Annotated in this window: 59 protein-coding genes and 1 riboswitch (1 of these 60 only partly in view); of the genes, 47 read left to right on the top strand and 12 right to left on the bottom strand. The window is 53.1% G+C overall.

Features of this window, described 5'->3' with window-relative positions; genetic code table 11:
• The 16 genes from pyk to FD25_RS09805 form a co-directional block, all read left to right on the top strand.
• On the top strand, positions 1 to 642 hold the final stretch of the coding sequence (gene pyk / locus FD25_RS09880; protein ID WP_057803769.1) for a pyruvate kinase. The gene continues 1,116 nt to the left of window position 1, outside the view; 642 of the gene's 1,758 nt are visible here — the last part of the coding sequence; the start codon falls outside the window, past its left edge; it ends in the stop codon at positions 640 to 642.
• 184 nt (positions 643 to 826) lie between these two features.
• A complete protein-coding gene (locus FD25_RS09875; RefSeq protein WP_083484140.1) occupies positions 827 to 1,714 on the top strand; it encodes a CvfB family protein in 888 nt (295 codons plus the stop codon).
• 19 nt (positions 1,715 to 1,733) lie between these two features.
• The gene (gene xerD, locus FD25_RS09870; RefSeq protein ID WP_057803767.1) at positions 1,734 to 2,630 is read left to right on the top strand and encodes a site-specific tyrosine recombinase XerD; all 897 of its coding nucleotides are present in this window, start codon (positions 1,734 to 1,736) and stop codon (positions 2,628 to 2,630) included.
• A 57-nt stretch (positions 2,631 to 2,687) separates the two neighbouring features.
• Entirely contained in the window at positions 2,688 to 3,083 is a 396-nt protein-coding gene (locus tag FD25_RS09865; protein ID WP_057803765.1) for a hypothetical protein, read from the top strand.
• Positions 3,037 to 3,816, top strand: coding sequence for a segregation and condensation protein A (locus FD25_RS09860; protein WP_057803763.1), 780 nt, complete (start codon positions 3,037 to 3,039; stop codon positions 3,814 to 3,816). Before FD25_RS09865 ends, FD25_RS09860 begins: the two co-directional genes overlap by 47 nt.
• Positions 3,794 to 4,408 carry an SMC-Scp complex subunit ScpB gene (scpB, locus tag FD25_RS09855; RefSeq protein ID WP_057803761.1) on the top strand — a complete coding sequence of 205 codons (615 nt, stop codon included), beginning with the start codon at positions 3,794 to 3,796 and terminating at the stop codon, positions 4,406 to 4,408. Before FD25_RS09860 ends, scpB begins: the two co-directional genes overlap by 23 nt.
• Positions 4,384 to 5,109 carry a pseudouridine synthase gene (locus tag FD25_RS09850; RefSeq protein WP_057803759.1) on the top strand — a complete coding sequence of 242 codons (726 nt, stop codon included), beginning with the start codon at positions 4,384 to 4,386 and terminating at the stop codon, positions 5,107 to 5,109. Before scpB ends, FD25_RS09850 begins: the two co-directional genes overlap by 25 nt.
• A gap of 68 nt (positions 5,110 to 5,177) precedes the next feature.
• Positions 5,178 to 5,298, top strand: a riboswitch (FMN riboswitch).
• A 108-nt stretch (positions 5,299 to 5,406) separates the two neighbouring features.
• On the top strand, positions 5,407 to 5,985 hold the full coding sequence (locus FD25_RS09845) for an ECF transporter S component (protein WP_057803757.1): 579 nt from the start codon (positions 5,407 to 5,409) through the stop codon (positions 5,983 to 5,985).
• 100 nt (positions 5,986 to 6,085) lie between these two features.
• Positions 6,086 to 7,150, top strand: coding sequence for a helix-turn-helix domain-containing protein (locus tag FD25_RS09840; protein ID WP_057803755.1), 1,065 nt, complete (start codon positions 6,086 to 6,088; stop codon positions 7,148 to 7,150).
• Positions 7,128 to 8,567, top strand: a complete 1,440-nt coding sequence (locus FD25_RS09835) for a RecQ family ATP-dependent DNA helicase (RefSeq protein ID WP_057803753.1) — start codon at positions 7,128 to 7,130, stop codon at positions 8,565 to 8,567. The genes FD25_RS09840 and FD25_RS09835 overlap by 23 nt, the downstream gene beginning before the upstream one ends.
• A 308-nt stretch (positions 8,568 to 8,875) precedes the next feature.
• Positions 8,876 to 9,496 (top strand): LysM peptidoglycan-binding domain-containing protein, encoded by a 621-nt coding sequence (locus FD25_RS09830; protein ID WP_057803750.1) that lies wholly within the window; start codon positions 8,876 to 8,878, stop codon positions 9,494 to 9,496.
• 42 nt (positions 9,497 to 9,538) lie between these two features.
• On the top strand, positions 9,539 to 10,225 hold the full coding sequence (gene cmk / locus FD25_RS09825; RefSeq protein WP_057803747.1) for a (d)CMP kinase: 687 nt from the start codon (positions 9,539 to 9,541) through the stop codon (positions 10,223 to 10,225).
• 73 nt (positions 10,226 to 10,298) lie between these two features.
• Positions 10,299 to 11,615 carry a 30S ribosomal protein S1 gene (gene rpsA, locus FD25_RS09820; protein WP_057803745.1) on the top strand — a complete coding sequence of 439 codons (1,317 nt, stop codon included), beginning with the start codon at positions 10,299 to 10,301 and terminating at the stop codon, positions 11,613 to 11,615.
• Positions 11,616 to 11,732: 117 nt separating this feature from the next.
• Entirely contained in the window at positions 11,733 to 13,040 is a 1,308-nt protein-coding gene (gene der / locus FD25_RS09815; protein WP_057803743.1) for a ribosome biogenesis GTPase Der, read from the top strand.
• 240 nt (positions 13,041 to 13,280) lie between these two features.
• Positions 13,281 to 13,556 carry an HU family DNA-binding protein gene (locus tag FD25_RS09810; protein WP_011667553.1) on the top strand — a complete coding sequence of 92 codons (276 nt, stop codon included), beginning with the start codon at positions 13,281 to 13,283 and terminating at the stop codon, positions 13,554 to 13,556.
• An 83-nt stretch (positions 13,557 to 13,639) separates the two neighbouring features.
• A complete protein-coding gene (locus FD25_RS09805) occupies positions 13,640 to 14,932 on the top strand; it encodes a tetratricopeptide repeat protein (protein WP_443093767.1) in 1,293 nt (430 codons plus the stop codon).
• Between the two features lie 164 nt (positions 14,933 to 15,096).
• Here the strand turns inward: FD25_RS09805 and FD25_RS09800 are convergent, their stop codons facing one another.
• On the bottom strand, positions 15,097 to 15,990 hold the full coding sequence (locus tag FD25_RS09800) for a YitT family protein (protein WP_057803739.1): 894 nt from the start codon (positions 15,988 to 15,990) through the stop codon (positions 15,097 to 15,099).
• Between the two features lie 237 nt (positions 15,991 to 16,227).
• On the opposite strand from FD25_RS09800, the gene FD25_RS09795 reads away from it, so the two are divergent.
• The 4 genes from FD25_RS09795 to FD25_RS09780 are packed head-to-tail and all read left to right on the top strand — an operon-like array spanning position 16,228 to position 20,821.
• Positions 16,228 to 17,436 carry a CCA tRNA nucleotidyltransferase gene (locus FD25_RS09795; protein WP_057803737.1) on the top strand — a complete coding sequence of 403 codons (1,209 nt, stop codon included), beginning with the start codon at positions 16,228 to 16,230 and terminating at the stop codon, positions 17,434 to 17,436.
• Between the two features lie 20 nt (positions 17,437 to 17,456).
• Positions 17,457 to 19,352 carry an ABC-F family ATP-binding cassette domain-containing protein gene (locus tag FD25_RS09790; protein WP_057803735.1) on the top strand — a complete coding sequence of 632 codons (1,896 nt, stop codon included), beginning with the start codon at positions 17,457 to 17,459 and terminating at the stop codon, positions 19,350 to 19,352.
• 15 nt (positions 19,353 to 19,367) lie between these two features.
• Positions 19,368 to 20,318 (top strand): thymidylate synthase, encoded by a 951-nt coding sequence (locus FD25_RS09785; protein WP_057803733.1) that lies wholly within the window; start codon positions 19,368 to 19,370, stop codon positions 20,316 to 20,318.
• 11 nt (positions 20,319 to 20,329) lie between these two features.
• Positions 20,330 to 20,821: a dihydrofolate reductase gene (locus tag FD25_RS09780; RefSeq protein WP_057803731.1), complete on the top strand. Its 492-nt coding sequence runs from the start codon at positions 20,330 to 20,332 to the stop codon at positions 20,819 to 20,821.
• 46 nt (positions 20,822 to 20,867) lie between these two features.
• Here FD25_RS09780 and trhA read toward each other — a convergent pair whose 3' ends face one another.
• The gene (gene trhA, locus FD25_RS09775) at positions 20,868 to 21,509 is read right to left on the bottom strand and encodes a PAQR family membrane homeostasis protein TrhA (RefSeq protein ID WP_057803729.1); all 642 of its coding nucleotides are present in this window, start codon (positions 21,507 to 21,509) and stop codon (positions 20,868 to 20,870) included.
• Positions 21,510 to 21,648: 139 nt separating this feature from the next.
• Between trhA and FD25_RS09770 the strand changes: the two genes are divergently transcribed.
• From FD25_RS09770 to FD25_RS09715, 12 genes are all read left to right on the top strand, one after another.
• Entirely contained in the window at positions 21,649 to 22,500 is an 852-nt protein-coding gene (locus FD25_RS09770; protein WP_057803727.1) for a DegV family protein, read from the top strand.
• Between the two features lie 81 nt (positions 22,501 to 22,581).
• Positions 22,582 to 23,499: an SGNH/GDSL hydrolase family protein gene (locus FD25_RS09765; RefSeq protein ID WP_057804321.1), complete on the top strand. Its 918-nt coding sequence runs from the start codon at positions 22,582 to 22,584 to the stop codon at positions 23,497 to 23,499.
• Between the two features lie 15 nt (positions 23,500 to 23,514).
• On the top strand, positions 23,515 to 24,132 hold the full coding sequence (locus FD25_RS09760) for a YpmS family protein (RefSeq protein WP_057803724.1): 618 nt from the start codon (positions 23,515 to 23,517) through the stop codon (positions 24,130 to 24,132).
• A 10-nt stretch (positions 24,133 to 24,142) separates the two neighbouring features.
• Entirely contained in the window at positions 24,143 to 24,364 is a 222-nt protein-coding gene (locus FD25_RS09755) for a YozE family protein (RefSeq protein WP_057803722.1), read from the top strand.
• Between the two features lie 208 nt (positions 24,365 to 24,572).
• On the top strand, positions 24,573 to 25,433 hold the full coding sequence (gene ylqF, locus FD25_RS09750; RefSeq protein WP_057803720.1) for a ribosome biogenesis GTPase YlqF: 861 nt from the start codon (positions 24,573 to 24,575) through the stop codon (positions 25,431 to 25,433).
• Positions 25,426 to 26,238 (top strand): ribonuclease HII, encoded by an 813-nt coding sequence (locus FD25_RS09745; RefSeq protein ID WP_057803717.1) that lies wholly within the window; start codon positions 25,426 to 25,428, stop codon positions 26,236 to 26,238. The genes ylqF and FD25_RS09745 overlap by 8 nt, the downstream gene beginning before the upstream one ends.
• A 44-nt stretch (positions 26,239 to 26,282) precedes the next feature.
• Positions 26,283 to 27,176 carry a DNA-processing protein DprA gene (dprA, locus tag FD25_RS09740; protein WP_057803715.1) on the top strand — a complete coding sequence of 298 codons (894 nt, stop codon included), beginning with the start codon at positions 26,283 to 26,285 and terminating at the stop codon, positions 27,174 to 27,176.
• Positions 27,177 to 27,310: 134 nt separating this feature from the next.
• Positions 27,311 to 29,422, top strand: coding sequence for a type I DNA topoisomerase (gene topA, locus FD25_RS09735; RefSeq protein ID WP_057803713.1), 2,112 nt, complete (start codon positions 27,311 to 27,313; stop codon positions 29,420 to 29,422).
• Positions 29,423 to 29,528: 106 nt separating this feature from the next.
• Positions 29,529 to 30,464 carry a tyrosine recombinase XerC gene (gene xerC, locus FD25_RS09730; RefSeq protein WP_146999886.1) on the top strand — a complete coding sequence of 312 codons (936 nt, stop codon included), beginning with the start codon at positions 29,529 to 29,531 and terminating at the stop codon, positions 30,462 to 30,464.
• Between the two features lie 21 nt (positions 30,465 to 30,485).
• The gene (gene hslV / locus FD25_RS09725; protein WP_057803710.1) at positions 30,486 to 31,028 is read left to right on the top strand and encodes an HslVU peptidase proteolytic subunit; all 543 of its coding nucleotides are present in this window, start codon (positions 30,486 to 30,488) and stop codon (positions 31,026 to 31,028) included.
• A 17-nt stretch (positions 31,029 to 31,045) separates the two neighbouring features.
• Positions 31,046 to 32,461: an ATP-dependent protease ATPase subunit HslU gene (hslU, locus tag FD25_RS09720; RefSeq protein WP_057803709.1), complete on the top strand. Its 1,416-nt coding sequence runs from the start codon at positions 31,046 to 31,048 to the stop codon at positions 32,459 to 32,461.
• Positions 32,462 to 32,536: 75 nt separating this feature from the next.
• Positions 32,537 to 33,412 carry an aldose 1-epimerase family protein gene (locus tag FD25_RS09715; protein ID WP_057803707.1) on the top strand — a complete coding sequence of 292 codons (876 nt, stop codon included), beginning with the start codon at positions 32,537 to 32,539 and terminating at the stop codon, positions 33,410 to 33,412.
• Positions 33,413 to 33,462: 50 nt separating this feature from the next.
• Here FD25_RS09715 and plsY read toward each other — a convergent pair whose 3' ends face one another.
• Positions 33,463 to 34,089, bottom strand: a complete 627-nt coding sequence (plsY, locus tag FD25_RS09710; RefSeq protein WP_057803705.1) for a glycerol-3-phosphate 1-O-acyltransferase PlsY — start codon at positions 34,087 to 34,089, stop codon at positions 33,463 to 33,465.
• A 259-nt stretch (positions 34,090 to 34,348) separates the two neighbouring features.
• Here plsY and parE point away from each other — a divergent pair, with 259 nt between their 5' ends.
• The 5 genes from parE (at position 34,349) to FD25_RS09685 (ending at position 41,278) form a co-directional block, all read left to right on the top strand.
• Positions 34,349 to 36,319 carry a DNA topoisomerase IV subunit B gene (parE, locus tag FD25_RS09705; RefSeq protein WP_057803702.1) on the top strand — a complete coding sequence of 657 codons (1,971 nt, stop codon included), beginning with the start codon at positions 34,349 to 34,351 and terminating at the stop codon, positions 36,317 to 36,319.
• Between the two features lie 65 nt (positions 36,320 to 36,384).
• The gene (gene parC, locus FD25_RS09700; RefSeq protein WP_057804316.1) at positions 36,385 to 38,790 is read left to right on the top strand and encodes a DNA topoisomerase IV subunit A; all 2,406 of its coding nucleotides are present in this window, start codon (positions 36,385 to 36,387) and stop codon (positions 38,788 to 38,790) included.
• A gap of 136 nt (positions 38,791 to 38,926) precedes the next feature.
• Positions 38,927 to 39,886, top strand: coding sequence for a LysR family transcriptional regulator (locus tag FD25_RS09695; RefSeq protein WP_057803700.1), 960 nt, complete (start codon positions 38,927 to 38,929; stop codon positions 39,884 to 39,886).
• Between the two features lie 38 nt (positions 39,887 to 39,924).
• Positions 39,925 to 40,860 (top strand): manganese-dependent inorganic pyrophosphatase, encoded by a 936-nt coding sequence (locus FD25_RS09690; protein ID WP_057803697.1) that lies wholly within the window; start codon positions 39,925 to 39,927, stop codon positions 40,858 to 40,860.
• Positions 40,861 to 41,020: 160 nt separating this feature from the next.
• Complete coding sequence (locus FD25_RS09685; protein WP_057803695.1) at positions 41,021 to 41,278, top strand: hypothetical protein; 258 nt, start codon at positions 41,021 to 41,023, stop codon at positions 41,276 to 41,278.
• A 93-nt stretch (positions 41,279 to 41,371) separates the two neighbouring features.
• On the opposite strand, the gene FD25_RS09680 is transcribed toward FD25_RS09685, so the two are convergent.
• Positions 41,372 to 42,220, bottom strand: coding sequence for an alpha/beta fold hydrolase (locus FD25_RS09680; protein ID WP_057803693.1), 849 nt, complete (start codon positions 42,218 to 42,220; stop codon positions 41,372 to 41,374).
• 119 nt (positions 42,221 to 42,339) lie between these two features.
• The gene (locus FD25_RS09675; RefSeq protein ID WP_057803690.1) at positions 42,340 to 42,714 is read right to left on the bottom strand and encodes a hypothetical protein; all 375 of its coding nucleotides are present in this window, start codon (positions 42,712 to 42,714) and stop codon (positions 42,340 to 42,342) included.
• A 270-nt stretch (positions 42,715 to 42,984) separates the two neighbouring features.
• Between FD25_RS09675 and FD25_RS09670 the strand changes: the two genes are divergently transcribed.
• The 4 genes from FD25_RS09670 to FD25_RS09655 all read left to right on the top strand — a co-directional run bounded on the left by FD25_RS09670 (position 42,985) and on the right by FD25_RS09655 (position 46,888).
• A complete protein-coding gene (locus tag FD25_RS09670) occupies positions 42,985 to 44,028 on the top strand; it encodes a zinc-binding dehydrogenase (protein WP_057803687.1) in 1,044 nt (347 codons plus the stop codon).
• A 383-nt stretch (positions 44,029 to 44,411) separates the two neighbouring features.
• Complete coding sequence (locus FD25_RS09665; RefSeq protein WP_083484137.1) at positions 44,412 to 44,990, top strand: WxL domain-containing protein; 579 nt, start codon at positions 44,412 to 44,414, stop codon at positions 44,988 to 44,990.
• A 90-nt stretch (positions 44,991 to 45,080) separates the two neighbouring features.
• Positions 45,081 to 46,130, top strand: coding sequence for a DUF916 domain-containing protein (locus FD25_RS09660; protein WP_146999885.1), 1,050 nt, complete (start codon positions 45,081 to 45,083; stop codon positions 46,128 to 46,130).
• A gap of 35 nt (positions 46,131 to 46,165) precedes the next feature.
• The gene (locus FD25_RS09655; protein ID WP_146999884.1) at positions 46,166 to 46,888 is read left to right on the top strand and encodes a WxL domain-containing protein; all 723 of its coding nucleotides are present in this window, start codon (positions 46,166 to 46,168) and stop codon (positions 46,886 to 46,888) included.
• A gap of 78 nt (positions 46,889 to 46,966) precedes the next feature.
• Here FD25_RS09655 and FD25_RS09650 read toward each other — a convergent pair whose 3' ends face one another.
• Both FD25_RS09650 and FD25_RS09645 read right to left on the bottom strand, forming a co-directional pair.
• A complete protein-coding gene (locus FD25_RS09650; protein ID WP_057803680.1) occupies positions 46,967 to 47,752 on the bottom strand; it encodes an alpha/beta hydrolase family protein in 786 nt (261 codons plus the stop codon).
• A 119-nt stretch (positions 47,753 to 47,871) separates the two neighbouring features.
• Entirely contained in the window at positions 47,872 to 48,768 is an 897-nt protein-coding gene (locus FD25_RS09645) for an AraC family transcriptional regulator (RefSeq protein ID WP_146999883.1), read from the bottom strand.
• 319 nt (positions 48,769 to 49,087) lie between these two features.
• On the opposite strand from FD25_RS09645, the gene FD25_RS09640 reads away from it, so the two are divergent.
• Both FD25_RS09640 and FD25_RS09635 read left to right on the top strand, forming a co-directional pair.
• The gene (locus FD25_RS09640) at positions 49,088 to 50,323 is read left to right on the top strand and encodes an MFS transporter (RefSeq protein ID WP_057803676.1); all 1,236 of its coding nucleotides are present in this window, start codon (positions 49,088 to 49,090) and stop codon (positions 50,321 to 50,323) included.
• 28 nt (positions 50,324 to 50,351) lie between these two features.
• The gene (locus FD25_RS09635; RefSeq protein WP_057803674.1) at positions 50,352 to 51,554 is read left to right on the top strand and encodes an MFS transporter; all 1,203 of its coding nucleotides are present in this window, start codon (positions 50,352 to 50,354) and stop codon (positions 51,552 to 51,554) included.
• Positions 51,555 to 51,607: 53 nt separating this feature from the next.
• On the opposite strand, the gene FD25_RS14425 is transcribed toward FD25_RS09635, so the two are convergent.
• From FD25_RS14425 to FD25_RS09615, 5 genes are read right to left on the bottom strand one after another with little or no spacing between them, the layout of a single operon-like run.
• Complete coding sequence (locus tag FD25_RS14425; protein WP_263862322.1) at positions 51,608 to 51,718, bottom strand: CatA-like O-acetyltransferase; 111 nt, start codon at positions 51,716 to 51,718, stop codon at positions 51,608 to 51,610.
• 59 nt (positions 51,719 to 51,777) lie between these two features.
• Positions 51,778 to 52,275 carry a CatA-like O-acetyltransferase gene (locus FD25_RS09630; RefSeq protein WP_263862321.1) on the bottom strand — a complete coding sequence of 166 codons (498 nt, stop codon included), beginning with the start codon at positions 52,273 to 52,275 and terminating at the stop codon, positions 51,778 to 51,780.
• A 12-nt stretch (positions 52,276 to 52,287) separates the two neighbouring features.
• Positions 52,288 to 52,668: a GIY-YIG nuclease family protein gene (locus FD25_RS09625; protein WP_057803672.1), complete on the bottom strand. Its 381-nt coding sequence runs from the start codon at positions 52,666 to 52,668 to the stop codon at positions 52,288 to 52,290.
• Position 52,669: 1 nt separating this feature from the next.
• A complete protein-coding gene (locus tag FD25_RS09620) occupies positions 52,670 to 52,912 on the bottom strand; it encodes a DUF2087 domain-containing protein (RefSeq protein WP_057803670.1) in 243 nt (80 codons plus the stop codon).
• 2 nt (positions 52,913 to 52,914) lie between these two features.
• A complete protein-coding gene (locus FD25_RS09615; RefSeq protein ID WP_057803669.1) occupies positions 52,915 to 53,643 on the bottom strand; it encodes a DUF2087 domain-containing protein in 729 nt (242 codons plus the stop codon).
• 219 nt (positions 53,644 to 53,862) lie between these two features.
• Between FD25_RS09615 and FD25_RS09610 the strand changes: the two genes are divergently transcribed.
• The 4 genes from FD25_RS09610 (at position 53,863) to FD25_RS09595 (ending at position 56,053) form a co-directional block, all read left to right on the top strand.
• On the top strand, positions 53,863 to 54,435 hold the full coding sequence (locus FD25_RS09610) for a matrixin family metalloprotease (protein WP_057803666.1): 573 nt from the start codon (positions 53,863 to 53,865) through the stop codon (positions 54,433 to 54,435).
• A 138-nt stretch (positions 54,436 to 54,573) separates the two neighbouring features.
• Positions 54,574 to 55,041 carry a peptide-methionine (R)-S-oxide reductase MsrB gene (gene msrB / locus FD25_RS09605; protein WP_057803664.1) on the top strand — a complete coding sequence of 156 codons (468 nt, stop codon included), beginning with the start codon at positions 54,574 to 54,576 and terminating at the stop codon, positions 55,039 to 55,041.
• 7 nt (positions 55,042 to 55,048) lie between these two features.
• The gene (gene msrA, locus FD25_RS09600) at positions 55,049 to 55,561 is read left to right on the top strand and encodes a peptide-methionine (S)-S-oxide reductase MsrA (protein WP_225428515.1); all 513 of its coding nucleotides are present in this window, start codon (positions 55,049 to 55,051) and stop codon (positions 55,559 to 55,561) included.
• A 36-nt stretch (positions 55,562 to 55,597) separates the two neighbouring features.
• Positions 55,598 to 56,053: an NUDIX domain-containing protein gene (locus FD25_RS09595; protein WP_057803662.1), complete on the top strand. Its 456-nt coding sequence runs from the start codon at positions 55,598 to 55,600 to the stop codon at positions 56,051 to 56,053.
• The last annotated feature ends 1,618 nt before the right edge of the window (positions 56,054 to 57,671 follow it).

The following is a 57,671-nucleotide window of genomic DNA, read 5'->3' as shown; positions in this document are numbered from 1 at the left end:
AAGACCATCGTGGCAGCGACTGAAAGTGGCTACACCGCTAAGATGATCTCCAAGTACCGGCCTAACGCTGATATCTTGGCCGTTACCTTTGATGACCGGACTCGTCGGGGCTTGATGGTTAACTGGGGTGTTTACCCAATCGTGACCGAAAAGCCAGCTAACACCGATGAAATGTTCGACCTGGCTGCTGCCAAGGCCGTTGAAACCGGCTTAGCTAAGGAAGGCGACTTGATTCTGATCACCGCTGGGGTTCCAGTTGGCGAACGCGGAACTACGAACTTGATGAAGATCCAATTAATTGGTTCGAAGTTAGTTCAAGGCCAAGGCGTCGGTGACGACACGGTGATTGGCAAGGCCATCATCGCTAACTCCGCTGCCGAAGCTAACGCCAAGGTGGTTGAAGGCGGGATCTTAATCGCTAAGAACACCGACAAGGACTACTTGCCAGCTATCGAAAAGTCCAGTGCCGTTATCGTTGAAAACGGTGGTTTGACTTCTCACGCAGCGGTTGTAGGAATTTCTATGGGAATTCCAGTGATCGTTGGTGCTACGGGTGCCAGTGACAAGATCTCTGATGGCGAATTAATTACCGTTGATTCCCGTCGGGGCATTGTTTACCACGGTGCTTCCAACGCCCTTTAAGCGTAAACTTTAAATTTATCGAAACGGACTCGCCACTTGGTGAGTCCGTTTTTTGGTGGCCTCGCCAAATTCTCAGCAAAAATTCGGCCAGGTCTCTCGCTAGTTGACCGGTTTCCGTGTAAAATACAGGTTAGTGACTTTAAGAACGGACCCCCGGTCATGGTCGGGGAGAAATGAGGAAATTATGGATAAATTATTAGGACGGGTGATCACGGGAAGCGTGACCGATGAAAACGAAACGGACTACTTCGTGCAGGCCAACGGGACCACGTTTCGGTTAGCTAAGAGTGAGATCAAGAAACCGCTGAAGGCCGGGGCCACGTTTAAGGGCTTTGCCTACGAAAATGAAGACCATCACCTAACCATCACGAGAAACGCGCCCCAGGTGCAAGTCGACCATTACGGTTGGGGCACGGTGGTGCGTAGTCAACGGACGTTGGGTGTGTTCGTCAACATCGGGCTGCCCGATAAGGACATGGTGGTGTCATTAGACGACCTGCCAAGCATGATGGAACTCTGGCCCCAACAGGGGGATCGCTTGTTGATCGCGTTACGGGAAGACAACAAGCAACGCCTCTGGGGTGTGTTGGCCGATACCGATATCTTCCAGGCGATTGCCCAAGCGGCCAAGAAGCGCATGGAAAACGCCAACGTCACGGCTACGGTGTACCAGGACAAACTCGTCGGTACCCGGGTCATGACCGAAAACTACGAATTAGGGTTCATTCACCCGAGCGAACGAGAAGTTGAACCGCGCTTGGGGGCTCAGGTCCAGGCCCGCGTCATCGGGGTGCACGACGACGGAACGTTGAATCTGTCCTTAAAGCCGCGGGCCTACGAAGCCATCGACGACGATGCCGCCATGTTGCTCGCCGCTTTGGAACACAGCGAAGCGGGGCACTTGGAATTTAGCGATAAGAGTTCACCGGCAGCCATTAAGGCCTATTTCGGGGTCAGCAAGGGGCAGTTCAAACGGGCCATCGGTCACCTACTTAAGGCCGACAAGATCACGCAACACGACGGCCAACTCTGGCTGAAGGCAACGTCGACCGACGACCAAACTACGGACTAAAGCTTTAGGAGGTGGGTGCATGCCAGCTTTTAACGACGCAATTGCGGACTTTACCCATTATTTAACGGTCGAACAGGGCCTAGCGATAAATTCTGTGACCAGCTACGCACAGGAACTGCGCGAACTAGCCGCGTACCTGCAGACCCAACGGGTGACGAGCTTTTTAACGGTTGAACGTCCCCAATTGATGGCCTACCTCGCGGCGTTGACCCAGCAGGGGAAGTCGCGAAACTCCGTGATTCACGCGGTGTCGGCGTTGCGTAAGTTTTACCGCTATCTGGTCCAGACCCACCAACTGGCCGTTAACCCGATGGCCAACGTGGCGGCTCCCAAACGGGCCGAGCATCTGCCCGCCGTTTTGACGGTTGCGGAGGTCGACCGGCTTTTAGCCGCGCCGGATACCACGACCAAGTATGGGTTACGGGATCGTGCGATGTTTGAGGTCCTGTACGCCACCGGTCTGCGGGTCAGCGAGTTGGTCCATTTGAAACTGGTCGACCTGCACCTGGAGATGGGGCTGATTCAGACCCTGGGGAAGGGTGATAAGGAACGCATCGTGCCGATCGGGGACGTGGCTAGTGATTGGGTCCAGCAGTACTTAAAGACCAGTCGCCCAGTCTTATTAAAGCAACGGACCAGTCCGTACCTGTTCTTAAACGCTCACGGCGGCGGGTTGACCCGCCAAGCCATTTGGCAAAAGATTAAGCATTACGTCGCCTTGGCCGATATTCACAAGGATGTCACGCCCCACACCCTGCGGCATTCGTTTGCCACGCACATCCTAGAAAACGGGGCGGATTTACGGGTGGTCCAGGAACTACTGGGCCACGCCGACATTACCACCACCCAGATTTACACCCACATTTCGAAAAAACGCTTGGCGGCGGTTTACGATCAGTACCACCCGCGAGCGTAGTTTGTGGTTCGTTTCGAAGTGTGGTAAGGTGGGTGGACGTGAAAACGGAGGGAAAGCATGTTACTCAAGTATCGCAGCGATTATCAAAAGATTGCGATGGGGCTAATGAGCCTGCTCCCCAGTTTTAAGGACTGGGATCGTTTGCAACGCGAATTAGCTTGGTATCAGGGTGGCGATGACCGAACCCTGTTTTTATGGAAGGACCAGTACGACGATTTCGCCGGGGTCTTGGGAACCGAGCGCCAAAGTAATTACGTGGTTGTACGACTGGTGGGCTTGATGCCCGATAAACAGTCCACGGCAAACGTGTGGCAAATGCTCGATCAACTCGCGACGATGGTACCCCAACAACGCATTATGGGGACCCTCGCCACATCACAGATTATTGCAAAGTGGGAATTTCACCATGGACAAAACCACCTCGACCGGCCAACCACTGATTCAGGTCAGTGACTTTGAGGGCCCGTTAGACCTGTTATTACATTTAATTAAAACTAACGAAATGGATATTTACGATATCCGCATTACGACCATTACCAGTCAGTATCTGACCTACTTACACCAGATGCAGACGCTTCAACTCGACGTTGCTGGGGAATACTTCGTAATGGCGGCCAACTTGATGGCCATCAAGGCGAAGCTACTCTTGCCCAAACCGCAGACCGTTGAGCTCACAGATGACGACGAGCCGGACGATCCCCGGACCGACTTGGTGACCCAACTGGTTGAATACCAGCGTTACCAACGGGCGGCCGCCGAGTTAAAGGACCGCGCTTTGTTGCGGCAGCAGCATTTCACCCGGCCGGCCATGCCGGTCCCGGCCGAGACGCCGTTGACCGTGGCGCCGGGCGTGACCGTCTTGGATCTCCAGGCCACCCTAGTGCGCTTGGCACACAGAGCGACCGTGGCCCAACCGGTCACCCAACACGTGGCGACGGAACATTTCACCATCAAGGATCAAATGCGAACGGTGTTACGACGCTTAGACCGGTTACGCCACCCCATCGCCTTTGACCGGTTGTTCGGCCGCACACCGGTGTTAGACGAGGTGGTTACGACCTTTCTGGCGGTGCTGGAACTCGCGCGGCAACGCCGAATTGCTTTGCATCAGCCCAGTCGACTCTTGCCCTTAGAAATCAATGCGGTTAAAGGAGGTCACGACCATGACGCCATTAGCGCAGATTGAAAGTCTCCTGTTCGTGAGCGGTGACGAAGGGATGACCGTTGCGGACCTGGCGACCGTGACCGGCCTGCTACGGCCAGCCATTCTAGCAACGTTAGAACGACTGGCCGAAAAATACGCCGCCGATGAGGAATCGGCTCTAGAATTAATGGTCAACGATACGACTTATCGGCTGGTGACCAAAGCGGCGGCCAGCGACGTGATTCAACGCTACTTTGAAAGCCCGTTGAGTACCACGTTGTCGCCGGCTTCACTAGAAGTGCTGGCCATTATCGCGTACCGGCAACCCATTACTCGTATCGAGGTTGATGAGATTCGCGGAGTGCAAAGTGCCTCGACGGTGCAAAAATTAGTGTTACGCCGCCTGATTGAACCGGCTGGTCGGTTAGACGAACCGGGACGGCCCAAGATTTATCGCACCAGCGACTACTTCTTAGACTACTTTGGTCTTAAGCAGTTGAGTGACCTGCCACCGTTACCGGAGGCGGCCACCCCTAACGAGACGAATGACGATGGCGACCTGTTTTTGCAGGCCTTTAACCAACAATTGAATTCAGGAGATGAAACGACATGGAACGACTCCAAAAAGTCTTAGCACACGCCGGGGTAGCCTCGCGGCGTCAAGCCGAAAAATTGATTACCAGTGGGCACGTGCGGGTCAATCAGACCGTTGTGACCGAATTAGGCACCAAGGTAGGGGTGCGTGACGCAATTACGGTCGATAACGTCCCGATTACCGCCGAAGCCCCCGTCTACATGTTACTGTACAAGCCACGCGGGGTGGTGTCGACGGCCAACGATGATAAAAAACGCAAGACCGTCGTGGATTTGATCGACAACGTGCCCCAACGAATCTATCCGGTGGGCCGGTTGGATTACGACACGTCCGGACTTCTATTACTGACGAACGACGGGGAGCTGGCTAACCGGCTGACCCACCCGCGCTACGAGGTGGAAAAGACCTACGTGGCCCGGGTTACGGGAGTGCCAACGAACGATGCGTTGCGACAACTACGCCAAGGCGTGACCGTTGACGGTGAACCGTACGCGCCGGCGAAGACCAAGATGCTCAGCTATGATCAGAAGAAAAAAACGGCCATCGTGCAGTTAACGATTCACGAAGGTCGTAACCACCAGGTCAAGAAGATGTTGGCGGCGGTGGGCTTCCCAGTCGAGAAGCTAAAGCGGGAACAATACGGGTTCCTAACGCTTAAGGGGTTGCAGTCCGGCGACTCCCGGCACCTTAAACCCGAGGAATTAAAGGAACTAAAACGGCTTACGGGTTTAGCCGAATAATGTTGACTAAGTGAAAAGCTTGACAAACTCGGTAAGGGTTTGTATATTAAATGTGTAATAAAATTATGGTTCATCTTCAAGGCAGGGTGGAATTCCCGACCGGCGGTAACAGTCCGCGACCCACGCTCCCGTGGTTGATTCGGTGTAACTCCGAGACCGACAGTACAGTCTGGTATGCAGAAGATGAGACGTTTCTCTTTACGCATCCTGACGTAATCAACAAGGTCTTGCCCTTCTGCGGCGAGGCCTTTTTTCGTGGCCGCGTCGTTTGAGATGACCGCAAGGAGGAACAGGATTATGGAAAATCGTCAACAGGGACTGGGTGTTCGGGCCATGGTGGAAATGGCGCTCTTCGCCGGCGTGGCTTACGTATTAATGTTTATCTCCATTCCCATCATCCCTATTGTGCCGTACATGAAACTAGATCTTAGTGATCTGGTGGTCTTGTTAGGCATGAGTATCTTTGGTGCGGGCGGTGCCATTTTGATTGCCGCCGTCAAGGAGTTGTTATACTTTGTGTCTACGGGATTAGACATCGTCAATTTTATTGGGGTGTTGACCGCGTTTGTCGCCGATTTAGCCTTTATTTTACCAATTAGTGCGGTCCTGAAAGATCGGCCCCGGACACTGTCACGTCAAGTGGTTGCCGTGATCGTGGGAACCATCAGCTTGACCTTAGTCTTATCGTTAGCAAATTGGTGGGTCATCACGCCGCTGTACCTGAAGGTTTGGGGGATGTCGTTAGGGTTGCCCGTCAATAAGTTGATCTTATTGGGCGTTATTCCGTTTAACCTGATCAAGGGGATCGTTTTAGGGATCCTGTTCATCCTGCTGAATCGCCGTCTCGGTGGTTGGCTGGCGCGCCATCAAAATTAACCGATTAATGACCAATTGTTTCTGCGGGGGACCACCGACTGGGGGTCCCCTTTTGAGTATGGTAAACTAGAACGGATAATCTTCAAAGGAGGCGTAGTGGGTGGATCCTCAAGACTTATTAGACCTGTTAGACGACCAGCAAGCGCGGCGACTGCGGGTGATCGAAAACTTATTGCGGGGACGTAAAACGGTCTCAACCTTGTATTGGGGTCAGCGCTACGACCTGTTGTACCTGTTGAGCCTAGATAAGCACCTGGCCAGAGGGGGCCTCGATACCGTGGCGCAGACCCTAGTGAGCCAAAAAATGGCGACGTGGCTGCCGGCCGAACAGCCGCAATTGCGACTGACGGCTTTGGGGCGAAAGCAACGGGATCAAGCGGTGACTTTCCGGCCTAAAACCCAAGCGCTTTGGCCGCAGATTACGTTAGGGTTAGCCCGGCAACGCCTATTGCTGAGCGTTCAAGTGGTTTCTCAGTACGCCCATCAAACGGCGCGCTATTATCCGCTGACGACGGACCTAGCGACCCGGCAGGCCGTGCGACAATGGTTTCATCAGGTTAAGTCCCCGGAATTAGCCACGCAGGTGTTCACGGCCTTAACCGCGAGTCTCACCCGGTTACCCCCCATGACGGCGCAGGTGGTGACGGCGGGCTTTAGCGGGTACCAGCAACCGGGACTGACCGTCCAGCAACTGGCCCAGGATCTACAGCGGACCCCCTGGGAGGTCTATTTACGCCACGTCGATGGGGTGGTCCAGATTGCCCAGGACGCCCGGCAAACCGATCACCCCTTACACGCGTTGTTGGCGCCGGCGTGGCAAACGGCCGTTACGCGCAGCGCCCAGGCCACGTTGCGCGCGGTGGCCACCACGGATCTGACCCTTGATCAGGTGGCGGTTCAGCGGCACATTAAACCCAGTACCGTGCGGGAACACCTCCTGGAGGCGGCCATCATGTTACCTGTCACGGCCGTGCCTTACGACCGACTCTTGCCCCCGGCCACCCGGCAGGCACTCTTAGCAGTGCTGCCGGCGCAACTCGACGACTGGGAGTATACCGCGTTACCGGTGGCGCTACAGCAGCGCTTTGACTTTTTCACGTTTCGATTGTTAGCCATATTATGCGATAAGGAAGGTGACCACCATGCCGGAACCCCTGACGACTAGTCTACAAGCGGTATTTGGGTATTCGCAGTTTCGCGCCGGGCAAGAGGCGGCGCTGACCGCCCTAGAAGCCGGCCAGGATACCCTAGCGGTGTTACCGACCGGGGCGGGGAAAACCCTGATCTATCAACTTTACGGTTATCGCCACGCCGGCTGTGTGCTGATCGTGTCGCCGCTGTTGGCGTTGATGACGGATCAGGTCAACCGGATGCACTTGGCCGGTTTTCGGCGGGTCGCGGCGATTACGTCGCTGACCAGTTTTGGGGAACGGCAAATGATCTTGGCGCATCTGGCGCAGTACCAATTTTTGTTTTTATCTCCGGAGATGTTGGCCCAACCGGCCATGCTCGCTCGCTTGCGGCAATTGCCGCTGAGCCTACTGGTGATCGATGAGGCCCACTGCATCGTGCAGTGGGGGCCGGATTTTCGGCCCGAATACCTGCTCTTAGGGGCGATTCGGGAACGACTGGGGTCGCCGTTGACGTTGATGTTAACGGCGACGGCCGATCAGGCCACCAAGGGAGAAATCGCCAAGCAGTTGCGCACGACCCCCACGGAGGTGACAGCGTCGCTCGACCGGCCCAACATCTTCTTGGACGTGGAACCCGTGGCTAACGATGCAGCCAAACGGGAGCGGCTATTAACGCTGGTGACGCAATTGGTCTTTCCGGGCGTGATCTACTTTTCTAGTAAACAATTGGCGACCGATACGGCCCAGTGGCTGCGGGATCAGACCGGGTTACCCGTGGCGGCCTACCATGCGGGACTCTCCAGCGAAGATCGCTTTAAGATTCAACAGCAGTTCATGCAGGGGGACTTGGCGATTATCTGTGCGACGAGTGCCTTTGGGATGGGGATCGATAAAAACGATGTACGTTACGTGATTCACTACCATTTACCGGCCGACCTGGGAAGCTACGCCCAGGAGATGGGACGCGCGGGCCGGGACGGGCAGCCTAGTCTGGCCGTTTTGCTCTATGCGCCGGGGGACGAACGGCTGCCGCTGACCTTGAATCAGGCCAACCGACCGGATGACGCCACCATTCAGCGCTTTTATGCGCACCCCCAGGCCTTCAGCGTTGACGATCCAGGAATTGCCCTGCTGACCTTCTATCAACAGCACGGGATTTCGGCGACGGCCGTTCAAGCGTTATTCGAACGGCGTGAGCGCGAACGGGGGCGAGCACTGGCACAGATGTTGGCCTACGTGCGTGAACCGCAATGTTTGCGCGCCCGGTGGTTGACGACGTTTGACGAGGTTGCCCCGGCCCATACCGCGACGTGTTGTGCTCCGGGCAAGGTGGCGTTAGACTTGGATGCTCTCGGGCTAAAACGCCAGCCGGTCAGCGCACCGACTCCCGTGGCGCCGAGTTGGCAGGCCCAACTACGCCGGTTATTAATTGCCGATGCGCCGCGTTAACCCCGTGATCGGAAGGCCCCCACTTAATTTTTGCGTTTTAGCGTTGGCCGGGAGACCAGACTGATAAGCTAAGGGGGCTTCTTTAAACTTGAGAAGCGAATCTTTTCATTGTTTGGCGGGAGGCCCGCCAAGCGATTCCTCTTGGCCGTCACGTCTAGTCAGCGTGGCGGCCTTTGACGTTGCCCAAGGAGTGGTTGTGCGGATTTGTTAAGATTGCCGTAATCTCGGCTGCGTCGGCAATTATAGGTTCCTAATTTCACCCGGGAATGTTACAATTACCGGTGAAAGTTTTTCAGGGAGGTTAGATGATGAGTCAAAAACGTGACGAGCAAACGCCCAAGGAACAAACGTCGCGGCCATGGGAGCAATCGTTTGCCGATGATCGGGACGATCAGGGAAACCTATCACGAACGAAGATGCGGCGACAAAATCATAGCAATACCATGGTCACCATTATTCTGGTTGCCATTATCATTGTGATTGCGGCGGCCTCGCTGGTGTACGGTTTAGCTCGGCAAAGTTCGGTTAACCGGCCCCAAAATACGGAAAAGGTGGCCGCTGGGAGCTCGAGTTCTTCGTCTAAGAAGGCCGCTAGTTCCAGTAGCCACCATAAAAAGGCGGCCACCAAGGCTTCTCAGAGCCGCGCCAAAACAGAATCGACGACTGCTAGTTCGACGGAAACCGCGACTAGCAGTTCTTCGGTTACCTCTGCATCGGCTGAGACCAGTGCCACGTCGTCTAGTACGAGCACGACCAGTAGTAGCTCGTCAACCAGCGCTGCGGGGAAAAAGTACACCACGGTCGAATCCGGCCAAGGGGTTTACCGGGTGGCCACGAATGCGGGCATCTCGGAACAAAAATTATTAGAATTAAATGGTCTGTCATCCGGCGCAACGGTGCATCCTGGCCAACGCTTACGGGTACGGTAAGACCCAATTAAATAAATACTTAGATTAGGAGTTAATGTCGTTATGGCTAAGCAAGGTTTACAAGTGGCAATCGACGGACCAGCCTCCGCCGGGAAGAGTACGGTCGCCAAGATCGTCGCGCAACGGTTTCATTACATCTATTGTGATACCGGGGCAATGTACCGGGCAATTACGTGGAAGGCGTTGCAGGCCGGGGCAGATTTAGACGACGAGGCCACAATCAAACAGCTACTCGATCAGATCACGATTCGGTTCGAACCCGGCACCCCAACGCAAAAGGTCTTTGTGGATGAGACGGAGGTCACCTTAGCGATTCGTCAACCGGACGTGACCAATTCGGTCTCCCAGGTTTCCGCGCTACCCGCGATTCGAGCGGAATTGACGGCTCGGCAGCGGCAGATTGCGGACGCTGGGGGCATTGTCATGGACGGCCGGGACATTGGGTCGACCGTCTTACCCCACGCAGAAGTCAAGATTTTCATGGTGGCCAGCGTGGAAGAACGGGCCCAACGACGGTTAAAAGACAATGCAGCCAAGGGCATTACCACGCCACTGGCCACCTTGAAACACGAAATCGAGGAACGGGATCGCAAAGACTCCACCCGGAAGGTCTCCCCACTGACCCAAGCGGCGGATGCCGTGCGACTCGATACCACCTCGTTATCAATTGAACAAGTGGCGGATCGAATCGCCGAAATTATTAAAGAAAAAGAAATGCAACAGAAATAGGCATTTTACTAGCTTTTATCACTATAATCAGATAAAATGGTGTTTAGAGTTGTCGCAAGGAGGAAATATTCGCATGAGTGAAAATGGCACGAGTCAAAACAATGATAACAACGATTTGCTAAACGCGTTGAACAACGTGGATAACGTCAAGATTGGTGATGTCGTTAAGGGTGAAATCTTAGCGATTGACGATGACCAACAAGCAATCGTTGGGATCGGTGAAACTGGTATTGAAGGGGTAGTTCCCAAGAAGGAACTGACCGCCAAGCCAGCTGAAGATATTAATTCAGAAATTAAAGTCGGGGACGTTTTAGACCTCGTCGTAATCTCACGTATCGGTAACGATAAAGAAGGCGGGAGCTACCTACTCTCGCAACGTCGTTTGGAAGCCCGTAAGGTTTGGGACGACATTCAAAAGGAATTCGAAGCTGGTCACACGTTGACGGCCCCAGTTACCCAAGTGGTTAAGGGTGGTTTAGTAGTTGACGCCGGTGTGCGGGGCTTCGTTCCAGCATCGATGGTTTCGGATCACTTCGTTGAAGACCTGTCACAATTTAAGGGTCAAACCCTTGAATTTAAGATCGTGGAAATCGAACCTAGCGAAAACCGCTTGATCTTATCCCACCGGGCCATTGTTGAAAAGCAACGGGCCGCTCAACGGGAAGAAATCATGGCGAAGTTACAAGCTGGCGACACGGTCGAAGGCAAGGTTGCTCGTTTGACGAACTTTGGGGCCTTTGTTGACCTTGGCGGCGTGGACGGTTTAGTTCACGTTTCTGAAATTGCTTACGAACGGGTTGAAAAGCCTAGCGATGTCTTAAAGGTCGGCCAAGACGTTAAGGTGAAGGTCTTATCCGTTGATCCAGAACGTGACCGGATTTCCTTGTCCATCAAGCAAACCTTACCAGAACCTTGGGACGGGATTGAAGACAAGGCACCACAAGGTAGTGTCTTAGACGGTACTGTTAAGCGTTTGACGAGCTTTGGGGCCTTCGTTGAAGTGTTCCCAGGTGTTGAAGGCTTGGTTCACATTTCCCAAATTTCTCACCAACACATTGCGACGCCAGCTGACGTCTTAAAGGTTGGTCAAGAAATCAAGGTTAAGGTCTTAGATGTACGGCCAGACGATCACCGTTTGGCATTGTCCATCAAGGCTTTGGAAGAAAAGCCACAATCCGGTGACGAAGGTCACGACAACGGCGGTAACGCTAGTCGTCCACGGAACAACAACCGGAACAACGGTGGTTCTCGTCCACGGCGGAACAACCGGAACTCTGCTGAAACTTCTACGGCTAACGCCCCAGAAGAAAGCACCGGCTTCTCTTTAGGTGACCTGATTGGGGACAGCCTGAAAAAGGATATCGAAAACCAGGAAAACGACAAGGACTAATTTAGATTAGCTCGTCGTTAAAAAGGGGTCTAGAGCGAAACTTGAATGGGTTGCGTTCTGGGCCCTTTTCCTGTCATTAAATGTAAGCAAGGTAAACAAATAAAGGAGGGATTTACGATGGCATATCCCGTAGTAGCCATTGTTGGCCGCCCCAACGTGGGGAAGTCGACGTTATTCAATCGAATTGCCGGTGAACGGATTTCCATCGTCGAAGATACCCCCGGGGTAACACGTGACCGAATCTACGCGCCAGCCGAATGGTTGGGTACGGAATTTCGGATGATTGATACCGGGGGAATCGACATGGGGGACGAACCGTTTCTCACCCAGATTACCCAACAAGCCGAAATTGCGATTGATGAAGCCGACGTGATCGTCTTGGTCGTGAGCGCTCCCGAGGGCATCACGGACGCCGACGAAAAGGTCGCGAAGATTCTCTACCGGTCGAAAAAACCCGTTATTTTGGCGGTGAACAAAGCGGATAATCCCGAAGTACGGGAAACGATTTACGATTTCTACGCCCTGGGCTTTGGCGATCCGTACCCGGTTTCCGGGGTCCACGGGTTAGGACTTGGGGATCTATTGGATGCCGTGGTCAAGGAATTTCCGGCTGAAGATGGTGCGCCTAAGGACGATTCCATTCGTTTTAGCCTGATTGGGCGGCCGAACGTGGGGAAATCTTCGTTGGTCAACGCCATGCTGGGAGAAGACCGCGTAATCGTGTCAAACATTGCGGGGACCACCCGGGATGCGATCGACACCAAGTTTACGGCGGACGACACGCGTTTCACCATGGTCGATACGGCCGGGATCCGGAAACGTGGTAAGGTCTACGAAAACACGGAACGGTACAGTGTCATGCGGGCGATGCGCGCGATTGACGATTCCGACGTGGTTTTAGTCGTGTTAAACGCCGAAGAAGGCATTCGTGAGCAGGACAAGCGGGTGGCTGGTTACGCGCACGAAGCGGGCCGGGGCATCATTATCCTGGTCAACAAGTGGGATACCCTAAAGAAGGATAATCACACGTTGACAGATTTCGAAAACCTGATTCGTGCGGAATTTCAGTACCTCAGTTACGCGCCGATCCTCTTCGTGTCGGCCAAGACCGGGCAACGCCTGAGCCAACTACCGGCGATGATCAAACGGGTCTCCGCTAACCATAACCAACGGGTTCAATCGGCCACGTTAAATGATGTCATCATGGACGCGATTGCGTTGAATCCGACGCCATCCGACAACGGGAAGCGCCTGCGCGTCTACTACGCCACCCAAGTGGCCGTGGCCCCGCCAACCTTTGTGGTCTTCGTCAACGACCCGAAGATGATGCACTTCTCCTACGAACGTTTTTTGGAAAACCAAATTCGGGAACACTTCGATTTTGAGGGAACGCCGTTGCATTTGATTGAACGCGCCCGAAAGTAACGTTGAACCCCGTGATAGCAACCTTTTTACCCAAAAACGGGTCAAAATGATAAAAATCACAAAAACTTCGGGGATAATTGCTAAAAAATGCCGTTATCCCTTGTCATATAAGGCTTCCTGTGCTATCTTTGATAAAGAAATGATGCGGTTTCCCCGTATTTGTTTCATCATTTTTGGACCACTCAAAAATGATCACTAGATGGCCTACATCTAATCTTCTGTTCAGGAGGTGAATTCAAAATGGCAAACAAAGCACAATTGGTTAGCGATGTTGCAACTGCAACTGGTTTAACTAAAAAGGACGCAACGGCTGCAGTTGATGCAGTCTTCGATTCTGTCCAAGCAACGTTGGCTAAAGGCGAAAAGGTTCAACTGATCGGCTTTGGTAACTTTGAAGTACGTGAACGTGCAGCTCGTAAGGGCCGTAACCCACAAACTGGACAAGAAATCCAAATTCCTGCAAGCAAAGTACCTGCATTTAAGCCAGGTAAAGCTTTAAAGGATGCTGTTAAATAATTACAATTAACTATTTAATGGGTAAAGGGCCAGTCCGGTCGCCGGACTGGTTTTTTATTATCGTTAAAGTTTAAAAACTTCTGATTAAGGACCCCGAGGAGGCTGAAAAACAGATGAGTTACGCACAAACCGCGTTAGACCAACTGGAAAAAGGACAACTGGATGCCTTCAAGAAACAATACGCCTTGGCATTACGCCACGACGATGACGATACCCTGTTTAGTCTGGCCGAAGAGTTATATTCCTTAGGCTTTTTAAACCAGTCACGCCGAATCTACGAAAAGTTGTTACGGAAATATCCGGACGAAGACGAACTCCGGACGAACCTGGCAGATATTGCGATTGACGAGGATAAGAACGATGAAGCCCTAGACTACCTGAATCAGGTCAAACCGGGCTCTAACGCTTATATTCAGGCCCTGATGGTGGCGGCGGACCTCTATCAGACCCAAGAACTTTTTGAGGTCAGCGAACAGAAACTGCTGACGGCCCGCAAATTAGCTCCGGACGAACCGGTAATTACCTTTGCGCTGGCCGAACTGTACTTCACCATGCGTGAATTTCGCAAGGCCATTCCGCTCTACCTCGAGTTGATCACGGCGGGGACGACCGCCATGTCGCGGGTCAACCTGGTGGAACGACTGGGGGTCGCCTACGCGAACGCCGGTCGGTTTGAACAAGCCATTGGTTATTTGAAACAGATTCACCCGGGCGATATGACCGCCGATGTGAAGTTTGAGACGGCCTTCACCTACCTCCAGTTAAAAGACCGGTTAGCGGCCATTCATTTGTTTGAAGAACTCAAGGATAGTGATCCCAACTACACGTCGTTGTACCCGTACTTAGGCCAGGCATTAGAGGCCGAAAATCGGCTGCCGGAAGCGTTAACGACGTTGCAAGAAGGACTGGGCGTCGATCAGTATAACGAAAAGCTCTGGTTGCAAGCGGCCCACGTGGCGACCAAGTTAGACGACGAGCAGCTCGCCGAGAAGTACCTGAAGCAGGGACACGACTTGGACGCTGACGATCTCAGTGCGGTGATTCAACTCAGTAACCTCTACGTGAAGCAGGAACGTTGGGACGAAAACGTGGCCTTAGTCCAACCGTACGTGAAGGATGAGGGGGCCGATCCGCAGTTATACTGGAACCTAGCTGTGACGGCTCAACATCAGGAAAACTACGAGCAAGCGCGGCAAACCTATGATGCCGCGGCACCGTTCTTCATGGATCAGCCGGACTTTTTGAAGCCGGCCATCTACTTCTACCGGGAAGAAGGGGCTCAAGAGCAGGTCAAGTCCTTGTTGCGGGCGTACGTCAACTTGGTGCCCGACGACACGGAAATGGCTGCCTTGTGGGATAGCTATCGGGCAGATTAAGCTTAAAAATTAGTAAAGATTAACCGTTTGCGGGTCAATTGCCGTAAACGGTTTTTTTGAAAAATAATATTTGTAATAATACAATTATTACTTTAACTTAAATCATCACAAAAAAAGCAACCGCACACCCCGCGGTTGCCAAATCAGAAACTAAACCGTCCAACCTATCGCCGAAAACGGGTCAAAAAACGCTTTTTAGGCACGGCGAAGGTAAACCCTTCACCCAGGGCCTCGGTCACGCTGATTACCGAAACAAACGCCTTAGGATCGCATTCATGAATGATGTGTCGCAAGGTGTGTAGTTCATTCGGCGCGACCACCACGTAAATCATCTGTCGTGGTTGGTGGGAATAACCGCCTTCACCGTTTAGAAGCGTCACGCCACGCTCGAGTTGATCCATGATCGCATTGGTAATGTCCTGATAATGATCGGAAACCACGATGATGCCCCGAGCGGCGTAGGCGCCTTCCTGCGTAAAGTTTACGATGCGGGTCAAAATGTAGGAGTAAATCAACGTGTAGGCCATGTGTGGCACGTTGATGTAGACCAACGAAATGAGTAGGATCACCACATCCAACCACAGAAGGGATTGACCCATGGGAACCCCAAAGAACCGTTCCATGATTCGGGCGACGATGTCGGTTCCGCCGGTCGTGCCGCCGTAACGGTAAATCAATCCCGACCCAAAACCTCCAGCAATTCCGGCGCCTAGCGCGGCGAGTAACAGGTCACCTCTGAGATCGATTGCCAGGGGGACGCGTTGCCAGATCCAGAGAAAGAACGAGAGCATGAAGGTCCCGTAGATGGTATAAATCAGCGACTGCTTGCCCAAGTAGCGGTACCCAATGGCTAATAAAGGAATGTTAATCAGAATGGTTGAATAGGCGGGATCAAAATGAAACAGAGCCCGAATAATCAGGGTAATCCCGGAAATCCCGCCATCCGCCAAATGGTTGGCGATGTTGAAAAAGACCAAACTAAATGCCAACGTGGCACACCCCAGCCCAATCATAATCAGGTCGAGTACCCGAACCTGTTCGTCTTTAATCTGTGTCATCCTATCGTCCTCCCACCAAACTATTACGCTACCAATTAAACCGGCTAGAATTCCGGCGTTTCCGTCAAACCAGCGGCCCCGATTGGTAAGCTTATAAATTCATCATAGCATAGTTTTTCGGCCAATAGTAACCGTGCTAACTAGGTCTAACCGGCGCTTTGCATTCAATTCACCGCAGTAATCTGTTAAACTGGCAGAGGAAGACTTTACCAGAATTTGGCAGAAGGGGAAGACGGTATGCAACTAAAACAGTTACCACGGGATTTTGAACTAGCCCGGCCAGTTTTACAGACCATTGAACGGGCGGGTTATGAAGCGTACTTCGTGGGTGGTAGCGTTCGGGATACGATTTTAGGCAAATCGATCCACGACGTTGACATTGCCACGAGTGCCTATCCCGATGAAATCAAGCATCTTTTTAAACGCACGGTCGATACGGGAATTGAACACGGAACCGTGATGATTTTGGATCACGGGACGGGTTACGAGACCACCACGTTTCGCTCCGAATCGACCTACACCGACTTTCGCCGTCCCGACCACGTAACCTTCGTGCGGTCGTTGGCCGAGGATTTAAAACGCCGGGACTTTACGATTAACGCCCTGGCTATGCGCGAAAACGGGGAAGTTATCGACCTATTTGACGGCTTGACCGACCTGAAAAAGCACCACATTCGGGCCGTCGGCGATCCCCAGGAACGGTTTCACGAGGACGCCTTACGGATGATGCGGGCGGTTCGTTTCGCCAGTCAACTCGATTTTGATATCGTCCCCGCCACGGAAGCGGCCATGACCGATCACGCGGCCTTATTGGCTAAGATCGCGGTCGAACGGACCCAGGTCGAGTTGTTGAAGATGCTCATGGGACGGACGCCGCAACGGGGCTTAACCGTCATGTTGTCTACCCAGCTCTGGCGTTACTGCCCGGACTTTGCCCAGCAAGAGACGGCGTTGACCCGGTTAGCACAAGTCCTGACCCACGGTGTCAGCAGTGAGGTGACCGCTTGGGCGTTGCTCAGTCTTAGCTTTGGGTTCGATCACGGCCAAACCGCGACCTTCTTAAAGCACTGGAAGACGTCTAACCAGGTCATCACGGATGTTCAAGCCGTGGTCACCGCCGCACAGATTCTCCAGACCCAAGACTTGGCAGCCTGGCAGCTTTATCAATGTGGTCAGGCTCGTAGCTTACTAGCCAATGAAGTCGCCGTGATCTTAGGGGCACCCGACCGGACAACGGCCCTAACCCAAGCGGCGGCGGCCCTCCCCATTCATGACAAACGTGAAGTGGCCCTGACGGGAAAAGATCTGATGCAAGCGGGTATTCAACCCGGTCCGCAGCTGGGACAAGTGCTCGCCGTCCTCGAACGACAAGTGGTCACGGGACAGGTTGCTAACCAGAAGGCCGCGTTACTCACCCAAGCGTTAACCTTAGTGAATATGAAATAAGAGAGTAGTGACGAAAATTTATGCAAACCTTACGTGCAGAAAACTTACACCGAACTTACGGTGAAAAAACGCTATTTGATAATTTAAACTTCATCATCAACGAACACGACCGCATCGGGTTAATCGGGGTCAACGGCAGTGGGAAAACCTCACTGTTGAATACGCTGGCCGGTGTCAATAACGATCAGACTGGTACCATCAGTACGCCTAAAGACTACACTATCGGTTACCTGACCCAAAAGCCGGAACTGGACGAAAACCTCACCGTGATGGACGCCGTGTTTTCCGGGAACCAGACCGTCTTCGTGACGATTCGCCAATACGAAGCGGCGTTGGCGGCTTACGGGCAACATCCCGAGGACGCTAAGGCCCAGAAACGGTACCTAGACGCCGAAGCCAAGATGAACGAAGAAGATGCCTGGACCGCCGAAAGCGACGTTAAGACGATCTTGACCCAGTTGAAGATCACGGATCTGTCACAATCGATCAAGACGCTTTCCGGGGGGCAGGTTAAGCGGGTCGGTTTGGCCCAAATTCTGATTCAATCACCGGATCTATTACTGCTCGACGAACCGACCAACCACTTGGATTTTGAATCCATTGCCTGGTTACAACAGTACCTGACCACCTACAAGGGTGCGTTACTGGTCGTGACCCATGACCGGTATTTCCTGGATCAGATTGCCAATCAAATCTGGGAACTGGACTTCGGAAAACTATACCAGTATCCCGGAAACTACCAAGCCTACGTTCAAGAAAAAGCGGAGCGGGTGACCCAAGAGGCCGGCGCCGAACAGAAGTCTAAACGGCTTTACCAACAGGAATTAGCTTGGATGAAGGCGGGGGCCAAAGCCCGGTCGACCAAGCAAAACGCGCGGATCAACCGGTTCCACGAGTTAGCGAGTCAACAGGGCACCCGGCAGGTCCAACAAAACGTCTCCATTTCCTTGGGCCAACAACGCCTCGGGAAAAAGGTGATCGAATTAAAGGACGCTAATCTGCGTCTGGGGGACCACCTGATTTTGAAGGACTTTAGTGACCTAATTCAGGGGGGCGAACGCATCGGGATCAGTGGTGAAAACGGGGCCGGTAAGTCCAGCCTACTCAACGTAATCGCCGGGAAACTCCCGCTGGATTCGGGGATCATCGATGTGGGTGAGACCGTTAAAATGGCCTACTACACCCAACAGATTGAACCGATTCCCGAAGATAAACGGATGATCAATTATCTGTCGGAAGTCGGCCAAAACGTGACGGATAAACAAGGTAACTCCGTCAGCGTGACCGAATTACTGGAACAATTCCTGTTTCCCCGTTTCATGCACGGCACGTTAATCCGGAAACTCTCTGGTGGTGAAAAACGCCGGTTGTACCTGTTAAAACTTCTTATGGAACAGCCGAACGTGCTCCTGCTTGACGAACCGACTAACGATTTAGACATTAGTACCCTGACGGTTTTGGAAGATTACATCGCGCAGTTTGCGGGGACCGTCATCACGGTTTCCCATGACCGCTACTTCCTGGATAAGGTGGCCGATCGCCTGTTGATTTTTGACGGCAATGGTCAAATTGAACGGTACTCCGGTCAATTTAGCGACTATCTGGCGGCACAAAAACCGAGCCATAAGCCCGCCGCAGCGAAGCCCAAGGCGACCCCGAAGCCGGAGCAACCGGCGGCCTCGACCGCTAAAAAGAAGGTCAAGTTGACCTACGCCGAGCAGAAGGAATGGGAAGGCATCGAGGGCGTCATCGACGATCTCGAAGCGAAGAAGGCCACCGTGCAGCAGGCCATGAACGAAAATGGTGCCAATTACGATAAACTCGCCGACCTGCAACAACAATTAGACGATTTGGATCAACAGTTGGATCAAAAGGTCGCTCGTTGGGAGTATTTGAGCGAGTACGCCACGGACTAGGGGGAAATCACGGCAATGTTAGAAGATGCTTATTTAAACTTGGAACGAACGGTCCTGGAACGGGGCCACGAGAAAACCGACCGAACGGGTACCGGGACCGTCAGTCTATTCGGCTATCAGATGCGGTTCAACTTGCAAGAAGGGTTCCCGTTACTGACCACTAAGAAGGTGCCGTTTGGTCTGATTAAGTCGGAACTTTTATGGTTCTTACGGGGCGATACCAATATTCGCTTTTTACTCCAGCACCATAACCATATCTGGGACGAATGGGCCTTTCAACGCTATGTGGACAGTCCCGATTACCACGGTCCCGACATGCACGACTTCGGCCGCCGTTCTTTGGTCGACGAGGCCTTTAACCAGCAATACCAGGCCGAAAAAAAGACCTTTTGCGAGCGAATTTTGACCGACCAAGCCTTCGGTGACCACTACGGCGACCTGGGTCTAGTGTACGGGAGTCAGTGGCGGGCCTGGCAGGGACACAACGGTGAAACCATCGACCAACTCGCCAACGTGATTCAGACCTTACGGACCCATCCCGATTCACGGCGGATGATCGTATCGGCTTGGAATCCCGCCGACGTGCCGTCCATGGCGTTACCGCCGTGTCACACGCTCTACCAGTTTTACGTCAATGACGGTAAGCTTAGTTGCCAGCTGTATCAACGTAGCGGGGACATCTTCTTGGGTGTGCCGTTCAACATTGCCAGCTACGCGTTGTTGACGTCACTGATTGCGAAGGAAGTCGGGCTTGAAGTGGGCGATTTCGTGCACACTTTAGGGGATGCCCACATCTACAAGAATCACTTGGACCAGGTTAAAACTCAACTGGCTCGGACACCGAAAGCTGCGCCACAGCTGTGGTTGAACCCGGACAAGTCTAGTATCTTCGATTACGACATGGCCGATATTAAGGTGACCGGTTACGACCCGGCCCCTGCCATTAAGGCCCCCGTTGCCGTGTAGGAGGACTCAACATGCTAATTTATCTTTGGGCCGAAAGTTACGGTGGCGTGATTGGGTATCATGGGCACCTCCCGTGGCACCTTCCGGCCGACATGCACTACTTTAAAACCACGACGACCGGCCAGACCGTCATTGCCGGTGCCAAGACCTTCGCGTCGTTTGGGCGACCACTACCGCACCGGACGAACGTGGTGGTGAGCCACCGGCCGGCCAGTGACTTCCCGGCCAACGTGACGGTTTTGGGGTCGTTAGCGGCCGTGCGCCAATACGCCGCCGCGCATCCGCAAGACTTACTCTACGTGGTCGGGGGCGCACAATTGTTTGCCGGACTATTGCCCGACGTTGACCGGTTGTACCGGACCACCATCGATGCTGACTTTCCCGGGGACACCCGGATGCCGGCCATCGACTACACCCAGTTCGTCAAAATCGGCGAACAGGTCGGGGTGCGTGACGCCGCTAATCCGTACGACTACGTTTTTGAACAGTTTGAACGGCGTTAAAGCAAAGGGTCGCCCACGTAAGCACGTGAGCGACCCTTTTGTCCGTTTAAGCGTATAACAGAATTGAGAAGTACATGAGGCCGGTCCCCAGCATCACGAAGAGGTGCCAGATGACGTGGCCGAAGGGGACCCCCTTAAAGCTGTATAGAACGGCTCCGGCCGTAAAGGCGACCCCACCGGCGAAGAGGAGGCCAAATCCCACGGGACCTAAGCCCGTAAGTAAGGGTTTAATCCCCAGGAGACACATCCAGCCCATCACCACGTAGATGATGGTGGAAAGAATCTGGTGTTGGCCCAGCCAGATGGCCTTGTAGATGATCCCGAGAACGGCCATCCCCCAAATCACGCCGAACATGGTCCAGCCTAGCCAACCGCCGATGACCAATAGGCTGTAAGGCGTATAGGTCCCGGCAATCAACAAGTAGATGGCACAGTGGTCAAAGATTTGAAAGACGTGCGACGCTTTCGTGAAGACCAGACTGTGGAAGAGCGTGGAGGCTAAGTAAAATAAGACCATGATGGCCCCGTAGATGGCAAACGTGGTCATTCGTAAGGCCCCGCCCTTGGCGTGAGCCTGCAGCAATAAGATGACCAAACCAGCAATACTAAGACCGGCACCAATCCCGTGGGTCACGGCATTCAGGACTTCATTGACAATGTTATAGGTACGACTCCGTGATGGTTGCAATGAGTATCCTCCTTTTAATTAAGCGATTTACGGGACGACAGCTGAAAAAAGCAGATAATTCTGCTATACTGTTACCGTATGTTCCATTATGCATATTGTAGCATAAACCAAATTTTTGGTCAGAAAGAGTGGGATCTCCATGGCTAACATTAAAATCGTCACGGATTCATCGGCCGGATTGACCGACCAACAAATCCAAGATTACCACATCACCATCGTCCCGTTGACGGTGATGATCGACGACACGATCTACGTGGAACGTGAGTCGATTACGAATAAAGAATTTATTGATAAAATGAAAACGTCGAAAACCTTACCGAAGACGAGTCAGCCACCGTTAGGGTCGTTTGTCGAAACCTTCGATAAGCTGGGGGCCGACGGGAGCAGTGTCATCTGCTTTACCATGCTAGAGGCCATCAGTGGCACGATCCACGCGGCCGAACAAGCCGCTAACCTGTCCAAGACCGACGTCACCGTGGTCGACAGTCAGTTTACGGATCAGGCCCTGGCCTTTCAGGTGATCGAAGCGGCTAAATTGGCGGCTGAGGGTGCCGATAAAGCGGCCATCTTACAGCGGGCCGATGCCGTACGGAACAACACTCACCTCTTCATGGGAATCGTGACGTTGGAAAACATCTTGAAGGGTGGCCGGTTAGGTCGGGCCGCGGGGATGTTAACGGCGTTACTGAACATCAAGGTGGTGTTGGAAGTCACCGGCGGTCAGTTGAAGATTCGGGCGAAGGGTCGCGGGATGAAGACCATCGACCGGTATTTTAGTAAGGTCTACGACCAGATGAAACAAACACCGGACATCATGTCGATCGGGATTTCTCAAGTCGAAGCCTACGACAGCGTGGACAGTGTCCAACAGCACATTCACGAGTTTTTACCGAATAAAGAGATTTTAGTGCGAGAAACGGTGCCAATCATCGCGACGCACGGTGGGCCCGGGGCCTTTGCCTTAATGTACTACACGGACCCGACTAAATAAATCAACACAAGCATGACACGAGAAAGGGGTGGCCTTAGTCACCGCTTTTTCTTTATCGAGGGGGTTTAACCTTTGAAAAACATGAAACACTTCGGTCGGTGGCTCGGAATTGGCATCTTAGTCGTTTTGGTGGCCATCGTGGCACTGACCTATTGGCATCCCGGGACTCGGACCGTTCAAACCACGCGTCCCGTTACCACGAATCGCCGTTCGACGGTTCGGCTTGTCGCACTGGGGGACTCGTTGACCGAAGGGGTCGGCGACCAGCAGAAAAAGGGCGGTTACACCGGCCGAATTGCGACGAAGATTCGGCAAACGGACCACGTCAAGGTTACAATGCACAATTACGGCTTGGCTGGTGACCGGAGCGATCAGATTGAAAAACGGTTGGTGGCCAGCGAAAAGATGCAACACCAGGTCGCTAAAGCTCAGGCCATCACCTTAACGGTCGGGGGGAACGATCTCTTACAAACGTTGACCCAAAACGTCACGATCAATCAACAGTCTCGTTTGAACCGGCAGTTGACGCAGGCCGAGAAAGTCTACGCCAAGAAGTTAACCCGTCTTTTGGGAACGGTCCGGCGCTACAATCCGCAGGCACCAATTTACCTGTTTACTATTTATAATCCGATTTACGTGTACTTCGCCAACCTGACACAGATTACGAACGCGGTGGACAATTGGAACGCCACGACGCAACGCACCGTGCGGTCACAACGGCACCTGTACGTGGTCGACATCAACCGGGCGTTATCGGTCGGTCAGTTTAAATCCGTGACCCAGCAGGCCCAACTCAAGCGTGAAGCTCAGAAGTCTAACGACGGTGAGCTATCCGTCGCCAGTTTCCAGAAACAGATTCTCGCCAGTGACAGCAGTACGGAACTGAACCATTATCTGTCGCCGGCGGACCATTTCCACCCGAACGCCAAGGGCTACCGGTTGATGACCCAGAAATTATTTGCTAAAATGCAAACCCATCAACAATGTTTACGGAAGTAAGGGAGGTTCAACTTAATGACACAAGATCCTAAGCGGTCCAATCCCCAACCGTCCACCACACATAACTGGTGGAAAACGGGGGTTATCACGTTGGTCACTCTCATCGTGGTTGCGCTGGTTTTTGTCGGGGTCAAGGCCTTAGCGCCGACCAAGGTGGCCGCCACGGCCCAACCGACTAGCGGCCCCACGACCAACATCAATCTCACGTTAAACAAGAAACAGGTCAACGCCTTAGCTGACTACTACGTGAATAAGTCGTTATCCGGTCAATCACTCAAGTACCGGTTCCAGGTGACCGATCACGCCATGTTGACGGGGTCCACCGAGGTTTTGGGAGCCAACGTGAACTTCGCGTTACTCTTTAAGCCCACGGTACTGGCTAACGGTGACGTCAAGTTGACTGCCCAGAAGTTATCCATCGGGTCGTTACCGGTTCCCGTTAGTTTTGTGATGAATTATATCGCCAAAAACTATCCGCTACCTAAATGGGTGGCCATGGACAGTGGCAAAAAGACCATGACGCTGCACCTGACGCGAATCGGCAACGGGAAGAAGTTGTCGTATGCGGCTAAAAAGATTGATTTGTCGGGCCCGGGGAAGTTCGTCTTCCAAGCCCGGATTCCCGCTAAGTAGGAGGTATCCCATGCCCAAAACGTTTTATCAGTTTTTGATGACGCAACGTAATCCGGAAAGTTATGACCCGGTCGCGACGTTTGCCAACAACGCTTTTTTAGACAGCGCGTTTCCCAAACAGGAAACCGAGTTTGACGAGTTGTCTAAATATTTAGAAGAAAACGCCAGCTATCTGCCGTCAATGACCGTTTTTGACGACGCTTGGCGGCTGTACCAGGATTTTCTGGCATAACGAAGGGATCTGTGACGAGCAGGTCCTTTTTTGCTGATTTCCGGTTAGCACCGGGAAAACTGGTGACCTACCGGCAAAAAATGGTAGAATAGGGCTTGCTGGTTTAGGACCTAATCGTTCGACCTGAAGGGTGCCCGCCAACTTGTTCGGTAGCCACCCCTAAAGCCTCACGCTTAAAATAAAAACAATCCACAAAGGAGTCCAACTTATGAGTACCATTCAATGGTTTCCCGGCCACATGGCCAAGGCGATTCGGCAGATGGAAGAAAACGTCCACCTGGTCGACATCGTCTTCGAACTGGTCGACGCCCGGATCCCCGCGGCGTCCCGGAATCCGGAAGTCACCCGGATCAGTCAACACAAACCCCATTTAATCATTTTAACCAAGAAGGACCTCGCCGACCCGCAACAGACGGCGGCCTGGTTAGCCTACTATCGGTCACAGAATCAACCGGCCATCGCCATCGATTCTCGGGCCAACGTGACCCCCAAGCAGATCACCAAGATTGCGTTAAGCATCCTGGCCGACAAGCTGGCCAACGAAAAGGCTAAGGGACTCAAAGAACGCCCCGTGCGCGCCATGACCGTCGGCGTGCCCAACGTGGGGAAGTCCACGTTACTGAACCACTTAGTTCAGCGCAAGGCCGCTCAAGTCGGCGATACGCCGGGGGTCACCAAGGGGCAACAGTGGTTGCGTTCCAGCAACCACCTAGAATTGCTTGACACCCCCGGTATCTTGTGGCCGAAGTTTAAGGATCAAAGTATGGCGCTAAAATTAGCCCTCACCGGGGCCATTAAAGAAAAGCTCTACGCTAAGGACGACGTGGCCCTATTTGCCTTGGGCTTCTTCCGGCAATATCACGCTGACGCGCTACAGGAACGTTACCGGCTGACTGCTGCCGACCTCGAATTAAGTGACGTCGACCTATTGATGAAGATCACCGCTAACCTGGGGATGCGTGACGATTACGAACGGGCCAGTGAACGCCTGATTTTGGATGCCCGGCATAAGAAACTCGGTGGCTTTACGCTGGACCGAGCCCCTAAAGCCGGTGGTGATAATGCCTAAAACTACCGAAACTGACCAGACCAATCGCCCAACCCCTAAACGTCCCAGTTTGGCGCAGCTGCGTCAGGACCTGCACGACGTGACTACGGCCACCGACGTGCGTTTGACTCAGCTGCGGGCTGACCCGCGCAAGGGCGCCCAACAGCTTTATCAGCAGATTCAACGGCGGTTGGCCAAACAAGCCGACGCCGAGGCAGCCTTTCAACACCGGTTGCACTACGAACGGCGTTTCTGGCAAGCTGGGCAGTTGGTCGCCGGCATCGACGAGGTCGGGCGCGGACCACTCGCCGGGCCCGTCATCACCAGCGCGGTGATTCTGCCACCAGACTTTGACGTCCCACTGGTCAACGACTCCAAGCAACTGACGGCTAAGGAACGCGAACGGCTCTACCCGATTATTTTAGACCGGGCCCAGGCCGTCAGTATCGGTGTCGCCAGTCGGGAACTGATCGATCAACTGAATATCTACCAGGCGACCCGAGTGGCCATGCAGCGGGCCGTGTTGGGGTTGGGCGTGGCGCCTAATCACCTGATCGTCGACGCTATGCAGATTCCGGTGGCCTTACCCCAAACACGGCTGATCAAGGGGGATGCCAAGAGCGCCAGTGTGGCGGCGGCTAGTATCGTGGCCAAGGTCTACCGGGACCACCTGATGGTCAGCTACGACCAGCTCTACCCGGGGTACGGGTTCGCCCAAAACGCCGGGTACGGCACCGCCGAACACTTGGCGGGCCTGCAAAAACTGGGCGTCACCCCGATTCACCGCCGCAGTTTTGCGCCGGTACGGCAAATAATGAGCGATTAATCGCGGAATTACTCCTAAAGCTAATTTCTTAGGAGGTGGGCGAAATGCCCTTAACGTTCCGTGATTTTTTATTGCGTTTTCCCTTAATGACCGGTGTCGGTCGTCACAGTGCTTTGGTGTGTTGGCGTTGGCTGGTTGACCATCCCCAGTTATTACCCCTAACCCCCGAGACACTCGATTATTTGCTGGCGGCCGTGAACCTCCCCGCCAAACGAGCCACGGCGTTACGTCGTCAGGTCTTTTCCACCGATTTAGCGCAACGGGTAACCGCCAGTCTAACGCAATGCCGGGCGGTCACCTTGGTCGACGCGACGTATCCGCCGTTACTTCAGGAGATTTACGAGCCACCCGTGGTGTTGTATTTTCAGGGGCGCTTGGACCTGGTCCGACGGCCACCGTTAGCCGTCGTGGGGTCCCGCCATCCCACGGCCTACGCGTTTCGGGCCATGCGCCAGCTGCTACCGGCAGTTAGTCGGCAGGGCGTGTGTCTCATCTCGGGGTTAGCCCAGGGGGTCGATACGTTGACCCATCAGGTGGCTTTGGCCCACGGCGGTGCCACCATTGCGGTCATCGGCACCGGTCTGGGGCGCTGTTATCCGGCCCAGAACCGAGCGTTAATGGATCAACTGTGTCAAAATCACTTGGTCGTATCGGAGTATCCCTGGGCTGCTAAAGGCGCCAAGCACCATTTTGTGGAACGCAACCGAATTATCGCCGGTCTGTGTCAAAGCGTTCTGGTGGTGGAGGCTGCCCACCACTCGGGGTCGTTGATCACGGCCAATTTTGCGTTACAGGAAAACCGCAACGTCTTGGCCGTGCCGGGCAATATCGACGGGGAGAATTCGGTGGGAACCAACGAATTAATCCTGGCGGGAGCCAAGCCAATCCTTAATTCGGAACATATAATGGAAGAACTTTTAGTTGACAAGCGCCCCTGACTTGAAATATCATGTGTGGGATTATAGTGAAAAGATTCGCGAGCCTGTCACTCGCAAGATAAATAAATCTGTTAGGACGGGGAACCCCGGTATCAGTAGGCTCTCGTCCCAACTAGTTAAGGGAGTAATGCGCAGTGCCAACCAAGGCAACAACCAAGACCAGCACCCATAAACGAAAAAAAACGCAAAAAAAATTAGTGATTGTGGAATCGCCCGCCAAGGCCAAGACCATCGAAAAGTATTTAGGCCGGACCTATAAGGTGGTCCCTAGTCTAGGTCACGTGCGCGATTTGCCCAAGAGTTCCATGGGCATCGATTTTGACCACGACTACGACCCGCACTACATCTCCATTCGGGGCAAAGGGGACGTCATCAAGGGCTTGCGTTCGGAAGCCAAGAAGGCCAAAGCCGTCTACCTGGCGTCTGACCCCGACCGGGAAGGGGAATCGATCGCCTGGCATTTGGCCCACATCCTAAACTTAGATGTGACCGATAAGAACCGGGTCACCTTTAACGAAATCACCAAGGACGCCGTTAAGGAAGCCTTTAAGACGCCGCGGACCATCGACATGGATTTAGTCAACGCCCAACAGGCGCGCCGGATTCTCGACCGGTTGGTGGGGTATTCCATCTCACCGCTGTTGTGGAAGAAGGTTAAAAAGGGTCTGAGTGCCGGGCGGGTCCAATCGATTGCCTTAGCCCTGATCATTGAACGAGAAAACGAGATCAAGGCCTTTAAGCCCGAAGAATACTGGACCATTGACGGGGACTTTAAGAAGTCCCGGCACCAATTTGACGCCAGCTTCTACGGGTTAAAGGGCAAGAAGCACGGCCTAAAGGATAACGACGCCGTGCAGGCCATCTTAAGTCAGCTCGACAAGAGCCAGGCCTTCGACGTCACCAACGTGGTGCGTAAGGAACGGAAACGTTCCCCGCAACCACCGTTCACCACCAGTTCCATGCAACAAGACGCTAACCGGAAGCTCAACTTCCGGACGCGCAAGACCATGATGGCCGCCCAACAGCTCTACGAAGGGATCAACTTGGGCAAGGAAGGTACCCAGGGGCTGATCACCTATATGCGGACCGACTCCACCCGGATCTCGAGTTTAGCAAAGCACGAAGCCTCCACCTTCCTGCACGAAAAGTACGGGGCCGAATACGCGGCAACGAAACCCATCAAGGGCAAGTTACCTGAAGGCGCTCAAGACGCCCACGAAGCCATCCGGCCGACCTCGGTCTACCGGACGCCAGCCAGTCTCAAGGATCGGTTAAATAAGGACCAATTCCGGTTATACCAGCTGATCTGGAACCGGTTCGTGGCCAGTCAAATGACCAACGCGGTGATGGATACCATGGCCGTGACCATCGAACAAAACGGCGTGACCTTCCGGGCCAACGGCTCAAAGATGAAGTTTGAAGGGTTCTTGAAGATCTATAAGGACGGTAAGGAAAAGGATAACCTGTTACCCGACCTCGAAGTCGGCGACCAGGTCACCTTAGCCAAGACCGACCCGGCCCAACACTTTACCCAGCCGCCCGCACGGTATTCCGAAGCCAACCTGATCAAGGCTCTGGAAGAAAACGGCGTGGGTCGGCCGTCGACCTACGCGCCAACGCTGGACACCATCCAACGCCGGTACTACGTTAAACTCGTCGGCCGGCGGTTTGAACCCACCGAATTAGGTGAGATCGTCGATAAGATCATCAAGGACTACTTCCCCGACATCGTTAACGTCGGTTTTACGGCCGGCCTAGAAGACGAACTGGACGGTATCGAGGCCGGCAAGCAAGACTGGGTCAAGGTCATCGACAACTTCTACAAGCCCTTCTCCACGGAAGTCGCTCACGCCGAGGACGCCATCGAGAAGATTCAGATTCGCGATGAACCCGCTGGTTTCGACTGTGACATTTGTGGGGCCCCCATGGTGATCAAGATGGGGCGGTACGGGAAGTTCTACGCTTGTTCCCGGTTCCCCGATTGCCGCAATACCAAGCCCATCGTTAAGGAAATCGGCGTGACCTGCCCGGTTTGTCATCAGGGGCAAGTCATCGAACGTAAATCTAAGAAAAACCGGATTTTCTACGGGTGTTCCCGTTATCCGGACTGTGACTTTGTTTCTTGGGATAAGCCCGTGGGTCGGGATTGTCCCAAGGACGGTCACTACCTGGTCTTAAAGAAGATCCGCGGTGGCAGTCAAATCGTTTGTCCAAACGGCGATTACGAAGAAGCGCCGCAAAAATAATCCGCAAAAAACGTAGACCCTTGGGCCTACGTTTTTTGGGGCTTAACGAGTTAGTTGTGTTTTCTGAAATCGTTTGCTAGCATTACAGGTGCGGGAGGGATGTTACGTGCAGGATGCCATTACCAGATTCATGACCTACCTGCGCGGTGAACGGCAGTATTCGCCCGAAACCGTGAAGGCCTACCACGAAGATTTACAGGAGTTTTGTACCTTTTTGGCGGCTAACGGGGGCACCAAGCCCTGGGGACAGATCGACCAGTTGGACGTCGAAGTTTACCTGAGTCATCTGTACGACCAGCACTACGCGCGGACCACGATCGCTCGTAAACTGTCCACGCTACGGTCGTTATACCACTTTCTGCTCAGCAACGGGGAGGTTCGCGACGACCCGTTCGCCTACGTACGGTTAAAGAAGCATCAAGATCACCTGCCACGTTTTTTCTACGAACGGGAGATGACGGCGCTGTTCACGGCGGCGGGGGAAAATTCCAACGCCCAACTGGCCACGCGCGATTCCGCGCTCCTCGAAGTGTTGTACGGCACGGGAATGCGGGTCAGTGAATGCGTCAACCTGACGCTTAACGCCGTAGACTTCGACAACCGGATGATGTTGGTTGAGGGGAAGGGCAACAAGGAACGCTACGTGCCGTTTGGCCACTACGCCAGTGACGCGTTACAGCAGTATTTCCAAGTTGCCCGCACGCCGTTAATGACTAAGTATCAACAGACTCACGATTACGTGTTTGTGAACCACCGTGGCCAACAGTTGACCGCGGCTGGCATCACCTACCTGCTCAACCAGATCATCAAACGCAGTACGTTGACCACCGACATTCATCCCCACATGTTGCGGCACACGTTTGCCACGCACTTGTTAAATCGGGGGGCGGATCTCCGGTCGGTCCAGGAACTACTGGGCCACAGCAGTCTATCGACCACCCAGATTTATACGCACGTCACGCGCGAACATTTACAGCGCGACTACCGTCAGTTCTTTCCGCGGGCGACCGAAACTAAGGAAACTAAACCGAAACACCGTTAATCAGATAAGGAGACGGAGCATATGCCAGTAAAATTTGAAGCCACCACGATTTGTGCCGTTCGTCATAACGGGCACAACGCCATGGCCGGTGACGGCCAAGTCACCATGGGAGAAAAAGTCATCATGAAGGGCACCGCCCACAAGATTCGGCGGATCTATAACGATAAGGTAGTTGTCGGGTTTGCCGGCAGTGTCGCCGACGCCTTCAACCTGGAGGAAAAATTTGAAGCCCAACTGAATGAATACAGCGGCAACCTTCAACGCGCCGCGGTCGAGCTCGCCAAGCAATGGCGCTCCGACCAAGCCTTACAGAAGCTAGAAGCCTTATTGATTGTCATGGATAAGGACGAAATGCTACTGGTTTCCGGGTCCGGGGAAGTCATCGCGCCCGACGACGACATTTTAGCCATCGGATCCGGCGGAAACTTTGCGTTAGCCGCCGCGACTGCGCTGCACCACCACGCAACCGACATGACGGCTAAAGAAATTGCCGAAAGTGCCATTCACATTGCCGGTGGGATCGATATCTTTACCAACGAAAACGTCATTTCAGAAGAACTCTAAGAAACGAGGGATTGATTGTGGACGCCATTAATAAAACACCGAAAGAAATTGTCAGCTTACTCGACCAATACGTGATTGGTCAAGACGCCGCCAAAAAGGCCATCGCCATCGCCTTACGCAACCGCTACCGGCGGATGCAGCTTGACGCGGCCATGCAGGAAGAAATTTCACCCAAGAACATGTTGATGATCGGACCGACCGGGGTCGGGAAAACCGAAATTGCCCGGCGGTTAGCTAAGATCGTGCACGCCCCGTTCACCAAGGTCGAGGCCAGCAAGTTCACCGAAGTGGGGTACGTCGGCCGCGACGTTGAATCGATGGTCCGCGACTTAGTCGAAGTGGCCGTGTCCATGGAAAAGAAGGACCAATTCAAAAACGTCCGCGCCGACGCCGTCCAAGCCGCTAACAAGCGGTTAGTTAAGCTATTAGCTCCGGCGAAGAAGAAGGAAAACAAGAACAACAACGACTTCGCCAACATGATGAACATGTTCTCGCAGATGCAAAACGGCCAGACACCCACCATGCCCAACCAACCCGATGAAGAAGTTACCGACGACATTCGTAACGAACGGTTATCCCTGTCCGACCAACTGAACAAGGGCTTACTAGAAAACCACATGGTGGAAATCGAAATGGACGACCCGCAACAGGCCAATGCCACCGATAACAACATGTTGGGTCAAATGGGTATCGACTTAAACGATACCTTAGGCTCTATCATGCCCAAGAAGCGCATTAAGCGCACGGTCACGGTCGCCGAAGCCCGCGAAATTCTGGTGGCCGAAGAATCCGAAAAGTTGATTAACAATGCCGATATCAACCACGATGCCATCCAACGGGCCGAGAATACCGGGATCATCTTCTTAGACGAAATCGATAAGATCGCCAAGGGTAGTGGTCAAAACAGTGGCGACGTTTCCCGTGAGGGGGTCCAACGCGACATCTTACCGATCGTCGAAGGGACCCAGGTTAAGACCAAGTACGGCACGATCGACACGGACCACATCCTGTTCATCGCCGCCGGGGCCTTCGCCGAATCCAAACCTAGCGACCTGATTGCCGAACTACAGGGCCGGTTCCCGATTCGCGTGGAACTCAACGACCTCAGCAAGGAAGACTTCGTTAAAATCTTGACGGAACCCAACAACGCTTTGGTCAAGCAGTACATTGCCCTGATTGGGACCGACAACGTTAAGGTGACCTTCACCATGGAGGCCATCGAACGGATCGCCGAACTGGCCTTTGAACTGAATCACGAAAATCAAAACATCGGGGCCCGGCGCTTACAGACCGTCCTCGAAAAGTTGTTGGAGGACTTATTGTACGAAGGACCGGATATGGGGACGGGCGACGTCACCATTACCGAAAACTACGTCAACGACAAGATTGGTGACATCGTGCAAAACAAGGACCTGTCGCGCTACATTCTCTAAACTGGTCTTTTTACCAAGCCCCCGATCGTTTGCGGTCGGGGCTTTGGTCTACATAATTGTTGGGAGGAACTCACCATGTTAACCCTAAGCAATACCTATTTAACCGTTTTGATCAACCCCCAGGGAGCCGAAATTACCAGCGTCAAGGATAACGCCAGCCACCTCGAGTACATGTGGCAGGCCAACCCCGTTTACTGGGGCCGGCACGCGCCAATCCTTTTTCCCATCGTGGGGCGGTTACAGGATAATCAGTACCGCGTCAACGGCCAAACCTATCACCTGACGCAACACGGGTTCGCCCGCGATAACGAATTTCGGTTGTGGTCGCGCACGCCGACGTCCGTGACGCTACGTTACGCCAGTGACGACCAGTCGCGGGAAAAGTACCCGTTTGACTTCGCGTTGACCGTTAAGTACGAGCTGGTCGACCACCAATTACGGGTCAACTTCACGGTCGATAATCCGAGCGATGCCGAACTGCCATTTTCGTTGGGCGCCCATCCTGGATTTAACGTGCCACTAGGGGACATCTTTAACCAATTTACGGACTATCAGGTCACGGTAGCGCCCAAAAAGATTTACCAACGGGTGCCTTTAGTCGGGCCGTACAGCGATACCGGCCATCCCGTGCCGTTAGACCTGACCCAGCCGTTACCCTTAGACCACGAGTTGTTCGCCCACGACGCGCAGGTCCTCAGCCTCGACAACCACGAGACGACCGTCATGCTGGGAACCGCGCGTGATGAACACGGGGTGGCCTTGACCGTTAAGGCGCCGTATCTGGGCATCTGGTCGCCGTATCCGAAACAGGCACCGTTTGTCTGCCTAGAACCCTGGTGGGGCCTAGCCGACGACGTTAACGCCACCGGTGACTTGACTACTAAGGTGGCCATTAACCACCTGCCCGCTCATCAGCAGTTTGCGGCCGGCTACCAAGTCACTTACTTTTAAAACGAAAAAACGCCACCCGCGGGGGTGACGTTTTTTGGTCGTATCGGACCTTAGGGCTTCTTTTGCCGGCGCTGGTAGCCGCGACCGAACGGAACCATCGACTCGGTGCCTTGCCGGATGCGCTGAATGTTACTGCGGTGCCGGTAGAAGACAAAGAGGGTCAAAATCACCGCGATGCCCGTTAGATAAATATCGTGGAAAAATAGCGAAATCAAGGTAATTAAACTAAAGGCGATCATGCTGGCCAGGCTGACCATGCTGGTCCAGTAAATCAGACTGACCCAGAGACCCGCGGCGATAACAAACATCAGCGGGTTGTACGCGAGAAGCATCCCCGCCGAAGTTGCCACGGCCTTGCCCCCCTTGAAGTGGTCGAAGATCGAAACGGTGTGGCCCAGGATGGCAAACAGGCCGAAAAGCAGTGGGGTGGCCGTCCCCAGAAAGGTGGTGACGTGGCCCCAGGTGGGCAGTAGCGTCGCGATGGTCCCCTTAGCGATGTCGAGAACCATGACGGCGGTGCCGGCGTAGGGCCCCAACACCCGGTAGGTATTGGTGGTCCCAATATTGCCGGAACCGGCTTGACGAATATCAGTTTTAAAGAAAGCCTTACCAACCCATACCCCGTTGGGAATGGCCCCCAACAGATAGGCGAGTACCAGTAAGCTGACGAGTTTCACAATGCATTCCTCCGCTCTTATGCGTGGTGACGGGCATTTCGTCGCGTCACCGATTAAGCTGTTTTATATTTTAGCATGTTTTACCCGGAACGCCAATAATCTAAGAGTTGCTAGGCAGTTTCGCGGTCGCTGTGGTATGATAATGTGGTTATGGCTACTCCCGGCGGGGCTTTGGTCCCTTCAGTTGAACATACGTTCGCATTGCGGTAAACTGGGAGTACGCTCAAAAAGAGTTTGGAAACGAAAGGGAGATTTACGTATGGCGAAAGCAAAACCAAAATATGACGACTCCTCCATTCAAGTCTTGGAGGGATTGGAAGCTGTTCGTAAACGTCCGGGTATGTACATCGGTTCAACCGACAGTCGGGGCCTGCACCACTTGGTCTACGAAATTGTCGATAACGCCGTGGATGAAGCCTTGGCCGGTTACGGGAAAGAAATCAACGTGACTATCCATGCCGACAACAGTATCACGGTCGTGGATCATGGTCGGGGGATGCCCGTGGGGATGCACGCCTCCGGAATTCCCACGCCCGAGGTCATTTTAACGGTCCTCCACGCGGGGGGGAAGTTCGGCCAGGGGGGCTATAAGACCTCCGGCGGCCTGCACGGGGTCGGGGCTTCCGTAGTCAACGCCCTGTCGAGTGCCTTAACGGTCACCATCGTGCGTGACGGCGTCCGCTACCAAGAAAAATTTGCCGATGGTGGTCACCCCCAAGGCACGTTAAACAAATTAGGTAACACACGGGCCCATAACGGGACCACGCTGACGTTTAAACCCGATAGTAAGATCTTTACTACCACCGTCTATAACTTTGGGACCCTGGCGGAACGGTTGCGTGAATCGGCCTTCCTGTTAAAGGGCGTCAAAATCACCTTAACCGACGAACGGGCCGGGCAAGAACGGGAAGAAGCTTACCACTTCGAAGACGGGATCAAGGAGTTTGTCGGTTACCTCAACGAAGACAAAGATACGCTGGGCGACATCCTGTATTTCGACGGTAAAAAGGACGGCATCGAAGTCGAAGTAGCCGCCCAATACAACGACGGTTACACCGAAAACCTCCTGTCGTTCGTCAACAACGTTCGGACCAAGGACGGTGGGACCCACGAGGCGGGGATGCGCAGCGGATGGACCAAGGCCTTTAACGAATACGCGCGCAAGGTGGGCATCTTAAAGGACCGCGATAAGAACTTAGAAGGTTCCGACTTGCGGGAAGGTCTGTCCGCCGTGATCTCACTGCGAGTCCCCGAAAACCTCTTACAATTTGAAGGTCAGACCAAGGAAAAGTTGGGCACACCGGAAGCCCGGACCGTCGTGGACGGGGTCGTGGCCGAACAGTTGACCTATTTCTTGATGGAAAACGGGGACTTCGGAAAAATGTTGATCCGCAAGGCCACGCAGGCCCGGCAGGCCCGAGAAGCCGCGCGTAAGGCTCGTGACGAAAGTCGTAACGGCAAGAAGCATAAGCGTCACGAACGGCTCCTATCCGGAAAATTGACCCCCGCTCAATCCAAGAACGCGGCCAAGAACGAACTGTTCTTAGTCGAAGGGGATTCCGCCGGTGGGTCGGCCAAGCAGGGCCGTAACCGGAAGTTTCAGGCCATCTTGCCCTTACGGGGGAAGGTCTTAAACACCGAAAAGGCCAAGCTACCGGACATCATGAAAAACGAAGAAATCAGTACCATGATTTACACCATTGGCGCTGGCGTGGGTGCGGACTTCGATATCGATTCCGCCAACTACGACAAGATCATTATCATGACCGATGCCGATGACGACGGGGCCCACATTCAAATCTTGTTACTCACCTTCTTTTACAAGTACATGCGCCCAATGATCGACGCGGGACGGGTCTACATCGCCTTGCCACCACTGTACCGGATTCAACGGACCGGGAAAAAGGCCACCATCGATTATGCCTGGACCAACGACGAATTGGTCGCCAAGACCAAGAAGATCGCCAACCACGGCTATCACCTCCAACGGTTCAAGGGACTCGGGGAAATGGACGCCGAACAGCTCTGGGAAACTACCATGGATCCCGACAACCGGACCTTGATTCGCGTACAGATCGACGACGCGGCCTTAGCCGAACGGCGGGTCACGACGTTAATGGGCGACAAGGTGGAACCACGCCGGAAATGGATCGAAAATAACGTCCAGTTTACCTTGGAAGACGACGACCAGGATTTCTTAACGGGCGCCGATTCTAAGGACCAAGCCTAAGGGGAAAGGAGCAATCAGTCGTGAGTGAAGGACAAAAGATTCAAGAACTAACGTTGGAAGAGGTCATGGGTGACCGCTTCGGCCGCTACTCCAAATCCATCATCCAAGAGCGGGCTTTACCGGATATTCGCGACGGGTTAAAGCCCGTTCAGCGTCGTATCTTGTTTGCCATGAACAAGGATGGCAACACCTACGATAAAGGATTTCGTAAGTCGGCCAAGTCGGTCGGCAACGTCATGGGGAACTTTCACCCCCACGGGGACAGCTCGATCTACGAGGCCTTGACCCGGATGAGTCAGGACTGGAAGGTCCGCGAACCGTTAGTCGAGATGCACGGGAATAACGGGTCGATGGACGGGGACCCGGCGGCCGCGATGCGGTACACCGAAGCCCGGCTCAGTAAATTGTCGGGTGAAATGTTACGTGATATCGATAAGGATACCGTCGACATGGTCCTCAACTTCGACGACACGGAATACGAACCGACCGTTTTACCGGCCCGGTTCCCGAACTTACTGGTCAACGGGTCGACCGGGATCTCGGCTGGTTACGCCACGGAGATTCCGCCGCACAACTTGGGCGAAACCATCGACGCGTGCGTTTACCTGTTGAGTCACCCGAAGGCCACCTTGGCCGATTTGATGGAATTCGTTCAGGGCCCCGACTTTCCGACCGGGGGGATCATCCAAGGAAAAGACGGCATCGTCAAGGCTTACGAGACCGGTCGTGGCCGCATCGTGGTCCGCTCCAAGACGGCCATCGAACCGTTACGGGGCAACAAGAGTCAGATTACCGTGACCGAAATTCCCTACGAGGTCAACAAGGCCCAACTGGTCAAGAAAATTGACGAAATCCGACTGGGGAAAAAGGTCGAAGGCTTGGCCGAAGTGCGCGACGAAACCGACCGCGATGGGTTACGGATCGCCATTGAACTCAAACGTGACGCCGACGCCCAGGGCATCTTAAACTACCTGTTTAAGAATACCGAGTTGCAGGTGACCTACAACTTCAACATGGTGGCCATTAACCACCAACGGCCCGAACACGTCGGGTTAAAGACCATTCTGTCCGCCTACCTGGAACACCAACAACACGTGATCACCCGGCGGACCAAGTACGACCTGCAAAAGGCGTTAGATCGTCAGCAGATCGTTAGTGGGCTGATCAAAGCCTTGTCGATTTTAGATCAGGTCATCAAGACCATTCGGGCGTCGAAGAACCGGAAGGACGCGCGCGATAACCTGGTGGCGGCCTACGACTTTACCGAAAAGCAGGCCGACGCCATCGTGGCTTTACAGCTGTACCGCTTGACCAACACCGACGTGACCCAGTTAGAAGCCGAGGCCGCTAAATTGGCCGCCGCAATTGAAACCGATCACAAGATTTTGGCCGATCCTAAAGCCTTAAATGCCGTGCTGCGTAAGGAACTTAAGGCCGTAGCTAAGGCCTACCGGAACCCTCGCCGGACCAGCATCGAAGACCAAATCGAAGACCTAAAGATCAAGACGGAAGTCACGGTCGCCGACGAAGAGGTCGTGGTGATGGTCAGTCACGACGGTTACCTGAAGCGTTCGAGCATTCGGTCGTATACGGCTTCGGATGCGGCCGAAAACGGTTTGAAGGATGAGGATTATCCGATTTTCATGGAGAAGCTCAGCACCTTAGCGCACCTGATGATGTTCACCAATAAGGGCAATCTGATCTACCGGCCGGTCCACGAGATTGCCGACGTAAAATGGAAAGAAACTGGCGAACACATCAGTCAGGCCATTGGATTGGCCCCCGACGAGGAAATCGTGGCGACCTTTGCCTTTAAGAGTCTGAAGGAACCGGGGCACTTCTTGATTGCCACTAGCGACGGGTACATCAAACAAACTGCCTTTGAAACGTTAACGCCGGGCCGAACCTATAAGAAACGGGCCGCCGTTTACGAGAAGCTCAAGCATCCCGACGCGCGGGTCGTTGCGGTCAACTACCTGGATAATCCTGACGACGAACGGGGCGTCTTGCTGGTTTCTAAGAACGGTTACGCCCTGCGCTACGCCATTGATGAGGTCTCGGTCAACGGGGCCCGGACTACCGGGGTGCGGGCTATGGACTTACGTGACGACGATGAAGTGGTCAACCTGGCCCTGGTCACCGATCGCGATACCATTGCCTTGATCACTCAACGGGGCGCCTTCAAGCGCCTCGCGATGAAGGAACTGTCCGTCACCAGTCGGGCCCGGCGCGGCGTGCTCATCTTGCACGAATTGAAACGCGAACCGCACCGCGTCGTGGACTTCTTGGTAATTCCTAGCAATAACCCGGCCTTAGAGATCATCACCAGCCGCGAGCGGACCCACGACGTCCTTCCAACTGAGCATCCCCTAAGTGGGCGGTACTCCAACGGATCGTTCGTGGTCGATACGGACGTCGAAGGGACGCCGGTGCAATTGCGCCTGAAGCCTACGGAATTGGTCCTGAATTAAGTCATAATAAATGGATTTATAAGCAGAATTATTTGCGCTTTCACGGGAACCAGGCTATCATTAAGATTAATGGTTACCATTAGACTGGCAAGTGCTCCGAGGTTGCTCGCCACCCCAGTCGTAAGGAGTAAAAGCGATGAAGACGAAACAGGAAAGTATTTTTTCTTCCAAAACCTTAACGTATTTTTTACAGTTGGCTGAGACCATGAATTATACGCAGGCGGCACAGATTTTGGGGATTACCCAACCCGCCTTGACCCAACAGATTAAGAAGCTGGAGCGCACGGTGGGGGCCCCGCTCTTTTATTCGGTCGGGAAGAAACTGCGGTTGTCCGATGCCGGCTATACCATGTTAGCGGCGACCCATAAGATCTACGGGATCTTAAACCAAGCCACCGACGAGATTCAACAAGCCACCAGCGCGACCCAGGGCGAAATCAACATCGGGTTACTGGCGTCGATCGAAGATGCGGTGTTCGAAGACTTTGCGATTCTGTCCTACCAGAACAACCCGGACATTCGAATTTCTTTTCACATGTTAACGCGTAAGGAAATTTGGGAGCAGTTGGAAAATAACCGCATTGATCTGGCCATCATGTATTTGCCAGACGATTCGATCAAGAACTGGAAGCCCTATGAGTCCAAGAAGATTATTTCCGACGACCTGTTGTTCATCCACCACGACGAGCAGTTGGCCAAGAAACGCCGGGTGAAGTTTAAGGACACCACCAACGGGGCGTGGGTCATGTATCCGGAGGGGTATTACCTCAACCAGACGCTCCACGAGGCCTACAAAAACCAATTGGCCGATTTCCCCAAGAGTGTGGCCAACTTCACCACGCCGACGCAGCTGCTGCACTTTTCGATGCAGACCCAGGCGTCCACGGCGTTACCGAATTCCTTCATGATTGGGCAGGATGCCTTGCCGACCACCTGGACGGCCCATTTTGACCCCAATATCCGCTTTGATTTAGCCTTTGTCTTCCGCAAGGGTAAGGCGGAGATCCCGCGAATCAGCCATTTCTTGGCGCAGTTCGACCGGTACTTGCATACCGACGACTACATTTCGCGGCTTAAACAGTTGCGTAACAACTAAGCATCACTCAAACTATCTCGTTAAAGGAGTTTTTATCCATGAGTAAAGTATTGATTTTTGGTCACCAAAATCCGGATACGGATGCCATCGTTGCCGCTAAGGCGTTTGCGTACTACCAAAACCAAAAGGGTATCGACGCAGAAGCCGTCGCTTTAGGCGATCCCAACATGGAAACCAACTACGTGTTGGCCCATTTTGACGAACCGGCACCCCGGGTGGTCAAGACCGTGGCTAACGAAACCGACCACGTGATGTTGGTCGACCACAACGAAGCGCAACAAAGTGTCGCTGACCGGGATCAGGTCACCATCGACGCCGTTGTGGACCACCACAAGATTGGCAACTTCGAAACGGCCGCTCCGTTATACTACCGGGCCGAACCCGTCGGCTGCTGCAGCACGATCTTAGTGGAAATGTTCAACGAAGCTAAGATCGAAATCCCAGCGAAGTTAGCGGGCTTAATGTTATCCGCCATCATCTCGGATACGTTACTCTTGAAGTCGCCAACCACCACGGACGTGGACCGCGAAGCTGTGCGTGAATTGGCCGAAATCGCCGACATCGACGTGCAAAGCTACGGCATCGCCATGCTTAAGGCCGGCACCAACCTGGCCGCTAAGAGTGACCAAGAACTGATCGACGCCGACGCCAAGTCCTTCGACATGGCCGGCAAGAGCATTCGGATCGACCAAATCAACACGGTCGACTTAAAGGACGTCTTGGACCGTCAAGCTGGCTTGGAAAAGGCCATGGCCGCCGAAAACGCCGACAAGGGTTATGATCTGTTCATCGCCTTAGCGACCAACGTCTTGACTAGTGACTCCGAACTTATCGTCGTGGGTGACGATGAGACCCGGGCCGCCGTGGAAAAGGCCTTTAACGTTAAATTAGCGCAAAACCGCGCCAGCTTGCCTGGTGTCGTTTCCCGGAAGAAGCAAGTGGTGCCACCATTGACCGCCGCTTTCGAAGGCTAAATCTAAGTAACTAAAGTAGCGTCTACCGGAATTTGACCGGTAGGCGTTTTTTAGTTGGTTATGAAAGTGGCTAATCTGGCATCCCCTTCAGAGTCGCCTCCTGGGGCCAGATATGGTCTACTAGAGACCCGGCCAGAAGAATTAGGGAGGAGCTGGGAGCATGCCAGTTATGATTTACCTGGTTGAAAACCATGCCGGCGCCGATTATTTTGTCCCCGTCGACCGCCGGGATGGGCAGCAGGTGGCCCGAATCGAACGACCGCGTAACGCGCAAGGCGATGCCGATTTCGTGTACGGGGAGGTCGCGACCAACGCTGCGGCCCGCCAAATCGTGCGCGAGCAGCACTACACCGTCCCGTTTGAACGCCAGTTCTTGGCGCAGATTCAAGACTTCTTTCGCCACCAGGCCACCAATTAACGAGTTAAGCCAACCTTGCGACGGCTGATTAACTCAAAAGGGTCACCCTAACGGCTAATGACTAGTCGTCGGGTGACCCTTTTAGTCTGGGGCTTAGCCCCGCTGTAAGCGGTCTAGGATGGCCGCACTAGTCGCGATTGGCCGTTCTTCCGGTAACCAATGAGCGGTGTTGAGCACCACGAACCGGTAGTCGGCGGTCACGAAGTCGGCGGTTTTCCGGGCTGCTGCCGCGCCTAAGAACGGATCGTGTTGGCCCCAAACGTAGGTGGTCGGTACGTGGATCAGTGGATCGGGAACCGCCGGTTGGTGGGACACCAGCATCCCACGGTACCAGTTCACGGGGCCGCACAGACTCTGGGGAGTGGGAAAGGCGGCCAGTAGCGCGGCGGTGGCGGCCGCGCTTAACCCCGATGACCGGAGCTGGTGCGGCAATAACCGGTAAGCCAACCAGTCGCCCACTCGCGGTACCTGAAAGGCGCCGATGTAGGCACTGCTCAAGAGTTGGGTCGAATGCCGGTACGCCCACACTAAAGCCAATGGGTGGGGGGTGGCAAGTACGGTTAACGAGCGGAGCTTAGCGGGGGCCAGCTGGGCGAGTTTCCACGCTAAAAAGCCGCCCCAGTCGTGGCCCACCACGTGCACGCGGGTTAAATGAAATTGCGTGATGAGGGCGATTAGATCGCCCACCAAATGAGCCGTGGTATACGCGCGCCGGCCCGCCGGAATGGCGGTGGGGGCGTACCCGCGCATGACGGGGACCCAGGTCTGGTAGCCGGCTGCGGTGAGTCGCGCAACCACGGCGTTCCAACTGGCTGCCGTTTCAGGGAAGCCGTGGAGGAGTATGACCGTTTCGCCCGTGGCCGGTCCGTGCCGGTAGACGGGGAGGATCAGGCCTTCGTGAGCGTAGGTCAGGCGGTGACCCAAGGGGACCATGGTAGTCATGTGAACAAACCTTCTTTCTAAATTAAAAACTCGTTGTCCATTGTAACCCGATTATTTGTTAGCACCAAGCTACGGTGGGAAATCAAAACAGCGGCGCCGTTAAGGGGCCCCGCTGAACATTAGGTGGTGATTCGGTGGTATTTACGTCCTAAGACGTAGAGTGCGCCACCCTTAAGTTTGAAGGTCGTTTGTCGGACTTTTTTGGTGTGAGCGGTGCGTTCTTTGACCGTATAGGTCTGATCGCCTAAGTATTTGTAGCGCGCGGCCTTCCCCTGAGCATTAACCCGACCGTTATTGACGAACCGTAAGCCAGTTTTTTTAATCCGGACGGTATAACGCTTACGCCCCTGCTGGTACCGCCACGTACCCCGGGCTTTCGTGGGCGTTCCGGTGTGCCAAGTCGCGGCTTGAGCGGTCGTGGTTGTGGCGGTGCTAGTTACCCCGAGTAAGCCGCCCAGAATTTCCAGGCCCGCTAACATAAGTTTTAGTTGCATCTGATTTTCCTCCCCCATAATCTGACTTTAGTATACACGCCTAGTGCTCAATTATCGGGAATAAGTCATTCTTAGTGTGCTTGGCCGAATCTAAGCGCGTTCATCCCAGCGGAATTGAAGGCCTTTTCACGGACTTTTAGTGCGCCGTCGACTATAATAAACGGTGTCTGGTATGTTCATTTAGCATACCAACATGTTTAACAGGCATTTACCTTAGCGGGCCCCGTGCCCGTATAATTGAAGTAATGAACCTAAAGGGAGGATTTTTTGATGAAAGCAGCTGTTTTTGCAAAAGCCGGTCAAATGGTCGTTAACGAGATTGAAAAACCTAAGGTCCAACAACCCGACGACGTGATTATTCGCGTCGTGCGCGCCTGTGTCTGTGGGTCCGACCTCTGGGCTTACCGGGGCTTAGACGATAAGGCCGCCAACTCCGAAAATTCCGGTCACGAATCGATCGGAATCGTGGATGCGGTCGGCGATGATATCACCACGGTCAAGCCCGGTGACTTTGTCATTGCTCCGTTTACCCACGGCTGTGGCCACTGTCCGGCCTGCTTAGCGGGCTTCGACGGGGTTTGCCAATCCCACACGGATAACTTCAGTGACGGTAACCAGGCCGAATACGTCCGGTTCCAACACGGGCAATGGGCCCTGGTTAAGATTCCCGGCCAGCCTAGCGACTATAGCGAAGGCATGTTGAAGTCCCTGTTGACCTTAGCCGACGTCATGGCGACCGGGTACCACGCCGCCCGAGTCGCGCACGTTAAAGCCGGGGACACGGTGGTCGTCTTGGGTGACGGTGCCGTGGGACAGTGTGCCATCATTGCCGCTAAAATGATGGGGGCCAAGCAAATCATCTCAACTAGCCGCCACGCCGACCGACAAGCGCTGGCCAAGGAATTTGGCGCAACTGATAACGTGGCCGATAGAGGTGACGACGCCGTTAAGCAAATCATGGCGTTGACCAACGGTGCCGGCGCCGATGCCGTGCTCGAATGTGTCGGGACGGAACTCTCGACCGAAACGGCGATGCAGGTTGGTCGTCCGGGCGCTGTGATTGGTCGGGTCGGCTTACCACACACCACCAAGATGGACGTTACCGCCCCGTTCTACAATAACTTTAGCTTAGCCGGCGGTCCCGCTTCCGTGACGACCTACGATAAGCAACGGTTACTCAAGGCCGTTTTAGATGGTCAAATCAATCCCGGGAAGGTCTTCACTAAGAGCTTCACGTTGGATCAGATCGACGACGCTTACCAAGCCATGGCTAAGCGCGAGGCGATTAAGTCGTTTGTTGTGGTCAGTGACTAAGAATTACTCATTGCTAACTAGCTAACGGTTAAAAATCTCTCGTCAAACGTGATGGGGGATTTTTTAGTTTATAATTAATTTGTTTATGAGCACGATTAATTGATTAAATAGTAAATAATCCTGTAAAGATTCGATGTTGTTCGTATAACCTCTGTAAAGCCGCCCAATGAGCGGCTATTTTTTTGTAAACTGTAGGTGGATTTACCGACAGTACAGGTGAATCCTCACGAATCGTTGGATTAGGTAGATTTAATTGAAGGCGGGTGAAATCGGCTAATTGGGAGTTAAAAGGTCCGGTATGATCAAACTTAAATCTAAAAACAGGAGGAAAATCGTTCTCGGTGATCTGGACCAGCATTAACAGAACGATTTAATGGAAAATAATGACTCATAAACCAATAGTTTTAGCCATCTGTACGTTAGGACTCTTACTACCAATGACGTCAGTGGTCGCTCACGCGGCAGCAACGGCCAACCAGACGGCTAGTGTCGAAGTCGATAAGGGACAATTAGTCTTTCAAAGTAAGGACGGTAAAGCACAGACACCGTCTTTTACCTTTAACAACCCAAAAGTCTCCGCGGCCTCACAGACGGTTGGGCTAAACAGCAATAACGCAACCACTTTGGGAATCTCTAACCAGTTAGGGACCGGAGAGCCTTGGTATGTCAGCGCCCAATTAGGGACGTTTACCTCGACTGATTCAAATAAGCGTACGTTAGAGGAGGCAACCCTTAATTTCGCGCCGGACAGCACGACCGGTTCGGACCCAGTTAAGCTTAGTTCGACTAACCTCATAGCTGGTGGGTCGGCAGCCCCCTTACTCAGTGCCGCAAAAGACACCGGGATGGGGGATGTGGCCACCTCACTAGCTAAGACCACGTTAACTCTGCCTAAGGTCACCTACGCGGGGACGTATACCGCTCAGTTGACCTATACGTTAACGACCGGGCCGCAAAGCTAATTCGCCCAACCGGTTAGGTGAAACGAGTGAAAGCCTCTTTGGTTTGATGACTAAGGAGGTTTTTCGCTGATTAAGAAAGGAGTGATTATCTTGTTACTCAAAAAATGGCGTCCCTACTTACTGATGCTGAGCCTAATGGGCGCGCTAGGAGTTGGACTACTCCCCAACACAACGGTGCGGGCCGCAACGGGGCCGACCACTAACGGTGCGTTTACCGTTTCACCAGTCCTACCACAGGATAACCGCCAATCGGCCTCGTACTTTGACTTTGCTAGCCATCCCGGCCAGCACCGCACGCTCCAGTTGAAGGTTACGAATCAGTCAGCGCACGCTCAGGTGTACCACGTGACGCCGCGACTGGCCTCGACCAATACGAACGGGTACTTAGACTACGGTCACGATAATCACAATCCCGCGTTACCGGCCCAAACAACGGCCCTTTTTCAGCCCAGTCGCGGGCAAACCGTGCAGGTCTCTCCCGGGCAGACGCAAACGGTTCACTTTACATTTAAGGCGCCTACCAAGGCCTTTGCCGGAATCCTACTCGGCGGGTTTACCGTTGGTCAACGGGAAAGGCCGACCACTCACTTGAAGGGCACGGGAATCGTGGCGGCAACCGAATACGTGGTGGCCCTTAGAACTTATAATCACCAACCACGTCGGCTCAACCGGTCCCAGGTCACCTTTCAGACGGCCCAATACCGGTTAATTCACGCACAACCACAAATCGTCATGCGAGTGGCCAATCGAACCCCAGCGTTAGTTTCACAAGGAAAATTAGCGGCCCGGGTCGTTAACGATGCCGGTAAGGCGGTGGCGAAGGTCAACCTATCTTCTTTACTATTTGCCCCCCAGGACACCTTTAACCTTAACTTAGATTTAGCCACGCACCAATTACCCGCTGGTCGTTATACATTAGCCGGGCACCTGGCGACCCGGGGGGGATTTGATTATCCCATCAGTCTTCCCGTAACGGTGACTAAACAGCAAGCCAATAGCGTGAGCCGGCATGCGGTGGTAGCGCCTTCCAAGCCAACCAATTGGTGGTTGGTGACGACCATGGTTTTAGCCGGAATGCTCATTGGCGTGGGGGGACTCGAATTCTATCGGTTCCGCCGCCACCTCGCATCTCGGAAATGACTCCAGGAAAAATAACCAAAAGGGAGGGATGAACCATGCGGATAATCGGGCCTGGCCGGTGGAAGGGGACTCACCGACTCCTCTATGTTGGCCTTTGTGTGGCGGGGTTGGGAAGCTGGATACCAACCCCAGAGCCAGTCGTAGCAGCACAAGTCGCCCAGTCACGGGGAATTTTGTCACATCTTTGGAACGATTTATTATCGGGATTAAATCACCTGACGCATTTAGATCAAAAGTCACGTAAAAAATATGAGGATCAGGCACATCGGGCCAAAAGCCAGGAAGAACTAGATGCCGTCTTGGAAGCTGCTAAAAATGAGGATGCGCAACAGGCCGCCTCAACGGGGAACGCCAGTCAGCCATCACAGGAACCAAGCAATGCCATTACGGCTCCAGATTTAAAATTTGTATCGGGACCGGCAGCGACCACTCAACGGTTAACCAACGGGGTGTCTTCGCAGTTAACCATCACGACCACGACTCAAGCGACCTGGGTCGTAAGCGTTCAGCTCGGAGCCTTTAAAAGTCAGCAGGGGCACATTCTTACCGGGGCAAAATTGCAGCTCCGTACAGACCAATCGGCCAAGGCCCCAGTACTAACAGCAGGCGAAAAAAACGTCTTATTTTCTATGACGACCGGGCCGGGGAGCCATACTACAGACTTGAAAGATTCAACGTTAACATTACCCTCAGCGGTGTATGCGGGAACTTATCAAGCGTCGTTATATTACACGTTAACCGCTGGCCCGCAAACCTGACTCCAAATTAAAAACGCCCAGATAACGTTGCTTTACAGTCAAAGCGACGTTATCTGGGCGTTTTTAACCCAGTGGTAGTTAAACTGATTTGACTGCCGCTGGGCTGGTGACCGCCTGAACGGCCAAGTCGGTCACCGCTTCGCGTGAAGCGCCGTGAAACCCGTGATCCGCATCCTTCAAGACGTGAAGTTGGGCTTGGGCGTAGACGGCCTGATACCGTTTGGAGGCCTGTAAGTCGACCACGTGGTCCTGGTCCCCGTGAATAATGCAGACGGGGCCGGTATAGCGTTGGGCCACTTCGTAGATGGGCAGCACCTGAGCCGAGCGGATATAGGCGCCCCCGACCCGTAAATGATCGCCCAGAGAAATTGGCACGACGTCGGGAACGTGCTGCGGATCGTAATGGGCGCCCTGGAGAATTCCCTTAAGCGCATCACTTTTCAGCGTCGCCGCCGGGGCCATTAAGACCAGGTGACTGATAAATTCCGGGTAGAGCCCGGCTAACATACTGGCTACGACCCCACCTTGGGAGTGGCCCATGAGATAAATGTGTCTTACCGCGGGTAATTGCCGGGCGTAGTCTAAGATGGCTTCTGCGTCGGCAATCTCGTTGACCACGGTCATGTGTTGAAAGTCGCCATCACTTTTACCCAGGCCGTTAAAGTCAAACCGTAACGTTGCCACGTGATGGGCCACCAATTTTTCACTGAGGCGGTACAAAATGTGTTCCGGGTTCAATCCCCGGTCAGACGTAAATCCGTGCATGAGAATCGCCAGGTCGTAGGTCGCAACGTCGTCGGGGATGGTTAACGTTCCCCGAATGGTTAGGTTGTCCCGTTGTACTTCAATGTTTTTTTCTGTCATATTTCCGTCCTCTTTTATGGTCAACATAATTGAATTAGAAAACAGTTATTACATCCCACAACCCAGTTTAGCATCGTTTAGAACCGTTTTCGGGCTAATAATTGACGACTATTAGGCGATTATTGACCAGCCCGATTCTGGGCCCGCCAGTTTTTGGCCGTGGTGTGGGTGAATTTCTCGAACGTCCGGTTTATGGACCGTAAGCTCCCAAAGCCCGTCCGCAGGGCAATGACCGTTAAGCTGTCTTCACTTTGACGGAGTTGGACCTGAGCCTTTTGGCAGCGAATGTAGGCCAAATACTGGTAGGGTGTGGTCCCCAGGTTGCTCTTAAAGAAGCGAATTAGGTATTCCGGTGACAGGTGCACGCTGGCCGCGATATCCGCTACCTTCAGCGGCTCCTGAGCGTGCTGTTGCAGGTAGGTCGTGATGGTGGTTAGCCGGGTTTGCTTCTCCTGATTAAGGGGGAGGGCGAAGACCTTGGGCCGGGAGAAGTCCTCAATCAGAATCGTTACGATTAACATTAATAAGGTGCGAATTTTTAAAATCGTGAGGTCGTTTTGTTCCCGGTTGAATTGAGCCATGATTTGGTGAAGCAGGGACCGGAGACGTTGATAGGCTGCCCGTTGGGAAACTGAAAAGTCCTCCGGGTGGTTGACGTCAAAATAGATTTGTTCAATCGCGGGGTAACAGGTCCGCAGAAACTTTAGGGGAAAGACCAGGGTTAACGCGGCCGGCTGATGACCATCGGCGTTTGATTGGGTGGAGCGGACACTATGCACCTGCTCGGAGTTTACCAAAAGAATGCGCCCCGGGGCGGTGGTAAAATGCTCGTTTTCAATGGTAAAGTCGTCGATCGTGTCGCTTAACGTGTAGTTTAATTCGACGTCTTCGTGCCAGTGGGGCCGTACCGTGACGGTTTTTAACGCGGGATGAATAATAAAAAGTACCGGTAATTTTTGGGTGGTGTAAACAAATTGATGGGTGGAGGCCATCTCGTCACCTTCCTTCGTCTTCACGGTACTACAGGTCAGTTTTAAAAAGCAATAGTTAAATTGATAGAGAACATCTATTGATTTTACGATAAATTCTATTTGATAAAGCGGTTACATGTGATAGACTCGGTAGTGAATTAGTTAACATATTATTAAATCCCATAGTTTGTTTCTTACAAAGATAATGAGTAAATCTGCCATCTAGCTTACACCCTGGTTGCTTTTTCGTGACGTGCTCACGGCTAAACGACTGGTGCGTCACGCTAAAGTCAATTTACTTGGTCGGAAACGAAGGCTATGGTTTTTTTGCGCGCTTCGACCAGGTAATCCGAAGGTGAAAAAAATGAAGAAAAACTATGTGCCCACTAGTATTAGTCTCTACATGAACTACTTGATCATCGGAATGGCCATCTTAATTTTGCCACAAAACATGGATACGTTAGCCAATCAGTGGCATACCAACATTGCCAGTGTCTCGGTGGTGATCGCAGCCGTCGGCATTGGCCGGCTAGTCGTGATGTTGGTCTCGGGGATGCTTTCCGACAAATTGGGGCGGAAACCCTTCGCGGTTATGGGCGCGTTGACGTATATTTTATTTTTTGTCGGCATCTTAATGAGTCGCTCACTGCTAGTCGCCACCATCTTTGGGGTTCTGGTGGGGATTGCCAATTCGTTTATCGATGCGGGGACCTATCCGGCCTTAATGGAAATGTACCCGCAGCATAAGGGGGCGGCGAACGTGACCATTAAAGCGTTCGTGTCGGCCGGACAGTTCATCCTGCCCCTGATTATTAGCTTAATTGTCGCGAACGGGCTGTGGTACGGCTGGTCGTTTATGCTCTGTAGCGTCATCTTAGTCCTAAACGTGATCTTCCTCCTGGTTTTCTCTCGTTTCCCCGCCCGGCAGGTGGCTCAGCCCACGACAACTAAGGCCACGCCGGCCGCTCCGGTCAAGGGCAACGTGTGGATTGACGGGACCCTCTTTACCATTTTCAGTTTCTTAGCGCAGGGGATCTTCTTACGGGTCAGTACCTGGATCACCAAGTACGGCGAGTCGATCGTCAAGATGGGCGACGTGAGCTCCCGGGCCCTGGTCAGCTACTACAGCGTCGGGTCCATTACCTGTGTATTACTGACCATCTACTTATCCCACAAGGGCGTGCAGGATATTCAGTTCCTGTTCGTGTACATGTTACTGTCCTTCATTTCGCTATTGATCATGTACCTCTTCCCGATTGCCTGGGTTTGCTCGATCATGGCCTTCGTGGTCGGTTTCTCCGCCGCGGGGGGAGTCATGCAAATCGGGTTAACCATCATGGCCAGCTTCTTCCCGAACGGTAAGGGTACCGTCACGGGGGTCTCGCAGACCGCCGCCTCGATTTCGGGGTTTGTCGTGCCCCTATTAGGGGCCATGCTTGCCGCCAACATCGCCAACGTCATCTTACTGGACGTTGGGCTGGCCTTTATCGGGTTCGTAGTGGCCAGTGTCATCGTCTACCGGTACTATAAGCTCTTTGGCCGCACGCCTAAGGGGACTAAGACGGTCACGACACCAACTTTATCTAAAGAAACCAATTAAGTCACCGACACGTCGGGAGGGCGTTTACATGGAAAATCACTACTTACCCACCAGCCTGGGCATGTACCTTAATTACTTAATCGTGGGGATGTCAATTATCATCCTGCCGCAGAACATGGACGTCCTGGCTCGGCAGTGGCAAACGACCCTGGGCGGAGTGGCGGTCGTCATCTCGGCCGTCGGGCTGGGCCGCATGCTAGTTTCGTTAGCCTCGGGCATCCTGTCCGATCGTTTGGGACGGCGATTGTTCATTTTACTGGGCGCTGGGTTACTGATCGTTTTCTTCGGGGGCGCACTGGTGTGCCATTCTTTGACGGGAGCCATTATCTTAGCCACGTTGTTAGGGGTGGGTGGGGCTTCCTTAGATGCGGGGACCTATCCGGCCTTAATGGAGATGTTTCCGGACCATCAATCGACCGCCAACGTGACCCTGAAGGCCTTTACGTCAATCGGCCAGTTTACGTTACCGTTAATCATTAGCCTCTTGGTCGCCCGACATTGGTGGTACGGCTGGTCGTTTCTACTCTGTCTCGGAATTCTAATTGGAGATACGCTCTTTTTGTGGCGGTTTTCCCGGTTCCCCGCTAAATCAACGCGAAAAACAACTGCGGCAGTTGGGCCCCAGCCCACCGTCGGTAAGTTGTGGGTGGATGGCACGTTATTTGCCGTCTTTGCTTACGCCGCTAACGGGGTCTTCCTACTCGCTAGTATTTGGTTGACCAAGTACGGTCAAGACGTTGTAGGCTTGAGTGACGGCAGCGCTCGGGCCTTAATTAGCGATTATAGTGTGGGGTCCTTAACCTGTGTCTTTTTAACCATTTGGCTGGCTCACCGGGGCGTCCGTGATATTCAATTCTTAATCGTCTACACGGTGATGTCCTTTAGTTCCCTTTTGGTGCTCTACCTCTTTCCCACCCCAGTGATCAGTACCCTAATGGCCTTTGTCATCGGTTTTTCGGCCGCCGGTGGCGTGGTTCAGATTGGACTAACGGTCATGGCGAGTTTCTTTCCGAACGGGAAAGGGACCGTCACCGGAATTGTCACGACCGCGGCCTCCGTGGCCAGCTTTACCGTTAATTTGATTGCCGGAGCGCTGGCGACCAATCTCGCCAACGTCATGCTACTGGATGTGGGATTGGCCTTCATGGGGGTCATCGCCGCGACCCTCATCACGGTGCGGTACCACAAACTCTTTGGTCCGGTGACCGTGCGAACGGTCGTCTCAAAATAACTCAAAAGCGCGTGGCTTACTCTGCTCTAACAGGGGAAGTCACGCGCTTTTAATTACGCTAAATTGGTTGCGGGTTGCTGAAAAGCCGTTTGTAACTCGTTTAACAGGGCACTGGCCTGGTAACCATCACTCACGGCGTGGTGGACGGTTAGTGATAACGGCAACGTGGTCTGACCACCGTGATCAGTAAACTTACCCGCCTGAAAAACGGGCGTATAGGTGGTCAGGGGCGTAAAGGGTAGGGGGTGTAGCTGGTAAAGTCTAACCAGGGCAAGCTCCCGATGGTAAAGAGGTTCGGAGACTGTGGCGCCTTAGGCATTGGCCCGGGGATGTCACCGTACTGTTTAAGATCGGTCAGGTAATTCTGGTAGAAGGTGGCGAAGTCCGGATCATAGGCCGTCCATAAGTTTGAAATCGTGTGGTCGGGGTGGATCACGGTGTACGAGGGATGCAAGACGTCGTAGGTGACCAGTTGTTCGGATTCGGGCTCACGGACCACCCGGAACTCCGGATGCTGGGTGAGCACCCGGCTGACCAGGTAGAGGTAGACGGCGTTAAATTTCACGTGGTGGGTCCGACTCCAGGCTAACGTGGCGGTAATGTCCAGGGTGACGGTCACGGTAAAGCCCATGGGCGCCAGCTTCGTAAAGTAGTAGAAGTATTCTCGGCGGGGCCAAGTGGCCATTTCAATCGGGGTAAAGTGTGTGTTTAGGGTTGGCATGGTTTTTTCCTCCTAGTCTTGGTCGTCGTACGCCCACCGTAAGGGCCGGTGATTATAGCCCTTGTCGTCAAACGGAGTCAGCTTACGGAGCCATTTGTCCTGTAACGTCTTTAACGTTTGGCGCATGTTCACCACGTCGGCCGCATCGGCCTTCCAGAGCACCGTGTAGGTAAATGCGTCGGCACCATCCTTTAACCAATCGGCTTGTAACGGCGTCCCGTGATAAAAGTTCTGGTTAAGGTTCAGTTGATAGTAGCCCCAACGGTTGTGGAGGTTCGCAACGGTATCGATGAATATTTTGTGGTTGCGGGTGTTTTCAATCTGGATGACACCGTAATAAGTCGGCGCAAACTTGTATGCGGCCCGTAACTTTTGTTTCTGTTGGTCGTTCATGTTAAACGGTCCTTTCTGGGGCAACGCGCCAGTAGGCGGTGCCGTCCGGTGTCCGGGCTAAAAAGTGATAGTCGATCAGGAGTCGCCGTAGCATCGCGTAGTCGGCGTAAATGGGACGCAGATAGTCGTTGATTTGGGGCTCGGTGAAGCGTTGGTCCCCAGGGATGGTGCCCATAACGCGTTCCAGCGTGGCGAGCAGGCGTTTTTGCTTACGGGGTAAGCGGGTTAAATGTAAGTCGGTCATGATTAATCCTTTCGGTTGGGAACGGTCCGCCAATACGCGGTACCGTCCGGTGTGCGTTGTAAAAAGTGATATTCGATCAGGAAGCGCCGCACCATGGTGTAATCAAAATAGATGGGCCGGAGGTAGGCGTTGATCTGGGGTTCGGTAAACTGCTGGTGAGTCGGAATTTCGGCGATAATCCGGGTTAAAACGACGATGACGGCTTTTTGTTTTTTGGGCCAGCGTTTGAGCTGGACCGGGTCATGGGTAAAGTCAAAGTAGCGCTGTAGGGTTTTGGCGGCTTCGTCTTCGGTGATCAACCACCGATCGTCGGGGTCGCGGGGATGCTGCGGGACGTCTAGTAATCGCTCATGGGGATCTTCTTGGGCGAAAACGGCCTGGTAGGTCGCCAGGTACAGCTTGGCTTGCTTGGCCTTCTCCCGAAACGTGAATTTTTGGTGACGAATGGTGGCGGCGGTCACCCCGGTCTGTTCCGCTAAATCGCGGTCTTTAATGCCCGTAGCAAACGCCTTTAACAGGTCGCGTTGCTTGGCGGTCAGGGTATTATACCGGCTATCTAGATCAATCAATGCCGCAATCGCCCCGCCGTGAACCTGGGCTAAATGGGCTTGCAACGTCGCCGGAGCGGTGTTTTCCGGCCAGTTTTTCCCGCAGTACAGACACGTCGGCTGCCGGTCAACCAGCGTCCAGCCGTGTTGTAAATCCGTTAAGGTCAGTTTGGTTAAATCCATGAGACATCCCTCCCAATGGAACTGAGTTTACAGTTGTTGATTATATCTGTCAACACTTTTGTCGACGTTGACGAAAATAATCAACACTTTTGGTTGTGTGCATGACGTTTCCGTTGTTCCAAATGAACACGATTCCAAATTTACTCGTTCGGAATACCGGCTACAATGGGGGGTGATGGTAGCCGCAGGAGAACCCCTTGCACGAAAGAGGGAGTTGTCATGCGTAAGATGACTTGGCTAAAAACTTTAGCTGTCTTTGTTGTGTCATTAGGATTATGGGGCGGACCTAGCGTAACCAGTGCTGCGGCCGCGACCGTCACACCATTTGGTGCCCAACGATTTGCTCACGATCACGCCACCTACGTGATTACCACGAAGTCCGCTTATTACCGCAGAATTTGGCAGGAGGCTATTCAAGCTTGGAATCAGACCGGGGCGTTTAAATTCGAAGCCGGGACGAAACGCCACGCGCAAATCAAACTAGACACAGATTCTCGCCAACAGGCCGCCATGATGGGTGACAACGTTGGGGTAACGCAGTACTGGGCGAAGAATAACGATTTAACGACGGTCACCAGTACGCTGAACCCCGAACTCATGCACGCCTTTGGTTATTCGCGTGCGGATGACGAACACGTGGCCGAACACGAGTTGGGCCACGCGATGGGCTTAAATCATAACCCGTCTAAGGACAGTGTCATGTATTACCGTGACCGGTCCGTCGGAATCCAAAAGGTGGATGTTTTGGGCGTAGAAGAACGTTATCACACCCCAGCTGGGGAATCCGATTAGCTAAAAAATGCTTGGTCTTACGACCGAGCATTTTTTAGTCGGCAATCAGGCGGTGCAAATAGTTGCTATTTAGGGCCAAAGCCGTACACTAGAAATAGCACTAATTAGTTGTGTGCAATTGATTAGGAGGGGATTCTAATGACTAAACAAGTAAAACCAACGGCGGCCCTAAAACAACGGTTGACGACCGAAGAATACGCGGTCACCCAACATGCGGCCACCGAGCCCGCGTTTACGGGGAAATACGATCAGTTCTTCGAACCCGGTATCTATGTCGACGTGGTCAGCGGGCAACCACTCTTTAGTTCGACGGCGAAGTATGACTCGGGGTGTGGTTGGCCGGCCTTTACCCAACCCATCGACCCCCAAAACGTGGTAGAGCACACGGACCATTCGTTTGGGATGGTGCGCCAGGAGGTTATTAGTCGCGAGGCAAACTCCCATCTGGGGCACGTCTTTACCGATGGCCCGGCAGCTCAGGGGGGCTTACGCTACTGCATTAATTCGGCCGCCTTGCGGTTTATCCCGGCGGATCAGCTAACGACCGCGGGGTATGGCGACTTTGCCCAACTCTTTGCGACCCAAGGAGGTGCGCACCGTGACTAAAACAACTGTGGAAACGGCTATTTTTGCTGGTGGGTGTTTCTGGTGTATGGTTAAACCGTTCGATACCCAACCCGGCATCGAGTCGGTCGTTTCGGGTTATACCGGTGGGCATACGGTCAATCCCACGTACGCCCAGGTAGCGACGCACACCACGGGCCATACGGAGGCCGTTAAAGTGACGTTTAATCCGCAGATTATCAGTTACGCACAATTGGTGGAGATTTACTGGCGCCAGACCGATCCCACCGACGCAAGTGGGCAATTTCAGGACCGTGGCGATAGTTATCGTCCGGTGATCTACGTCAACAGTCCGGCCCAACGCCAGGCGGCGGAAGCCTCTAAGACCCGGTTGGCGGCGAGTGGCCAATTCGACGCGCCCATCGTGACCCAGATTGAGGCGGCACAACCATTCTACCCGGCGGAGGACGAACACCAAGACTTTTACCGACGCAATCCGCTGCGCTATCAGATTGAAGAAATGGGTGGTCGCGAGGCATTTATTCGGCAAAATTGGCATTAAAGTCTGCTACACTAGACTTAAGGATGGTGATGGCAGATGGGGTACGTCTTAGATTTGCGGCAAACGGTGGGCGCGCGCCCGTTAATTGTGGTTGGCGAGGCGGCACTCGTGGTCCAAACGGGCCAATTATTACTGGTTAAACGGCGCGATAACGGGCTTTGGGGCTTGCCGGCCGGTTCGAAGGAACTCAACGAGAGCCTGGCGACGACCGCTCAACGGGAGCTACGTGAAGAAACCGGTCTGATTGGTCAGCAACCAAAATTGCTGGGCGTAACCAGTGGACCGCACATGCAGTATCAGTATCCCAACGGTGATCAGATTGACTCGGTCACGGCGACGTACGCGCTACAGGCTATTGGCCAACCGAGAGTTAGCAATGAAACCAGTGAGGTTCGCTTATTTGATTGGCAGCAATTGCCAACGGACCTAACGCCAATTACCCGGCGGATTTTAAACGAGTTAGAACTCAGTGATTTTAAAGCGTCACGTTAAAGCCGTGGGCCAGTGTTGAGCTGACCACGGCTTTTTTATTAGCATTTTAGTCAACGGTGCCTAAAATGCTAATCAGGCGCGTTGGTCTTAATGAGCGGATCTGAAGTTGAGGTCTTAGTAGTTACTAAACTGATTAGTTGGGATGATTAGGAAACGCGTCCTGAATTTACTAGTTAAGTTGCAGTCGGCGTTTAAGAATCAACTCAACTAGCTGTGTGAGTTCGATAAAATCGTTAGTGATGCTGCAAATGGATTTTGGTTGGCAAGGAGTGGTAATCATTAAAAGCAAACTTAGCAACTAATTAGGTCATCGGATGCGTTAAGGCAAACTTAGCTGAGAATGGAGAAATAACGGTTGATTTTTAGGTTTAGACTCTACTTTTGATAATATATATTATGTAAAGTAGAAAAAGAAAGTTAATTTAGGCCTTGATTTAGGGTCATCCCTCTTGCGATGATTCCAACTGTTTTTTACTTTGACTAAGTGCAACTGACTTTTCATGTTAGCAGTCATTATTTTATATTGCAGTTAGGTCGTTGCAAAATTCTAATTCTGCTTGGCTAACGTACGTGACAAGTCGGACCACGTGATTGGGTCACCGGCTCCAATCCGTCAGTAGTCATTAAGGCCAATTAAAATCTTAGGCGTTGCTGAACGCATTTAGGTGCAGAACTACCCATCTAACATGCGAACGTGTCGTCAGGATCAACGTCTGTTATGGAAACTGATCGAAACGCTGTGTTGACTGGGTTTGCAGTAGTTGTTGTACCAGCCATCCTGGTGAATACGAATCCATGAGTGCTAGTCAGTGTTAAGGATACTAGTTGTTGTTGTGACATTGTCGATTGTGTGAACAGCCAGTCAGGCTAAAATTAGTAAGTCGGTCGTTTATTAAATTGGTGCTGAAGTAAACTTTAAACCGGACTAAATCACTTAAAACTAGTACTTATAATTGGCTTGATGGTCAGCTATGGCTCATCCAGTTAAATGACATATCATATTTATGGTAGAAAGTTGTTAGTTTTTGCAACCATGACAAGCTATAAACACTGTCAAAACAGCGATAGAAGCACATTCAACAACTAACAAGATTGCACCAAACATCGGATTAAGCTAACCATGATTGGTCGCGTGCTGATGCCATTCAGAAACTAGTTCATTCGGGGCCACCGTACAGCCGGTGGTAAGTTCTTCACGACTACTTTCATTAAAATATGAATTTTAAAGACACTAATAAATAAGACTAGTCTTTACTTGAAAAATTGAATTTTTTGTTCAAGGAAAGCAAAGTTATGACCGTTCATAACTGAAGACCTTTTTAAATCACCTTTCTTTTTGAGCTTCCTTTACCTACCTCTACTGGCGCAAGCATGTAAACGCGAAGAAATAAAAATATTCGAATTTTAGTCGATTTGTGTAGAAATTTCCCTTAACCAAAGTCCCTACTCTTTCTGTCTACTTTTCATATGGATTTAAATTTTCAATATCAAACAGCTACTCGAGAGCACTTCCCTTCTCGACTTCGGACTGAATTCAAAATCAAAGGTCGAAAAAAGGACTCAATTCGTCAATGAATTGAGTCCCCCATCAACACCGGTTGATAAAAAGCCGATATTT

The organism is Levilactobacillus acidifarinae DSM 19394 = JCM 15949, from assembly GCF_001434835.1.
Classification (GTDB): Bacteria; Bacillota; Bacilli; order Lactobacillales; family Lactobacillaceae; genus Levilactobacillus; species Levilactobacillus acidifarinae.
This window is presented reverse-complemented; position numbering and strand designations above follow the sequence as displayed.

Coding starts and splice junctions, on each gene's coding strand:
- FD25_RS09630 (WP_263862321.1), bottom strand. CDS start 52,275: ATGCCAACCCTAAACACACACTTTACCCCGATTGAAATGGCCACTTGG.
- FD25_RS09685 (WP_057803695.1), top strand. CDS start 41,021: ATGCCAGTTATGATTTACCTGGTTGAAAACCATGCCGGCGCCGATTAT.
- FD25_RS09715 (WP_057803707.1), top strand. CDS start 32,537: ATGTTAACCCTAAGCAATACCTATTTAACCGTTTTGATCAACCCCCAG.
- FD25_RS09765 (WP_057804321.1), top strand. CDS start 22,582: ATGAAACACTTCGGTCGGTGGCTCGGAATTGGCATCTTAGTCGTTTTG.
- FD25_RS09795 (WP_057803737.1), top strand. CDS start 16,228: ATGCAACTAAAACAGTTACCACGGGATTTTGAACTAGCCCGGCCAGTT.
- FD25_RS09780 (WP_057803731.1), top strand. CDS start 20,330: ATGCTAATTTATCTTTGGGCCGAAAGTTACGGTGGCGTGATTGGGTAT.
- xerD (WP_057803767.1), top strand. CDS start 1,734: ATGCCAGCTTTTAACGACGCAATTGCGGACTTTACCCATTATTTAACG.
- FD25_RS09680 (WP_057803693.1), bottom strand. CDS start 42,220: ATGACTACCATGGTCCCCTTGGGTCACCGCCTGACCTACGCTCACGAA.
- msrB (WP_057803664.1), top strand. CDS start 54,574: ATGACTAAACAAGTAAAACCAACGGCGGCCCTAAAACAACGGTTGACG.
- FD25_RS09875 (WP_083484140.1), top strand. CDS start 827: ATGGATAAATTATTAGGACGGGTGATCACGGGAAGCGTGACCGATGAA.
- FD25_RS09865 (WP_057803765.1), top strand. CDS start 2,688: ATGTTACTCAAGTATCGCAGCGATTATCAAAAGATTGCGATGGGGCTA.
- FD25_RS09790 (WP_057803735.1), top strand. CDS start 17,457: ATGCAAACCTTACGTGCAGAAAACTTACACCGAACTTACGGTGAAAAA.
- FD25_RS09625 (WP_057803672.1), bottom strand. CDS start 52,668: ATGAACGACCAACAGAAACAAAAGTTACGGGCCGCATACAAGTTTGCG.
- FD25_RS09655 (WP_146999884.1), top strand. CDS start 46,166: ATGCGGATAATCGGGCCTGGCCGGTGGAAGGGGACTCACCGACTCCTC.
- FD25_RS09675 (WP_057803690.1), bottom strand. CDS start 42,714: ATGCAACTAAAACTTATGTTAGCGGGCCTGGAAATTCTGGGCGGCTTA.
- FD25_RS09770 (WP_057803727.1), top strand. CDS start 21,649: ATGGCTAACATTAAAATCGTCACGGATTCATCGGCCGGATTGACCGAC.
- FD25_RS09650 (WP_057803680.1), bottom strand. CDS start 47,752: ATGACAGAAAAAAACATTGAAGTACAACGGGACAACCTAACCATTCGG.
- parE (WP_057803702.1), top strand. CDS start 34,349: ATGGCGAAAGCAAAACCAAAATATGACGACTCCTCCATTCAAGTCTTG.
- FD25_RS09830 (WP_057803750.1), top strand. CDS start 8,876: ATGAGTCAAAAACGTGACGAGCAAACGCCCAAGGAACAAACGTCGCGG.
- FD25_RS09810 (WP_011667553.1), top strand. CDS start 13,281: ATGGCAAACAAAGCACAATTGGTTAGCGATGTTGCAACTGCAACTGGT.
- FD25_RS09635 (WP_057803674.1), top strand. CDS start 50,352: ATGGAAAATCACTACTTACCCACCAGCCTGGGCATGTACCTTAATTAC.
- scpB (WP_057803761.1), top strand. CDS start 3,794: ATGACGCCATTAGCGCAGATTGAAAGTCTCCTGTTCGTGAGCGGTGAC.
- FD25_RS09665 (WP_083484137.1), top strand. CDS start 44,412: ATGACTCATAAACCAATAGTTTTAGCCATCTGTACGTTAGGACTCTTA.
- cmk (WP_057803747.1), top strand. CDS start 9,539: ATGGCTAAGCAAGGTTTACAAGTGGCAATCGACGGACCAGCCTCCGCC.
- FD25_RS09835 (WP_057803753.1), top strand. CDS start 7,128: ATGCCGGAACCCCTGACGACTAGTCTACAAGCGGTATTTGGGTATTCG.
- FD25_RS09845 (WP_057803757.1), top strand. CDS start 5,407: ATGGAAAATCGTCAACAGGGACTGGGTGTTCGGGCCATGGTGGAAATG.
- FD25_RS09860 (WP_057803763.1), top strand. CDS start 3,037: ATGGACAAAACCACCTCGACCGGCCAACCACTGATTCAGGTCAGTGAC.
- FD25_RS09640 (WP_057803676.1), top strand. CDS start 49,088: ATGAAGAAAAACTATGTGCCCACTAGTATTAGTCTCTACATGAACTAC.
- FD25_RS09595 (WP_057803662.1), top strand. CDS start 55,598: ATGGGGTACGTCTTAGATTTGCGGCAAACGGTGGGCGCGCGCCCGTTA.
- ylqF (WP_057803720.1), top strand. CDS start 24,573: ATGAGTACCATTCAATGGTTTCCCGGCCACATGGCCAAGGCGATTCGG.
- FD25_RS09695 (WP_057803700.1), top strand. CDS start 38,927: ATGAAGACGAAACAGGAAAGTATTTTTTCTTCCAAAACCTTAACGTAT.
- FD25_RS09800 (WP_057803739.1), bottom strand. CDS start 15,990: ATGACACAGATTAAAGACGAACAGGTTCGGGTACTCGACCTGATTATG.
- FD25_RS09670 (WP_057803687.1), top strand. CDS start 42,985: ATGAAAGCAGCTGTTTTTGCAAAAGCCGGTCAAATGGTCGTTAACGAG.
- FD25_RS09620 (WP_057803670.1), bottom strand. CDS start 52,912: ATGACCGACTTACATTTAACCCGCTTACCCCGTAAGCAAAAACGCCTG.
- der (WP_057803743.1), top strand. CDS start 11,733: ATGGCATATCCCGTAGTAGCCATTGTTGGCCGCCCCAACGTGGGGAAG.
- FD25_RS09610 (WP_057803666.1), top strand. CDS start 53,863: ATGCGTAAGATGACTTGGCTAAAAACTTTAGCTGTCTTTGTTGTGTCA.
- FD25_RS09755 (WP_057803722.1), top strand. CDS start 24,143: ATGCCCAAAACGTTTTATCAGTTTTTGATGACGCAACGTAATCCGGAA.
- FD25_RS09690 (WP_057803697.1), top strand. CDS start 39,925: ATGAGTAAAGTATTGATTTTTGGTCACCAAAATCCGGATACGGATGCC.
- parC (WP_057804316.1), top strand. CDS start 36,385: ATGGGTGACCGCTTCGGCCGCTACTCCAAATCCATCATCCAAGAGCGG.
- FD25_RS09785 (WP_057803733.1), top strand. CDS start 19,368: ATGTTAGAAGATGCTTATTTAAACTTGGAACGAACGGTCCTGGAACGG.
- hslV (WP_057803710.1), top strand. CDS start 30,486: ATGCCAGTAAAATTTGAAGCCACCACGATTTGTGCCGTTCGTCATAAC.
- rpsA (WP_057803745.1), top strand. CDS start 10,299: ATGAGTGAAAATGGCACGAGTCAAAACAATGATAACAACGATTTGCTA.
- FD25_RS09760 (WP_057803724.1), top strand. CDS start 23,515: ATGACACAAGATCCTAAGCGGTCCAATCCCCAACCGTCCACCACACAT.
- FD25_RS09850 (WP_057803759.1), top strand. CDS start 4,384: ATGGAACGACTCCAAAAAGTCTTAGCACACGCCGGGGTAGCCTCGCGG.
- dprA (WP_057803715.1), top strand. CDS start 26,283: ATGCCCTTAACGTTCCGTGATTTTTTATTGCGTTTTCCCTTAATGACC.
- FD25_RS09615 (WP_057803669.1), bottom strand. CDS start 53,643: ATGGATTTAACCAAACTGACCTTAACGGATTTACAACACGGCTGGACG.
- FD25_RS09745 (WP_057803717.1), top strand. CDS start 25,426: ATGCCTAAAACTACCGAAACTGACCAGACCAATCGCCCAACCCCTAAA.